The sequence below is a fragment of the Rhodococcus phenolicus genome (assembly GCF_001646785.1).
Classification (GTDB): Bacteria; Actinomycetota; Actinomycetes; order Mycobacteriales; family Mycobacteriaceae; genus Rhodococcus; species Rhodococcus phenolicus.
Genome location: NZ_LRRH01000232.1, coordinates 1 through 49,564, shown reverse-complemented (window position 1 = coordinate 49,564; position 49,564 = coordinate 1). Strand labels below are relative to the sequence as shown.

43 protein-coding genes, 4 pseudogenes and 1 riboswitch are annotated in these 49,564 nt (G+C 68.9%); of the genes and pseudogenes, 20 read left to right on the top strand and 27 right to left on the bottom strand.

All coding sequences use genetic code 11. The features are described 5' to 3' along the window. The 4 genes and pseudogenes from A8G15_RS29545 to A8G15_RS29530 form a co-directional block, all read right to left on the bottom strand. Positions 1-286 (bottom strand): annotated as a pseudogene (locus A8G15_RS29545) (hypothetical protein); the annotation flags it as partial. A 166-nt stretch (positions 287-452) separates the two neighbouring features. After that, positions 453-875 carry a DUF6389 family protein gene (locus tag A8G15_RS32175; RefSeq protein WP_425415144.1) on the bottom strand — a complete coding sequence of 141 codons (423 nt, stop codon included), beginning with the start codon at positions 873-875 and terminating at the stop codon, positions 453-455. Between the two features lie 86 nt (positions 876-961). Continuing rightward, positions 962-1,291 (bottom strand): hypothetical protein, encoded by a 330-nt coding sequence (locus A8G15_RS29535; protein WP_156665645.1) that lies wholly within the window; start codon positions 1,289-1,291, stop codon positions 962-964. A gap of 211 nt (positions 1,292-1,502) precedes the next feature. Then, positions 1,503-1,895 carry a hypothetical protein gene (locus A8G15_RS29530; protein WP_068166788.1) on the bottom strand — a complete coding sequence of 131 codons (393 nt, stop codon included), beginning with the start codon at positions 1,893-1,895 and terminating at the stop codon, positions 1,503-1,505. Positions 1,896-1,922: 27 nt separating this feature from the next. Then, a riboswitch (SAM riboswitch) is annotated at positions 1,923-2,035 on the bottom strand. Positions 2,036-2,371: 336 nt separating this feature from the next. Between A8G15_RS29530 and A8G15_RS32315 the strand changes: the two genes are divergently transcribed. Beyond that, entirely contained in the window at positions 2,372-2,500 is a 129-nt protein-coding gene (locus A8G15_RS32315) for a hypothetical protein (protein WP_281180815.1), read from the top strand. Between the two features lie 361 nt (positions 2,501-2,861). Here the strand turns inward: A8G15_RS32315 and A8G15_RS29520 are convergent, their stop codons facing one another. Beyond that, complete coding sequence (locus A8G15_RS29520; protein ID WP_068166786.1) at positions 2,862-3,758, bottom strand: enoyl-CoA hydratase/isomerase family protein; 897 nt, start codon at positions 3,756-3,758, stop codon at positions 2,862-2,864. Positions 3,759-3,852: 94 nt separating this feature from the next. Here A8G15_RS29520 and A8G15_RS29515 point away from each other — a divergent pair, with 94 nt between their 5' ends. Together A8G15_RS29515 and A8G15_RS29510 are read left to right on the top strand one after the other, a co-directional pair. Beyond that, a complete protein-coding gene (locus A8G15_RS29515) occupies positions 3,853-4,656 on the top strand; it encodes an enoyl-CoA hydratase/isomerase family protein (protein WP_068166785.1) in 804 nt (267 codons plus the stop codon). After that, on the top strand, positions 4,641-6,125 hold the full coding sequence (locus tag A8G15_RS29510) for a class I adenylate-forming enzyme family protein (RefSeq protein ID WP_425415143.1): 1,485 nt from the start codon (positions 4,641-4,643) through the stop codon (positions 6,123-6,125). Before A8G15_RS29515 ends, A8G15_RS29510 begins: the two co-directional genes overlap by 16 nt. 67 nt (positions 6,126-6,192) lie before the next feature. On the opposite strand, the gene A8G15_RS29505 is transcribed toward A8G15_RS29510, so the two are convergent. Both A8G15_RS29505 and A8G15_RS29500 read right to left on the bottom strand, forming a co-directional pair. Next, positions 6,193-7,653 (bottom strand): CYTH and CHAD domain-containing protein, encoded by a 1,461-nt coding sequence (locus tag A8G15_RS29505; RefSeq protein WP_068166783.1) that lies wholly within the window; start codon positions 7,651-7,653, stop codon positions 6,193-6,195. A gap of 114 nt (positions 7,654-7,767) precedes the next feature. Continuing rightward, positions 7,768-9,279, bottom strand: coding sequence for an aldehyde dehydrogenase family protein (locus A8G15_RS29500; RefSeq protein WP_082900258.1), 1,512 nt, complete (start codon positions 9,277-9,279; stop codon positions 7,768-7,770). 260 nt (positions 9,280-9,539) lie between these two features. On the opposite strand from A8G15_RS29500, the gene A8G15_RS29495 reads away from it, so the two are divergent. After that, positions 9,540-10,808, top strand: a complete 1,269-nt coding sequence (locus A8G15_RS29495; RefSeq protein WP_068166782.1) for a cytochrome P450 — start codon at positions 9,540-9,542, stop codon at positions 10,806-10,808. A 78-nt stretch (positions 10,809-10,886) separates the two neighbouring features. On the opposite strand, the gene A8G15_RS29490 is transcribed toward A8G15_RS29495, so the two are convergent. Beyond that, a complete protein-coding gene (locus A8G15_RS29490; protein ID WP_068166780.1) occupies positions 10,887-11,684 on the bottom strand; it encodes an SDR family NAD(P)-dependent oxidoreductase in 798 nt (265 codons plus the stop codon). A 208-nt stretch (positions 11,685-11,892) separates the two neighbouring features. Between A8G15_RS29490 and A8G15_RS29485 the strand changes: the two genes are divergently transcribed. Beyond that, complete coding sequence (locus A8G15_RS29485) at positions 11,893-12,633, top strand: TetR/AcrR family transcriptional regulator (protein WP_068166779.1); 741 nt, start codon at positions 11,893-11,895, stop codon at positions 12,631-12,633. 12 nt (positions 12,634-12,645) lie between these two features. On the opposite strand, the gene A8G15_RS29480 is transcribed toward A8G15_RS29485, so the two are convergent. Both A8G15_RS29480 and A8G15_RS29475 read right to left on the bottom strand, forming a co-directional pair. Continuing rightward, positions 12,646-14,193, bottom strand: a complete 1,548-nt coding sequence (locus A8G15_RS29480; protein WP_342671607.1) for an ABC transporter substrate-binding protein — start codon at positions 14,191-14,193, stop codon at positions 12,646-12,648. Between the two features lie 206 nt (positions 14,194-14,399). After that, positions 14,400-14,855, bottom strand: coding sequence for a VOC family protein (locus tag A8G15_RS29475; protein WP_068166776.1), 456 nt, complete (start codon positions 14,853-14,855; stop codon positions 14,400-14,402). Positions 14,856-14,960: 105 nt separating this feature from the next. Between A8G15_RS29475 and A8G15_RS29470 the strand changes: the two genes are divergently transcribed. Then, complete coding sequence (locus A8G15_RS29470; protein WP_068166774.1) at positions 14,961-15,956, top strand: helix-turn-helix transcriptional regulator; 996 nt, start codon at positions 14,961-14,963, stop codon at positions 15,954-15,956. A gap of 42 nt (positions 15,957-15,998) precedes the next feature. Here A8G15_RS29470 and A8G15_RS29465 read toward each other — a convergent pair whose 3' ends face one another. After that, entirely contained in the window at positions 15,999-16,679 is a 681-nt protein-coding gene (locus A8G15_RS29465) for a hotdog family protein (RefSeq protein ID WP_068166773.1), read from the bottom strand. Positions 16,680-16,819: 140 nt separating this feature from the next. On the opposite strand from A8G15_RS29465, the gene A8G15_RS29460 reads away from it, so the two are divergent. The 6 genes and pseudogenes from A8G15_RS29460 (at position 16,820) to A8G15_RS29440 (ending at position 23,382) form a co-directional block, all read left to right on the top strand. Continuing rightward, on the top strand, positions 16,820-17,599 hold the full coding sequence (locus A8G15_RS29460) for an enoyl-CoA hydratase-related protein (protein ID WP_082900257.1): 780 nt from the start codon (positions 16,820-16,822) through the stop codon (positions 17,597-17,599). 14 nt (positions 17,600-17,613) lie between these two features. Then, positions 17,614-18,402, top strand: a complete 789-nt coding sequence (locus A8G15_RS29455; protein ID WP_425415142.1) for an enoyl-CoA hydratase/isomerase family protein — start codon at positions 17,614-17,616, stop codon at positions 18,400-18,402. Further along, positions 18,402-19,367, top strand: a pseudogene (locus A8G15_RS30990) (AMP-binding protein); the annotation flags it as partial. The gene A8G15_RS29455 and the pseudogene A8G15_RS30990, both read left to right, overlap by 1 nt. A gap of 108 nt (positions 19,368-19,475) precedes the next feature. Further along, entirely contained in the window at positions 19,476-21,062 is a 1,587-nt protein-coding gene (locus A8G15_RS30985) for a class I adenylate-forming enzyme family protein (protein WP_068166799.1), read from the top strand. 134 nt (positions 21,063-21,196) lie between these two features. Further along, entirely contained in the window at positions 21,197-22,927 is a 1,731-nt protein-coding gene (locus tag A8G15_RS29445; RefSeq protein ID WP_245688066.1) for an acyl-CoA synthetase, read from the top strand. 74 nt (positions 22,928-23,001) lie between these two features. Next, entirely contained in the window at positions 23,002-23,382 is a 381-nt protein-coding gene (locus A8G15_RS29440; RefSeq protein WP_068166768.1) for a DUF1622 domain-containing protein, read from the top strand. A 34-nt stretch (positions 23,383-23,416) separates the two neighbouring features. Here A8G15_RS29440 and A8G15_RS29435 read toward each other — a convergent pair whose 3' ends face one another. The 4 genes from A8G15_RS29435 to alaS are packed head-to-tail and all read right to left on the bottom strand — an operon-like array spanning position 23,417 to position 29,199. Next, positions 23,417-24,250, bottom strand: a complete 834-nt coding sequence (locus tag A8G15_RS29435) for a shikimate dehydrogenase (protein ID WP_068166797.1) — start codon at positions 24,248-24,250, stop codon at positions 23,417-23,419. Next, entirely contained in the window at positions 24,240-26,012 is a 1,773-nt protein-coding gene (mltG, locus tag A8G15_RS29430) for an endolytic transglycosylase MltG (protein WP_068166766.1), read from the bottom strand. The genes A8G15_RS29435 and mltG overlap by 11 nt, the downstream gene beginning before the upstream one ends. After that, a complete protein-coding gene (gene ruvX / locus A8G15_RS29425) occupies positions 26,009-26,533 on the bottom strand; it encodes a Holliday junction resolvase RuvX (RefSeq protein ID WP_211270278.1) in 525 nt (174 codons plus the stop codon). The genes mltG and ruvX overlap by 4 nt, the downstream gene beginning before the upstream one ends. Further along, positions 26,533-29,199, bottom strand: coding sequence for an alanine--tRNA ligase (gene alaS, locus A8G15_RS29420; RefSeq protein WP_068166762.1), 2,667 nt, complete (start codon positions 29,197-29,199; stop codon positions 26,533-26,535). The genes ruvX and alaS overlap by 1 nt, the downstream gene beginning before the upstream one ends. Positions 29,200-29,411: 212 nt before the next feature. Between alaS and A8G15_RS29415 the strand changes: the two genes are divergently transcribed. After that, complete coding sequence (locus A8G15_RS29415) at positions 29,412-29,630, top strand: hypothetical protein (RefSeq protein ID WP_068166760.1); 219 nt, start codon at positions 29,412-29,414, stop codon at positions 29,628-29,630. Positions 29,631-29,636: 6 nt separating this feature from the next. On the opposite strand, the gene A8G15_RS29410 is transcribed toward A8G15_RS29415, so the two are convergent. After that, positions 29,637-31,043 (bottom strand): replication-associated recombination protein A, encoded by a 1,407-nt coding sequence (locus A8G15_RS29410; RefSeq protein WP_068166758.1) that lies wholly within the window; start codon positions 31,041-31,043, stop codon positions 29,637-29,639. 126 nt (positions 31,044-31,169) lie between these two features. Between A8G15_RS29410 and A8G15_RS29405 the strand changes: the two genes are divergently transcribed. Next, complete coding sequence (locus A8G15_RS29405) at positions 31,170-32,831, top strand: alkaline phosphatase D family protein (RefSeq protein WP_068166796.1); 1,662 nt, start codon at positions 31,170-31,172, stop codon at positions 32,829-32,831. A gap of 26 nt (positions 32,832-32,857) precedes the next feature. Here the strand turns inward: A8G15_RS29405 and A8G15_RS29400 are convergent, their stop codons facing one another. After that, a complete protein-coding gene (locus A8G15_RS29400; protein ID WP_068166756.1) occupies positions 32,858-34,027 on the bottom strand; it encodes a kinase in 1,170 nt (389 codons plus the stop codon). Positions 34,028-34,216: 189 nt separating this feature from the next. Continuing rightward, positions 34,217-36,010, bottom strand: coding sequence for an aspartate--tRNA ligase (aspS, locus tag A8G15_RS29395; RefSeq protein WP_068166755.1), 1,794 nt, complete (start codon positions 36,008-36,010; stop codon positions 34,217-34,219). Between the two features lie 141 nt (positions 36,011-36,151). Between aspS and ypfJ the strand changes: the two genes are divergently transcribed. Beyond that, a complete protein-coding gene (gene ypfJ / locus A8G15_RS29390) occupies positions 36,152-37,063 on the top strand; it encodes a KPN_02809 family neutral zinc metallopeptidase (protein ID WP_068166753.1) in 912 nt (303 codons plus the stop codon). A gap of 615 nt (positions 37,064-37,678) precedes the next feature. On the opposite strand, the gene A8G15_RS32415 is transcribed toward ypfJ, so the two are convergent. Together A8G15_RS32415 and A8G15_RS32410 are read right to left on the bottom strand one after the other, a co-directional pair. After that, complete coding sequence (locus tag A8G15_RS32415) at positions 37,679-38,131, bottom strand: macro domain-containing protein (protein ID WP_342671608.1); 453 nt, start codon at positions 38,129-38,131, stop codon at positions 37,679-37,681. A gap of 78 nt (positions 38,132-38,209) precedes the next feature. Continuing rightward, positions 38,210-39,148: pseudogene (locus tag A8G15_RS32410) on the bottom strand (ADP-ribosylglycohydrolase family protein); the annotation flags it as partial. A gap of 64 nt (positions 39,149-39,212) precedes the next feature. Here A8G15_RS32410 and A8G15_RS29380 point away from each other — a divergent pair. Further along, complete coding sequence (locus A8G15_RS29380) at positions 39,213-39,899, top strand: NUDIX hydrolase (RefSeq protein ID WP_068166749.1); 687 nt, start codon at positions 39,213-39,215, stop codon at positions 39,897-39,899. 64 nt (positions 39,900-39,963) lie between these two features. Next, a complete protein-coding gene (locus A8G15_RS31380; protein WP_169833962.1) occupies positions 39,964-40,128 on the top strand; it encodes a hypothetical protein in 165 nt (54 codons plus the stop codon). A gap of 104 nt (positions 40,129-40,232) precedes the next feature. On the opposite strand, the gene A8G15_RS29370 is transcribed toward A8G15_RS31380, so the two are convergent. After that, positions 40,233-40,529 carry a hypothetical protein gene (locus A8G15_RS29370; RefSeq protein WP_068166746.1) on the bottom strand — a complete coding sequence of 99 codons (297 nt, stop codon included), beginning with the start codon at positions 40,527-40,529 and terminating at the stop codon, positions 40,233-40,235. Positions 40,530-40,799: 270 nt separating this feature from the next. On the opposite strand from A8G15_RS29370, the gene A8G15_RS29360 reads away from it, so the two are divergent. Then, complete coding sequence (locus A8G15_RS29360; RefSeq protein WP_068166742.1) at positions 40,800-42,512, top strand: alpha/beta hydrolase; 1,713 nt, start codon at positions 40,800-40,802, stop codon at positions 42,510-42,512. A gap of 50 nt (positions 42,513-42,562) precedes the next feature. Here A8G15_RS29360 and A8G15_RS29355 read toward each other — a convergent pair whose 3' ends face one another. From A8G15_RS29355 to A8G15_RS29340, 4 genes are all read right to left on the bottom strand, one after another. After that, positions 42,563-43,060, bottom strand: coding sequence for a DUF2505 domain-containing protein (locus A8G15_RS29355; protein WP_068166740.1), 498 nt, complete (start codon positions 43,058-43,060; stop codon positions 42,563-42,565). A 93-nt stretch (positions 43,061-43,153) separates the two neighbouring features. Then, the gene (locus A8G15_RS29350; protein ID WP_082900252.1) at positions 43,154-44,131 is read right to left on the bottom strand and encodes an alpha/beta hydrolase; all 978 of its coding nucleotides are present in this window, start codon (positions 44,129-44,131) and stop codon (positions 43,154-43,156) included. 169 nt (positions 44,132-44,300) lie between these two features. Next, positions 44,301-45,683: an NAD(P)-binding protein gene (locus A8G15_RS29345; RefSeq protein ID WP_068166738.1), complete on the bottom strand. Its 1,383-nt coding sequence runs from the start codon at positions 45,681-45,683 to the stop codon at positions 44,301-44,303. A gap of 77 nt (positions 45,684-45,760) precedes the next feature. After that, the gene (locus A8G15_RS29340) at positions 45,761-46,612 is read right to left on the bottom strand and encodes a universal stress protein (RefSeq protein ID WP_068166737.1); all 852 of its coding nucleotides are present in this window, start codon (positions 46,610-46,612) and stop codon (positions 45,761-45,763) included. A 111-nt stretch (positions 46,613-46,723) separates the two neighbouring features. Between A8G15_RS29340 and A8G15_RS29335 the strand changes: the two genes are divergently transcribed. Continuing rightward, positions 46,724-47,125, top strand: coding sequence for a TIGR03668 family PPOX class F420-dependent oxidoreductase (locus A8G15_RS29335; RefSeq protein WP_068166735.1), 402 nt, complete (start codon positions 46,724-46,726; stop codon positions 47,123-47,125). Positions 47,126-47,204: 79 nt separating this feature from the next. On the opposite strand, the gene A8G15_RS29330 is transcribed toward A8G15_RS29335, so the two are convergent. Beyond that, positions 47,205-47,696: an SRPBCC family protein gene (locus tag A8G15_RS29330; RefSeq protein WP_068166733.1), complete on the bottom strand. Its 492-nt coding sequence runs from the start codon at positions 47,694-47,696 to the stop codon at positions 47,205-47,207. Positions 47,697-47,906: 210 nt separating this feature from the next. Between A8G15_RS29330 and A8G15_RS29325 the strand changes: the two genes are divergently transcribed. Further along, positions 47,907-49,337, top strand: coding sequence for a wax ester/triacylglycerol synthase family O-acyltransferase (locus A8G15_RS29325; RefSeq protein ID WP_068166731.1), 1,431 nt, complete (start codon positions 47,907-47,909; stop codon positions 49,335-49,337). Here A8G15_RS29325 and A8G15_RS30980 read toward each other — a convergent pair. Further along, positions 49,312-49,564, bottom strand: a pseudogene (locus tag A8G15_RS30980) (hypothetical protein); the annotation flags it as partial. The gene A8G15_RS29325 and the pseudogene A8G15_RS30980 sit on opposite strands and share 26 nt — an antisense overlap.

Sequence of the window (49,564 nt, the reverse complement as noted above, 5' to 3'; positions counted from 1 at the left end):
CGTGGGCTCGGATGTACCGGTTCCCACGTTCGGTTTCAGCTGCCGCCACGACGGCGAGTTGTTCGATTTCGCGGTCGAAGTAGGCCGTATCGCTTGCGGTTACGTCACCGCCCAGTCGGTTCACGGCGCTGGTGAACCCCGCTGCGCCGCCGGGGCAGTCCAGGATTCTCCGGGACAGGTCCTCATCGGTGAGGTTGAACATCGACCGGTACTCATCCAGTGAACGGGAACTGATCAGCATCTCGCCGATACCTGCTCGGAGAACATCATCGCTGTCGTGGGTCATGAGGTGGTTCCTCTCTCGGATCGTGGCCACCTCACTCCGCCGACCGGTGTCACTGCGTGCAGAGACGTGAGTGTCATCGACCGCGGAGAAGGCGGCCGGACAACACAGTTCGCAAGGCCGCTAGAGGTACGGCCACCAGTGCTGCGTCGGGTTCATCACCGCACCATTACAGCACGGCAGAAAACCGACCCGGCGCACAGGCCGAAGTCGGGTCGCCCGTCCGATCGATCGACGAAAACGAGGTCACGGCTCCTTCCGAGTTCGTGACCTCGTTCGTCGCAGTTCGTAGAGCTGCTCCGAGTGTGCCTTCGGGAGAAGCGACATCCCAGCGCAAGCCCCTTTCCCCGATCGGGACGAGCGGACCGAGCCACTCGGCGACGGTATCGACGACGACCTCTTCGAGCTCGTCCCGGGTCCATCCGTGCGGGCGAGACGGCACCGCCGGCTTCCAGTCCCGCTCTCCCCAGACCACGCCGAAGAGATGACGCTCGGCATCGAGCCTGCGATCGAGCGCGAACGCGTCGGAACCCTCGAACCACGCCCGGACATCGAACGGTCCCTCGCCGTCCTGGTCGACGAACACCTCGATGATGATGCCTCGGTGCGTTCGGTCGCGGCGTCCCCGATCTTCGCGAGCCGCACCGCCACGTCATCCGATGCTGCCTCCAGCGGTTCCTACTGCTCACCGAGGAATGCGACCTTCCGGATCTCGACATCCGCGTCCACGGTCGCATCCCTGGCAGCAATATGCTCGATCATCTGCTTCACCGCACGATGGATCGTGCTCTGCAGGAAGGACTTCAGGTCCGGCGCCTCCCGCACTTCATCACGGTTGATGCGAATCTGTCCCGTCATCCTGCGCTTTGCCACCGACACCCGCGGTACATGGAGGCCACTCGGGTCACAGGTCGACGAGATCTCCGCACCGACGTGCAGGAAAATGTCGAGTTCGTACGGAAGGTCGATGCCGCGCGGCTTCCGCTTGATCCCCGACACCACTTGCACGAGTTCGGGATCGGGCCCGCCGTATACAGTGCGAAAAGCAATCGAACCCAGTACCGGCCCCTTCCCCTCGCCTACTCACGGTCCAGCCACGCGTCGCCGTGCGGCCGTGGTCACCTCCGGCCGCGATCATAGGCTGTGTCGGTGACAGACCTCGCCGTCCCACGTTCGGCATCCGGCAGGCGATGTGTACGGCAGCGGAGTCCAGCGACCTCTATGCGACCCGGCGAGATCCGGGACCGGTGAACGCCTCCTCGGAGCAGGCCGTCCAGTGTTCCGTATCGCACAATGTGAAGACGGCTCGGTCGTCGGGTCCCCTGCCGGGAAGTACCAACACGCGCCAGCGCGGGATCCACTCCCCCACGTCGCCGCCGGAGTCGAGGGCATCGGCGATCGAGTCGACGTCGTGATGTAGGAACCGGAATTGTCTTCCGTCCCAGGACAGTTGCACGACACTCTCCTCGACGATCTCGACGAGAACGTGCACGGCGAGGTCTCGATCCCGCAGCGCGCGAAGCACACGGATGCGATGGACCTGGTGGCCGTCGTGAGGGGATCGGCAGGACGCGGCATCGGTATGGACGATCGAACGGGCGATGAGGGTCATCGTGTTCCTCCGGGTAAGCCCCGGGACGGGGCGCTCGTGCCCGAGCCGGTCGGTCTCGGACCGCTTCGTCACCCGAACCACCCGCGAGCGTGGGGTTGGTCTGCCGTCAAGTCGGGGCTTTGCGACGGCAAGTCGTGAAGCACCGCCACTCTACCCCATGCTTCTCATCGCGCAATCTTCACCGCCCGGACGCCCGGGACGCCACCCCGCCGATGCCGCCCGACCCTCGGCCTGAACGACAACCTTCGGCACACTGAAAACCTACAATCTCCGTCCATGACCGACCGAGTTCACGACGACCTGCGACGGCCCGGCGGCCTGAGCTTTCCCGGTGCCGCCCGGCGATCGCGCTCACCGCTGCCCTGGCGTCCGTCCGCGCGGTCGGCATCCGGCAGTTCTTCTCCGGGGCACCGGGAGTCGGGCACTTCCGCAGTGTCGAGGGGCGGACCGTCTATCTCGACGCCTACGCGCGGACGATGACCACGCTGCCCGCACCCACGGCGACCCACGACATCGCGACCGAATTCGGAACCGTGCGCGTGTACGAATGGAGGTCACCCGAGACGGCGGGCACCGTGCCCGTCGTACTGCTTCGGCCCCGCTGAGGTCGACAGCGGATCAGGACCAGCTCGCCGACCTGACCGTGCCGACCTATGTCGCTATCGCGGAACGTGATTCGATCGCCGGCGGCGGAAAGGCCGTGGAACGGGCGCGACACCTCCCGAACGCCACCGTAACGGTGTTTCCGGACACCACACATTCTCTTCCGATGCAAGCCGCGGATCGACTCGCCTCCGAGCTACCCGCATTCCGGCGTCGGGCCGAGCAGAGGTAACCACGGAGTACCGCACCCCCGCGATCGCTTCGTCGCCGGACGGGATGTGAGTTCGATTCGTGCTCACGATCCCGCGGTACCCGCGTCGCGGCGTCTGCTTCCGGCGGCCGGTACAGCCCACGGGCGATGACCTACTGCAACTCGGGTTCGGGGACGTGGAAGTGCTCGTCGCGCAGGCGGAATGCGTTCCTGGTTCCGTGTTCGGCCCGGGCTTTGACGAAATTGAACTCACCCGGCCCGAACTGGAGGTTGGTGCCGAACGCATGGAACAGGTAGCTCGCGACCTCCTCACCCTGATATGCCTGGCTCTGCTCGACGAGCCGGAACGCCTCCTTCGCGATGACGACACCGTCGGCGGGCATCTTCGCGGTCTTCTCCGCCCAGTACCGGGCGCGCGCGGTGACCGCGCCGGGCTCACACGTCTCGGTGAACACCCCGAGGTGCTCGACGGATGCGGCATCGACGATGTCGCCGGTCAGCAGCAGTCTGCGTGCGAGGACCGGACCGAGCCGATGGAAGAACATGTGCAGGCTGCCCAGCGCCGGCCCGAGGAACCGGGTCGCGGGCATGCCGATGCGCGTGTCCCGCGCGATCACGGAGATGTCGGTCATCAGGGCCATCTCGAACCCACCGCCGAGCGCGTAGCCCGCGATCTCACCGACCGTGACCTTCGGATAGCCCATGAAGTCGTGGTAGAAGCCGAACGTCCTGCGGTCGACCGTGAGACGGCGCCGCTGGCTCGGCCGGCTCTTCCGGGGACGGTCCCCGTCGTCGTCCTTGCTGCCGTACCAGCCGTACGCGTTGTTCATGTCGGCGCCGGTACTGAACACACCCTCGGAGCCGCGCAGGAGCACGACCGTGATGTCGTCGTCCTGGGCCGCGTCGTCGAGGTACCGGGCGAGGGCGTCGCGCATCGAAAGGTCGTAGGAATTGCGACGTGCAGGGTCGTCGAGGGTGACGGTCGCGATCCGTCGGTCCCGGTCCGCGTGGTAGAGAACACGTCCGTCCGCGGCACTGGAGCTGGTCATCGTTGTCCCTCTTCCACTTTCGATGCCCGAAGCATAACGGTATGGTCTACTGTAGGTATACCAGTATGGCTGCCCTCCCCGCAGAAGGAAACACATGCCGTTCGACACGATCGAGTACGAGGTCGACGGGCACACGGCCACCCTCACACTCAACCGGCCGGATGCTCTCAACGCGCTCAGCCCGCACATGATCACCGAACTGCGCGCCGCGTACACCGAGGCCGAGAACGACGACAAGGTGTGGACCCTCGTCGTCACCGGCACCGGCCGCGCATTCTGCACCGGCGCGGACGTCAAGGAGATCCCCGGCGACGGCAGGGTGATCAACGAACGCCCGTACCTGTCCACCTACGAACAGTGGGAGGCACCGCAGGAGGGCACACCACCGTTCCGGAGCATGACCAAGCCGATCGTCGTGGCGGTCAACGGCCTGTGCTGCGGCGCCGGACTCGACTGGGTCACGACCGGCGACATCGTGATCGCCTCGGATAAGGCCACCTTCTTCGATCCGCACGTGAGCATCGGCCTGGTCGCCGGCCGCGAGGTGGTCCGGGTGTCCCGCGTGCTGCCCCGCTCGGTCGCCCTGCGCATGGCACTGATGGGCAAACACGAGAGGATGAGCGCCGCACGCGCCTACGAACTGGGCATGGTCACGGAGGTCGTCGAGCACGACCGACTCCTCGAGCGCGCCCACGAGATCGCCGGAATTGTCAATTCCAATGCGCCCCTGGCTGTTCGAGGAACCAGGCTGGCGATCGTCAAGGGCTTGAACGTCCCGCTGCACGAAGCGGAGATGCTGGCCGAGTCGTTCCGCGAACGCGTGACCCGCACCGAGGACGCCCTCGAAGGTCCCCGCGCGTTCGTCGAGAAGCGAGCACCCGAATGGCAGTGCCGGTGACGCACGCACTGTCCGAACGCATCGCCGCGGTCCTGTCGCTCGCGCCTGATTCTCCGATGCTCGAGTTCGACGACGAATGGGTCTCTCGACGGCGGCTGCGCGATGCGGCGCAACGGGTCGCGTCGCACCCCGGAACTGCCGGCGAGGTGGGGATCCTGCTGCGCAACCGCCCCGAGTTCGTGGCCGCGCTCCTCGGTGTCCTGACGTCGGGCGGCACCGTGGTGGTCGTCAATCCCGCGCGCGGCGACGATCGCACCCGCGCCGACATCGCCGCACTCCGGTTGCCGCTGATCATCGGGAGCCCGGACGACCTGCACGCCCTCGTCGACCCCGTACCCGGCACCGCAACCCTCCCGCTGGGCACGCTCGATGCCGGACCGCACCCCTCGCCTGCGACCGTCGCCCCGCGCGCCTCCGGGAAGACCGGGGTGGCGGTCCGGATGCTCACCAGCGGCACCACCGGACCACCCAAGCGCATCGACCTGACCTACGACATGCTCGCCCGGAGCGTCCTGGGACCGGACGCGCGGCGCGCACCCGCACCGTCCCGGCCGCGCGCGGGAGTCGCGATCGTCAACGCACCGCTCGTCCACATAGGCGGGGTGTTCCGGGTGCTGCAGTGCGTCGCCGAAGCCCGGCCGTTCGTGCTGCTCCCCCGGTTCGAACTCGATCGGTGGATCGCCGCGGTCCGTACCCACCGGCCACGCGCCGTCTCGTTGGTGCCGGCCGCGCTGCGCACCGTGCTGCATTCCGGCCTCGGCCGCGAGGACCTTGCGTCGATCGAGGTCGTCACCTCCGGCACCGCGTCGTTGTCCGCCGACGATGCGGACGCCTTCCACGACAAATTCGGCATACCGGTGCTCACGTCGTATGCCGCGACCGAGTTCGGGGGTGGCGTCGCGGGCTGGACTCTCCCCGAGCACCGCGCGTACTGGCATGCCAAACGCGGCAGCGTCGGCCGAGCGAGCGGCGGCGCCCGACTACGGGTCGTGGACGACGACGGCGCCATCCTGCCGGCCGATCGTCCCGGTCTGCTCGAGGTCCAGCCGGGACAACTGGACACGACCTCGGAGTGGATCCGCACCACCGATCTCGCGCGCATCGACGAAGAGGGATTCGTGTGGATCCTGGGCCGCGCCGATCAGGCGATCATCCGGGGCGGCTTCAAGATTCTGCCCGACGACGTGCGCGCCGCACTGGAACAGCATCCCGGGGTCGACGGTGCCGCGGTCGTGGCGTGGCCGGACGACCGACTCGGCGAGGTGCCGGTCGCGCTCGTCGAATTGCGCGACGAGGAGAACCCGAACCCTCGGGGGATCATCGGATTCCTGCGAACCCGGCTGGCTCCGTACGAGATTCCCGCACGCATCGTGATCGCCGATGCACTTCCCCGGACACCCTCGGGCAAGGCCGATCTCGACGCGGTCCGCGCCCTGATCGCCGAGACGCCCGACGGCGGCGGCGACTGAGTATGCCCGGCAGTCCCGATCCGCTGGAAAAAAATGATGCCGGACTCCCGGACCGACGGCTTGCCGTTCAGGTGGCCAGGCCGGCGACGTCGCGTCGAGTTCGCTCGGCCGACCGGATTTCGAGCCCGTACAGCAACCCGAAGGTGAACCCGTTCTCCCCGGGGGTGGTCCCGGCGCGGGCACCGAACTCGCGCAGCAGGTCCGTGGCCGCAGCACTGTCCTGATGCTCCCCCAACACCTGCTGAATATTCCTGTAACGTGCGGTGTTTCGCTTCACCTGGCGGCGGCCCAGCAGCGGCGTGGCCACCTCGGTTGCACAGCGGGCCCGTTTCGCAGCCTTGTGCGCCCGATGCAGCGCCTCCTCGTCGCCGCCGTCGGCCGCGGCCCGCACCCACTTGTCGGCCTTGCGTTCCGCCCGCCGCGTCGCCTTCACCACGATCCGCTCACCGTCCGCCACCTCGGTCAGCGGGGGCTGTGCCCGCCAGCGCCCGAGCGTGACGAGCAGTGTGCGATACCGGTCGGAGTCGAGGGTGCGGGACACCTCGTCGAGCCGGCGACGCTGATCGGCGTGCAGATCGGTGTCGATCCGCGTGGCAACGGGGCCCATCACCAGCTCCGGGGGCAAAGTCTCGAGGGCGACAGCGAACCGGGCGCGCTGCACCTGCCTGTCCCGAACATGGCCGAGTAATCCTGCATACCAAGCCAATTCGGTGTCGAGCCATATTGCTTCCGAGGATTCGAACAGGTCATGAAACACCCGCAGGGCACTACGCAGCCGCCGAATCGCGATCCGGACGGGATGGATCGGGTCCAGCCCCCGGCGCAGCCACACGTCGCCCGCGCCGATGACCTGGATCTGGGTGTCCAGATAGGGACCGAGCACCCGATGCGGTGACGAGCCTTCCGCGACCGGAGTCGCGCGGTTCGGGTCCGCGTCGACCGCGGCGAGCGCACGGTCGAGCTCGCTGCGTTTCGGCACCGGCTCGGTACCGGCCAGCGCCGCGGCGATCCCGGAACGCTGTTTCTTCGATGCCTTCGAACCGATATCGACGTGGATCTGCTGCCAACGTTCGATTCCTGCCACGGCGCCGATCACGGTGGCCGAGACGGTTTCGACACCGATCCGGGCGATCAGGCGGTCCTTACGGTCGTACCATTCGTGTCGCTCTTCGCCGATGCCGAGGGTGACCGAGCGCCGCAGCGGCTTCCCACCCGCCAGACCTGCCACCGCCGCGGTCAGTTCGTCCGGCACGACGTTACTGTCGGAGGAGGTGACGTGCAGCTCGGTGCCGAGCGTGCCCGGCACGATCAGTTCCCAGCCGGCCTCACCGCCGGGTCCCGGGGTGCGGTACCCCAGGATGCACCCCCAGCGCCGCAGATCCCGCTCGTCCGTGTCGAGATAGATGCTGCGGCGCTCACGGCCGGGGTGCTCGACGTGCCGGCCACCGGGCACGACATCCTTCCATCTCGGCAGATCCGACCCGGACAACGCAAGGTAGGTGGTCTGGGCCTTCGCGGACGAAGTCATGACAACAAGTCTGTCGCATCCGGGCTGGCTTCGGCAGCGAACGCAGCGCATTCGCTCTTCCGGACGCGAGGCTCGACGGCACGGCAGCACCCGGGCGGCCCGGCGCTCCCGCGGTCACGGCATGGGCGTTCCCGCCGCAGACTGGCGGCGGATGCGTCGCCGCGAGCGACGGTGGGCGGCCTTCAGCGCCAGATCGACGATCTTCCGGGTCGGGACCGCGAACGGTGGTGCCGCGATCGCGGTGACGGCGAACGGCAGATCGGTGCCGACGATCGTGCGGTGATGACTGAACGTGTCGAACCCGGCCTTGCCGTGGTAGGCGCCCATCCCGCTGTGCCCGACACCCCCGAACGGCGCATCGTCGGGGAACATGTGGATCGCGAAGTCGTTCCGCGCGACACCGCCGGTACGGGTACGGCGGACGAAACGGCGGAAGTCCGGGCCGTCGGGACCGAACCAGTAGGCGACCAGCGGTGACGGGCCGGAGTTGACCCGCATGATCACCTCGTCCAGCGCCGTGTACGGGCGGACGACGACGACCGGCCCGAAGATCTCCTCGGTCGCGATGCGCATCTCGTCGGTGACGTCGCGGACGACGGTCGGCGCGATCTTGCGGGTCGCAGGGTCGGGCAGATTCTCGCCGGTCGGGAGGAGCGACACGATCCGCGCACCGCGTGCCCGGGCGTCGTCGAGCAGCGCCAGAATCCTTTCGTAGTTCGCGGTGTCGACGCACGCGGTGTAGTCGTCGTTGCCGACGACGGTCGGAAACATCTCGCGCAGTGCCGAGTGCAGCGTGACGGTGAACGCGTCGATCCGGTCTGCGGGCACGTACACGTAGTCGGGGCACACGCACACTTGGCCGCCGTTGACCATCCGTGCGCGGGCGATGCGCACGGCGGACCGGTGCACGTCGGCGTCCGGTGCCACCACCACCGGATTCTTCCCGCCGAGTTCGAGCGTCACCGGTACCAGGTTCTGCGCGGCGGCCCGCTGGACGAGCCGCCCCACGCGGGTCGAGCCGGTGAAGAACAGATGATCGAAGGGCAGCGCCGAGAATTCCGCCGCCACGTCGGCGCCGCCGGTGACGACCGCGAGTTCGGTCGGGTCGAAATAGGACGCCGCCAGCTTCCGGGTGAGTTCGGCTGTGTGTCCGGTGATCTCGGACATCTTGATCATCACGCGGTTGCCGGCGGCGAACGCGGCCGCCGCAGGCAGCACCACCAGGTTGAGCGGGAAGTTCCAGGGTCCGACGATGCCGACGACGCCGAGTGGGGTGGGCTGGACCTCGGTACGGATTCCGTAGAACAGCGCCCCGGGCTTGGGGTTGCGCGGTTTCATCCATTTGTCGATGTGGGCGCGGGTGTGCTCGATCACGGACAGCATGCCCATGATCTCGGTGAACAGCGTCCCGGTGCGCGAGCGCGTCCCGAAATCGCTGCCCAGCGCGTCGACGTAGGCCTCGCGGTTGTCCAGAACCATCGCAACGAGCCGGTCAATCCGCTCCCGCCTGACCGCAGCGGCGGGCGGACCTTCCGCCAGGAACGCCCGGCGCTGATCGGCGAGCAGCGTGCCGGGGTCCGATGCACGGTCGGCTCCGGTGGAATTGTCCGTGGACACGGTGGTCATTCGCTCGGCCTTTCCGGTCGGTTCCGTCGGATCATCGTGGATGCCGCCACGAGTTCCCGGCCGCTCGCGAAATTCCACCGGCGTCCCCCGAGTCGGTCTCGCACACTTCCACCCACCGGTGGTTACCCATCCCGTAATATCAACTGTAACATCGAACACATTCTCCGACATCCGATTGCAGGGGGCACCGTGACGGGCCGGAACAACATCGAACCACCCACCGATACAACACTTCCTGGGTTCCGGACGGGCGCGGCTCGATGACCGCCGGCACCACCGCATCCCGTCGCCCCTATCACCGACTCGACATCTCGGCCCCGGAGTTCTGGAAGAACGACTTCCGCACCCGCGACGAGACGTTCGCAGTCCTGCGCGCCGAGGAGGGACTGAGCTGGCACGCACCGACCCCGTCGATCTTTCCGCACGCCGAGACCGGATTCTGGGCCGTCACGCGCCACAGCGACATCCAGTACGTCAGCCGCAATCACGAACTGTTCTGTTCGAGCCAGGGCGTGAGCATGGACCCCATGCCGGCCGAGATCCAGCGGGCAATGACCTTCTTCCTCGCCATGGACCCGCCCGAGCACACCCGGTATCGCCGCCTGATCAACATGGCGTTCACCCCGAGACAGATCCGGATGATCGAGAACCAGATCCGAGCCAGCGCCCGTGACATCGTCGACGAACTGGTCGAGGATCTCGAGACGAACGGCACGGTGGATTTCGCTGCGGAGTACGCGCGCAAGATGCCGATGCGCACGATTTCGGACATGATCGGCGTCGCTCCCGAAGATCGCGAGAAGATCGCCGATGCGGTGGAGAGCCTGTTCGGCGCCAGCGACGACGAGTACTCCTCCCTTGAGGAACGCGCGCCGCACCTGATGACCCAGCTAGGCATCCTCGCCGGCGCCGGCATCGACCTCGCTCGGGCACGTCGCGAGGATCCCCGCGACGATCTGATGACCAACATCGTGAACGCCGAGGTCGACGGTCATCGCCTGAGCGACGAGGAGATCGGCGCCTTCATGGTGCTGCTCGGTTCCGCGGGCAACGACACTACCAAACAGGCCAGCAGTCACGCGCTGGCCGCGCTAGTCGCGAACCCCGATCAGCGGGACTGGCTGCTGGACGACTTCGATGCCCGTATCGACGGCGCCGTCGAAGAGTTCGTGCGCTGGTCGACCCCGGTCATCCACTTCGCCCGCCACGCGACGGAAGACACCGAGGTCGCCGGCACGAAGATCGATGCGGGCGAGAAGATCGTGCTGTTCTACTGTTCCGGCAACCGCGACGAGTCGGTGTTCGCGCGACCCCACCAATTCGACGTCACCCGGACCCCGAACCCGCATGTCGGTTTCGGCGCGCCCGGCCCCCACGCGTGCCTGGGCCGTCAGCTCGCGAAGATGGAACTACGGCACCTGTTCCACGAACTGCTCACCCGGCTGCCGGATCTCACCGTCGGGGAAGCCGATCATGTGCACAGCGATTTCGTGCACGGCATCAAACGCATGCCGATCGGCTTGCGCTGACGGGCGCCCGGTCTCCCGGTGACGGAAACGTTCGCCCGAACGGACCGGGTATCGGTTCCCGCCGCCCGGGACGACGGATCACGTGAAATCCGAGCCCCCGTCGACATTGACGTTCGCGCCGGTCATGTACGAGTTGCGACGGGAGGCGAGGAACGCGACGACCGCACCGATCTCGTCGGGCATACCGGCGCGCGGAAGCTGCGCGGCGTGCCCGTATTCGGTGTCGATGAGCCCCATCAACCGATAGGGATCGTCCGACTCGACGCCCACCGACGCCGCCCAGCCGACCAGGGCGGGCGTCACCACCGTGCCGGGCGAGACGACGTTGACGAGGATCTCGTCACGGGCGAGCAACAACGACAGATTCTTCGATGCGCTCGTCACCATCGCCTTCGCCGCGGTGTAGGCGGCCAGCGAAGCACTCTGCCGCTGCGTCGATTGCGCGGAGAAGTTCACGATTCGGCCCCATTCGGCCCGCCGCAGCATCGGCAGGGACGCACGGACGCACCGCACCATCGACAGCACACCGTCGTCGACGGCATCGTGCCACTGCTCGTCGGTCAGGACGTCGAAGGTCCCCCGAACGTCGGGGCCGACCGCGTTGACGAGAACGTTGAGTTCGCCGTTCCACCGTCGGCCCAGTTCCGCGAATGCCGACGTGACACACGCGGCGTCGCGAACGTCGGCGACCAGTCCGACCGCATCCGGGCTGCCACGCCCGGCCAGTTCACCGACCGCGGCGGCGACGTCGGCCTCCGAGCGACCGACGACGGCGACGCGCGCCCCCTCCTCGGCCAGGCACCGAGCGCTGGCCAGGCCCATCCCGCGGCTGCCGCCGACGACCACCGCCGCCGCGTCCCCGAGCCCCAGATCCACCGCGTCCCCCTTTCGTCGCGACCCCGCACAATTGCCGACGATGTTACTGTATTGCTATCGGTAAAACTTTCGGGACAGCCCGCCGGCGATCCGCCCGTGTCCTCATCGGTATCATTTACCGTGGCATGTACGGGCGAAGCGGCGGCATCGAGCCGGTTCGGCGAACGTGTGGCATCTCGGTGACACGCGACAGAGTTGGGAGTGTGAAATGGCGAAACGGCCACGACGCGAACGAGGTTCGCTCAACCCTGACGACATTCTCGACGGCGCGTTCGAACTCGCGGACGAGGTCTCGATCGACAACCTGAGCATGCCCATGCTCGGCAAGCATCTCGACGTGGGCGTCACCAGCATCTACTGGTACTTCCGCAAGAAGGACGACCTCCTCAGCGCCATGGCCGATCGGGCGCTGCGCGAGTACACGTACTCGATGCCGTTCGTCGAAGCCGCGAACTGGCGCGACACCTTGCGCAATCACGCACGGACCGTCCGGGAGACGTTCGTGAACAACCCGATCCTGTGCGACCTGATTCTCATCCGGTCCTCGCTGAGCCCCAAGGCAGCCCAACTCGGCGCGAAGCAGACCGAGAGCGTAGTCGCGAACCTCATCGAGTCGGGATTCACGCTCGAGGATTCGGTCGACGTCTACTCGGCGGTCCAACTGCACGTCCACGGCATGATCGTGCTGCACCGTCTCCAGGAGAAGAACCGCCAGTCCGAGGCTCCGTCCGGTGCGTACTACGAACTCTTCCCGATCTCCTCGGAAACCACGCCGCTGCTCGCCGAGGCGAACACGAAGGGACTCCAGAGCGGGGCGCCCACCGACCGGAACTTCGAATACGGACTCGAGTGCATCCTCGACCACGCCGGACGCCTGCTCGAAGCCGGACGCTCCTCAGGCACGAGCCCGAAAGCGAAGTCCCGCAACGCGACAGCTGTCACGAACTAGCACGCCCCCTGCTCAACGGCCGGCGAGCCACAGTTCCTCGGGCAGCGGAGACCCCATGCCGTACATGCGGACACCGTGGATATCGCCGGTGCGCATCACCGACGGTGCCGCCCGCATGTACCAGATACCGAGGTCCAGGGCGGCCAGACGCTCCTGAACCGTGTCGTACGCGGCCTTGCGTTCACCGAGGTCGACGCCGGCCGAACCGGCGTCGAGGGCGGCGTCGAGCTCCGGATCGGCGACGCCCGTGACATTGCCCGGGGACTTCGAGTGGAACGAGCTCCACAGCGTCGTGTGCGGCTCCTGGACGCCTGCCGACCAGATCGTCGCATCGAAGTCGCGGCCGCTGTAGCGCGGCATGAACGCGGCGTAGTCGAGGATCTCCACATTCACCTCGACGTTGTCGAACGCGCTGAGCTGGGCCTGCACGGCTTCGGCGACGGACTTGATCTCGACGAGTGAGGTCGTGGTGAACGTGAACTCGACCGGTTTCCCCTCCGCCGCGAGTTCGTCGAACAGCCGCTGCGCCTCGTCGGGGTCGTGGTCTCCGAGTGGAATGTCGGCGAAGAACGGCGAACTCTCGGCGAAGAGCGTCCGGGGAACCTCGGCGTCACCACCGAAAACCGCGTCGTTTATCGCGTTCGTGTCCACCGCGGCCGCGACGGCGCGGCGTGCGCGTACGTCGTCGAAGGGGGCCCGGCGCGCGTTCAGGGCGATGTACTGTCCGCCGCCTTCCCGGACGATGTCGGTGACGTATCCCGCCTCCCTCGCGCGGGCCAGGGCCGACCAGCTCGACTCGGCCACGAGATCCGCTGCCCCGCCGACGAGAACGTTGGTGCGCTGGTTGACGTCGCTGACGGTCCGCAGGGTGATGTGATCGAGGTAGGGCTTGGGAGCATCCCAGTAACCGGGGTTACGATCGAGCTCGATACGGTCCTGGCGGCGCCATTCGGTCAGCACGAACGGCCCGGCCCCGACCGGCGCACTGTTGAACGCCTCCTGCCCCTTGCCCAGGGCAGCGGGCGAGGCGATCCAGTTGAGTGCGCTCGCCGCGATCGAGTGCGCGAACTGCGGATTGGCCGCCGCCATCGTGATCTTCACCGTGGTCGGGTCCACGACCTCGGTCGATGCGACCTGCGAAGCCTGAGGCAGCGATGCCGACGCGGTGGCGGGATCACGGAGCCGGTCCCAGTTGAAAGCGACGGCCCGCGCGTCGAGCGGAGTGCCGTCGGTGAAGGTGAGATCGGGCCGCAGCGACAGCGTGAAGGTGGCGCCGCCGTCCGTGGTCGCGAGATCGGTGGCAAGCTTGTACTCGACCTCGAGGGACTCGGGGTCGTCGACGAGCAGAGTTCCGTAGATCGCGTTTCCGAGCAGCGCCTGGCCGACCCAGTTGTTCGCCAGGACGGCGGGATCGAGCGACACCGGTTCGCGCACCTGGACCGTGCGCGCCGAGCCTCCGCCGACCGGATCGCCCGCCGGCTCCACAGCGGCGCCTGCGGATTCGGACCCGCCGCTTCCGCACGCACCGACCAGCAGCAGTGCCGCACACAGTGCGATCACGGAAATGGATGGACGTCTCGGCCTGATCATCGGTGCCCTTCCCACGCGCGAAGGGGGCGCTGTGCGCCCCGACGCAAAGTAGCAAATTCGGACACATTACAGAACACTCCCACCTGAAATCGCGGGGAAGGGTTCCGGATCCCGGGACTACAGCACGGACGTGGCGAACCGTCCGCACTGCAGTCCCGATGACCACCCTCGACGTCCTATGCGGCGGCGACGTCGAGGATCCAGGTCACTCCGAAGCCGTCGGTGAGCATCCCGAAGCCGGGGCTCCACGCCGAGGCGGCGAGAGGCTCGACGACGGAGGCACCGACGGACAGCTTGTCCCAATAGCTCTGCACCTCGTCCAGGCTCTCGCCGCGAACGGAGACGAAGAAGGGTCGGTCCGTGAGGGTGACGCCGTTCTCGCGACGCGTCGATCCCGCCGTCTCCGTGGATCCGTCCGTGCGGCCGGGGATGTCGTACCCCATGACCCGGAATCCGTCTCCGGTCTCGACCTGGCCGAAGACGACGTGGTCGGCACCGGAAGCCTCCGCAGGCATGCCGGAGTCTCCGTAGGTCACGATCGTGACCCGACCGCCGAAGACGGACCCGTAGAACTCCAGTGCCGCGCGAGCGTCGCCGCGGAAGTTGAGGTGAGTGGTCGTCGTGATGCTCATGTCTGCTCCTGAGTGAGGGCGGTGTCCGGGCGTGCTCCCTGACGACATCGACCCTCACATCCGAGTAGGTCGGTTTCGGTCCTATACAGACCTAGGATCGGAGGCATGCCCTCGACCGCCTCTCGCCTGCTCGATCTGCTGTCGCTGCTCCAGAGCCGGCGTGACCGGCCGGGCACCCTGCTGGCCGAACGGTTGGGCGTCAGCCGCCGCACGGTCCGCCGCGACGTCGACCGGCTCCGGGAGATGGGATACAACATCCACGCAACGATGGGGCCGGAAGGGGGCTACCGCCTCGAGGCCGGAAACGAGCTGCCACCACTGCTTTTCGACGACGATCAGGCAATCGCGCTCGCTGTCGCCCTGCAGGCCGCAGCAACGACGGGGGTCGGGATCGAAGAAGCCGCCACCCGCGCCCTGACCACCGTGCGGCAGGTGCTGCCCACCCGCCTACGGCACCGTCTCGACGGGCTGACCTTCACGGCGATCCCCCCGGGCTCCGGGACGACCGCATCCGACTCGGTGCCGCCGGCGACACTCGTCGCGATCTCTGCGGCCGTCCGCGCACGCGAGGTACTCCGCTTCGACTATGCGAGCAGGCACCGCACAGCCGACACCACCTCTCCGCCGCACCGGGTGGAGCCGCACCATCTCGTCACCGCCCGGGGCCGCTGGTATCTGGTCGCATGGGATCTCGAGCGCACCGACTGGCGCATCTTCCGCGCAGACCGCATCACGCCCCGCATCCCGACAGGACCGCGCTTCGCGCCGCGCGAGGTCCCCGGGGGCGACGTCGCGCAGTTCGTGTCGGCCAGATTCAAGGGTTCCGAAGGCACCGATCGGTGGCCCTGCCACGGCAAGGTCGTCCTCCATCGGCCGGCCGGTGAGATCCTCCCCTTCGCCGGAGACGCCGTCGTCGAGGATCTCGGCCCCGGAAAATGCGGACTGGAAGCCGGATCCTGGTCCTGGGTGGCGCTGGCCGCCACCCTCAACCGCTTCGACACCGACATCGACGTCGTCGGCCCACCGGAGCTCACTCACGCCTTCGCACTGCTCGCGGCCCGGAACGCGGCGACCGCGGCACCGGAGAGGTCGCCGGGATGACCGACCACGAGCGCGACAGCAGGTACAGAACTCGCCGAAGTCCTACCGCGACACGCCCTTCCGCTCACCGTGCCGCGTCCCGGCAAGAGATCCGGACGGAGCGGCGACGGTATCGACGACACCCGTGCACAGCACCTCGCCGCCGAGCAGCAGCCTTGCCGTCGAGTCGATACCACGCTCCCCCACCGTGCGTACGATGTCGAAGTGCAGCTCCGTCGCCAGCGGAGTGGGGCGCCGGTAGGTCACCGTCAGCGAACGGGTCTTCCCGGCCACGCCCGACGCGCAGCTCTGTTGCTGGGTGACGCAGTCGAAGAAGACCCCGAGGAACCCGCCGTGTACCAGGCCGGGCGGACCTTCGAAGGCCAGCGGGAAGGTCACACGGCCCCGGGCGCGGTCCGCATCGAGCCGGTCGAAGACGTACTCCGGGAAGCACGGGTTGAACGCACCGACGTCGTACGCATGGTCGACGTAGACGCGGCGGGAGTCGTCGGCACCCGGACCCACCCGTGGTCGCACGTCACGAGCTGCCACCGATGCCAGGTCGCGTTCCCAGCCGGCGAGCCGGTCGGCCAGTTCGTCCATTGCCGGGTGCGGGTGTTCGAGCGACATCACGAGTCCGACGAGACGGCGCAGCGCGGGCGCGACCGCGAGTGCCTGCGGCAGCGGTGCCGCACCGTAGGCGATCCGGTCACCCTCGCCGGTCCGATCCTGGTGTTCGCCCATGAATTCCCTTCCCTCGAAACCCGTCCCCTGTTATCTTCGGACGGAGTAACGGTATCAATTACCGTAATACAAACAGTATAGATCCGGGGGCAGATGTGACCACGGCGGACCGAGATGCCGGCAGCGGGACCGACGGCGCCGTGACCGCGAACCGCGATGCCGCCGTTCTGCACCTCACCCTGGATCGTGTGGACCGCCGGAATTCACTGAGCCCGAGCATGATCGACTCACTCGTCGACCACCTCACACGCGCCGCGACCGACGATTCGTTGCGCGCGGTCCACCTTCGCGGTTCCGGCGACGACTTCTGCTCCGGTGTCGATTGGATCTCCCGCAACAGCAGTGGGACCCGCCCGCGCCCGGGCGATCTCGTGCGCCGTCTGCCCCACGGCGCACACCGCGTGATCGAACTCGTGCACACCATCCAGTTGCCGGTCGTGTGCACCGTCCGGGGCTGGGCCGCCGGCATGGGCTGCAATCTGGCGCTCGCCGCCGATTTCACCGTCGCGGCCGACGACGCCGTGTTCTGGGAACCGTTCGTCGCACGCGGCTTCAGCCCGGACTCCGGAGCGACCTGGCTGTTGCCACGCCTCGTCGGGATGGCCCGGTCCCGTCGGATGCTCATGCTCGGCGAGCAGGTGCCGGCCGGTGCCGCCGCCGACTGGGGCCTGATCCACGATGTGGTTCCGGCCGCCGATCTCGATTCCGCAACCGGCGAACTGCTGGACCGCCTCGCCTCCGGTCCGACCGTCGCGCTCGGCCTGACGAAACAGGCCCTGGCGAACGGCCAGCGCGCGACCCTTCCCGAGGCAATGAACCAGGAACTGTACGACCTGGAATTATCGTGCAGAACACATGATTTCAAGGAAGGTCTCGCCGCGTTCCGGCAGCGGCGCGCCCCGGAGTTCGAGGGTCGATGACGCAGGGGGCAAGTGTGAGCACCGTATTCGAGACCATCCACTTCGAGGTCGCGCCCGAGGACAAGGTCGCGACGATCACCCTGAACCGGCCCGAACGGCTCAATGCGTTCGACCGGCGGATGTGCGAGGAGATGGCCCGCGCATGGCGGACGGTCAAACTCGACGACGGGGTCAACGCGATCGTCCTGCGGGCGGCCGGTAGCCGGGCATTCAGCGCCGGGCTCGACATCACGTCGAGCTACGGCCAACCGGACAGCGTGTGGCACCACGAGGATCCGGGCGAGTTGCTCGGCCCCAAATGGCAGAAGATGTGGAAGCCCGTCGTGTGCGCGGTGCAGGGCATGTGCACCGCAGGCGGGTTCTACTTCGTCAACGAGGCCGACGTGGTGATCTGCTCGTCCGACGCCACATTCTTCGATTCGCACGTGTCGACCGGACTGGTGTCGGCGCTCGAACCGATCGGGTTGATGCGCCGGGTCGGCCTCGGTGAGACCTTGCGGATCGCGTTGACCGGCAACGACGAACGCGTCTGCGCCGACACCGCACTACGAATCGGCCTGGTCTCGGAAGTGGTTGCGCCGGAATCACTGTGGTCGCGCGCCCACGAGATCGCCACCGTCATCGCCGCGAAGCCGCCCGCCGCCACGCAGGGAACCGTCAAGGCCATCTGGGAATCACTGGACAAGCCGTATCGCGCCGCGCTCGACCACGGCCTGATCTACACCCGGCTCGGCAACCCGCTCGGCAAGGCTCAACTCGCGGACGCCCCCTCCGGCAACATCCGTACACCGAGGCTTCGCTGATGCACGCGACAACTGCCGATACCGCACCGGCGGCGACCGACCGGCTGACCGTCGGCGCACTCCTCCGCCGCCATGCCGCAGCAACGCCGCGGCGCCCGCTGTCGATCACCGGCGGAGCCCGGCTCGAATACGGCGATGCTGCAAGCCGATCCGCGCTTCTGGCCCGGACGCTCGTCGCTCTCGGCGTCGGTAGAGGCACCCACGTGGCCCTGCTGCTCCCCGACGGACCTCGGTTCGTGGTCGGGCTGCTCGCCGCCGCGCGCATCGGCGCGGTGACAGTCCCGATCCCCGCGACCCCGGCCACCACGAGCACCGTCGTCCGCGACCTGCTCGTGCACAGCGACGCGCGCGTGCTGGTCACGATCGGCGGTGGTCTCCCGCGCGATCTGCTCGACGATGCCGACATCGGACCCGGCGGCACGCTGTGGTGCCCGGCGGTCCCCCAGTTGCGTCATGTCCTGGCCGAGGGTGACGCCGATCCTCGCGTTCTCGATACCGGCACCGCGCCCCGCGTCGCCGAGCTCGTGGACGACAGGCTGCTCGCGGCCGTCGAGGACGATGTCACCGGCAGCGATCCCCTCGCCGTCGTGTACGTACCCGATCGGGACGACCCCCTCGGTGCGGTCCACACGCACGAGGGGTTGCTCGGCCGCCAGCGGATTCTCGACGAATCCGGCACCGTCCGGACGTCGCACTGCTCCCTTGCGCGAATCGAAGGATTCTCGGCACTGCTCGGAGCCCTGGCCGACGGCGCGACGCTGCGTTCGGACGCCGGGTCCGCACCAGCGGGAGATCCGCCGCCGGCGGCCACCGAGACCGGCGGGGGCGTCTTCGTCCCGTCCGGCGACGGGCGCACGGTGCGGCCGGTTCCCGGGTTCCGGCTGCGGGTCGTCGATCCCGGATGCGGCACGGACGTGCCCGTCGGCGAGATCGGAGAATTGTGGGTCCGCGGCCCGCACCTGATGCTCGGCTACCACAGACGCCGCCGCGAGGACTCCTTCGACCGGGACGGGTGGTTCCACACCGGAACCTGCGCCCGCATCGTCGCCGACGGCGCCGAACCGGTCGACACGATGTCGCCGCTCCACGTCGGCACAACGACCCGCACGCTCCCCGAGCCGGCCGAGACCACGATGCACTTGCTGGTGACAGCGTGTGCGGCCCGTCACCCCGACGTGGAGGCGGTGGTCGACCGGGTCGGCCGGCTCACCTACGGGGAACTCGACTCCACCACACGTGAGCTTGCGGCAGCGCTGGTCGAATCCGGGGTCGGCAAGGGCACCCGCGTGGGCCTGCTCATGCCCAACGGCACCGAATGGGTTCGGATCGCCGTCGCGCTCACACGGATCGGCGCGGTGCTGGTGCCCCTGAGCACGATGCTGCGGCGCCCGGAGTTGCGGGCCGCGCTGCGGGTTGCGGCGGTCCAGCAGGTGATCACCGTCGACGAGTTCCGCGGGCGGCGCTACCTCGACGATCTCCCCCCGGCCGAAACCGATGTCCACGACCCCGACCTACCTGCGCTGCGGCGCATCCGACGCGCCGCAGCACTGTCGCTCCCCGTTCCCGGCCGAGCGGCGCGGCTCGTGGCCGAGGCACTCGCCACCACCGTCACACCGGCCGACACGCTGGCGGTCATGTTCACCTCCGGCAGCCGTGGCGTTCCCAAGGGCGTCGTGCATTCGCACGGAAGTGCGTTCGGTGCCGTGCGATCCGGGCTCGGCGACCGCTGCATCGACTCGTCCACCCGCGTGTACCTGCCGATGCCGCTGTTCTGGGTCGGCGGGTTCGGCGGGGGGCTGCTGTCCGCGCTGCTGGCGGACGCCACCCTCGTCACCGAGGACATTCCGAGCCCCGACGCGACGCTCGCGCTGCTCCGCCGCGAGCGGGTGACTCTGTTTCGCGGCTGGCCGGATCAGGCGGAAGTCCTTGCCCGCCACGCCGAGTCGACCGGAGAACCCTGGGTCGCGACGCTCCGCGGCGGCAGCCTCGACGCGATGCTCCCGCCCGAGTTGCGCTCCCGCCCCGGCGCGCGGGCGAATCTGTTCGGGATGACGGAATCGTTCGGGCCGTATTGCGGCTTCCGCGCCGACACCGACATGCCGGAGACCGCGTGGGGAAGTTGCGGCAGGCCGTTCCGCGGGATCGAGGTCCGGATCGTCGAGCCCCGCGACGGCACGCCCTGCCCGGCCGGCACGGTCGGGATGATCCGGATTCGCGGGCCGCACATTCTGCGTGGCCTGTACGGTCGCGGCCGCGAGGACGTCTTCACCCCGGAGGGCTTCTACGTCACCGGCGATCTCGGGCACCTCGACCACGACGGATTCCTGTTCCACCACGGCAGGTCCGACGACATGTTCAAGGTCAGCGGCGCCACCGTCTATCCGGCCGAAGTCGAACACGCGCTGCGGGGCATCGACGGCGTCCGGGGCGCGTTCGTCACCGATGTGCCCGGCGCGAACGGCCCACGGGTAGCGGCGGCCGTGGTCCGCGCGAACGCCGCGATCACCGCGGAATCGTTGCGGGCGTCGGCACGGGAAGCGCTCAGTCCGTTCAAGGTGCCCACATTGTGGGCGCTGCTCGATTCGGACGAGGCCGTACCACGCGGTTCCACCGGCAAGATCGATCTCGTCGGTCTCCGTAATCTGTTCTCACCTGCATGAATCCACCCATCGGCACTCCGCGCCTGCGGTATCGTCCGAAGAACTGTACGACCGACGGTTCGCCGTTCGGGGCACCGCAGCACCGACCCGACGCTGCCGTAGCGCATTCGCCGACATCCATCCGAGGAGTTGCAGTGCCACACACGAACGGGATCGAATCATTCTCGACTCCAAGAGAATTCACCATCGATGCGGCGGCGAGCGTCGTCGCTGCCGCGATCCCGGACCGCGAGATGATCGTGCAGGGCGACCGCCGGTTCACCTACGCCCGGATCGACGAGCGCGCACGGCGCTTCGCGTCGTTCCTGCATTCGCAGGGACTGGGCTGCCACACCGAACGGTCCGACCTCGCCGCGCACGAAGTCGGCCAGGATCTGCTGGGGTGTCTGGCCTACAACGGAAACGAATACATCGAGGCACTGCTCGGTGCGTTCCGCGCGCGCGTCGCGCCGTTCAACGTCAACTACCGCTACACGGGCAGCGAACTCGGCGGGCTGCTCGCCAACTCGGAGGCGACGGCGTTGCTGTATCACGCGGCGTTCGCCCCGACGGTCGCGGCCGTACGGGCGAGCCTGCCGTCACTGCGGGTGCTGATCCAGATCGCCGACGGCTCCGGCAACGACCTGCTCGACGGTGCCGTCGACTACGAGACCGTGCTCGCCGCGAGTTCCCCCGCACCGCTGCCGATCCGATCCACCCCCGACGACCTCTACGTCCTCTACACCGGCGGCACGACCGGCACGCCCAAGGGGGTGCTGTGGCGGCAGCACGACATCCTCATGGCAGGCTGCGGCGGCAGGAACATCTACAACGGAGAACTGGTCGACTCCTACGAGAGCATCGCCGCGAACGCCGTCGCCAATCCGGGGCTGCGGATGATGATCCTGCCACCGCTGATGCACGGTGCCGCGCAGTGGGCCGCGCTGACCGCCGCCCTCACCGGGCAGACCGTCATCTTCTCGACGGTGCCCGACCATCTGGACGGTCCCGAGGTGGTCCGCACCATCGAACGGGAGAAGGTCGCCGTCGCCACCGTGGTCGGCGATGCCATGGCGCGCCCCCTCGCCGCCGCGATCGAGGACAGCGACGCCGATGTGTCGTCGCTGGTCCTGGTCGGGAACGGAGGAGCGGTGCTGAGCCCGACCGCCAAGCAGCGGCTCATCGCGGCGGTTCCCGGTCTCGTGGTGCTCGACGGCGTCGGATCGTCGGAGACCGGAGCGCAGATGCAACACACGTCCATGACGGGCTCGGTCGCCACCGGCACGTTCCGAGGGGGACCCGACACCTGCGTCGTCGCGGAGGATCTCGACGGTGTCCTCGGCCCGGGCCACGAGGGCATCGGCTGGCTCGCGCAGCGGCGATTCGCACCGCTGGGTTACAAGGGCGACGCCGAAAAGACCGCGGCGACCTTTCCCACCATCGGTCCGGACCGGTTCTCGCTGCCGGGTGACCGTGCCCGCCATCTCCCGGACGGCAGCATCGAACTTCTCGGCCGGGACTCGGCGACCATCAACTCGGGTGGCGAGAAGATCTTCGCCGAGGAGGTCGAACTCGCGATCGTCTCCCATCCGGGGGTGGTCGACGTCGTGGTCGCGGCACGGCCGAGCGAACGCTGGGGACAGGAGGTGGTCGCGATCGTGGTGCCCGTCGACGACGCCGGGCTCGACGCCACCGGTGTGATCGAACACGCCGCGCGGTCGATCGCCCGGTACAAGCTACCGAAGGCCGTCGTGTTCCGTCCCGAGATCGCCCGCAGCCCGGCCGGGAAGGCCGACTACCGGTGGGCACGCGCGCAGGCCGTGGCGGACGACGCTCGCACCGTCGCGGACGCGGACGCGGACGGTGCCCGGCACACGGTGACGTGATCTCTTCGTCCCCCATTTCCGGGCTGTCGTGGTCACAATGAATCGGACACGCGGCAGCATCGGAAGGGACGCGCATGGAGATCGCCGAGGTGATGGACAGCGTCGGCTCGGCCATCGACGTGGTCGGGGTCGCGGTCATCGTGGTCGGTGCGCTGGTTTCCAGCTGGATTGCGTACGACACCCGCAGGCGTACACCCGGCGCACCGATCTACGTCGCGTATCGGCGCAATCTGGGGCGGTCGATCCTGCTCGGACTCGAATTCCTGGTCGCGGCCGACATCATCAAGACCGTCGCGGTGACCCCCACCTTCTCCTCCGTGGGAGTCCTGGCGATCATCGTCCTGATCCGCACGTTCCTGAGCTGGTCGCTGCAGCTCGAAATCGACGGGCGCTGGCCGTGGCAGAAACCCGCCTCCGAAGGATCCGCGGGACAGGAAACGGCGTCGTCGTCGTGACGGACCCTGTCCGCCGTGATCGGCAGGCCCCCGCCTACAGCCCGACCGCCTGCGCCATGGCGGCCTGCGGTGCCGGGTGCCCGGTGAACTGCTCGACCTGACCGAACGCCTGGTGCAGCAACATGTACAGGCCCGACACGACGACGCTGCCTCGGCTCTGCGCCGCGGAGGCGAGCGGAGTCGGCCACGGATCGTAGATCGCGTCCAGGATGAACGGTGCCCGTGCGAGGACATCGGCGAACGGCGCAGCGCCGGCGGCCGGGACCGTCGACACCAGCGCCCCGGCCCCGGCGCACACGTCGGCGAGGGCCGGATCCTCGAATCCCACCCAGCGGGGCGTCACCCCGACCGCCTCGGCGCAGTCGTAGGTCTCGGTGGCGCGGGCCTGTGATCGTGCAACGACGGTGATCTCCCGGACACCGAGGGACGCCAGTCCGACGATCGCCGGCCGGGACGTGCCGCCGTTGCCGACGACGACGGCGCTGCGGCCGGTCAGGTCGGTGACGCCGATCGTGCCAAGTGCACCGGTGACACCGTCGACGTCGGTGCAGTCCGCTCGCCAGCCACCCTCGGTGCGCACGAGCGTGTTCGCGGAACCGATGGTCACGGCCCGATCGGTGCGTTCGTCCGCACAGGCCAGCGCCGCGAACTTCCCGGGCATGGTGACCGACAGACCGACCCATTCGGGGCCGAGCGAATCGACGAATCCGGGAAGTTGCTCGCCGGTGCATTCGATGCGCTCGTAGGTCCAGTCGGTCAGTCCCAACGCCCGGTATGCGGCCAGGTGCAGCAGCGGCGACTTCGAATGCCGGATGGGGCTGCCGAGGACCGCGGCCCTGCGGGCGCCGGTCTCTTTCTCATCTACCACTGTCGAGAATTCCGCTTTCCAGGGCTCGTTCGGTGTTCGCGAGGTGCTCCTCGTATCCGTCGGCGAACAGGGTCGTTCCCTGCGCATCGATGGTCACGAAGTAGATCCAGGTTCCCGGCTCCGGGTTCTCCACCGCCTGCAACGCTCCGATGCTGGGCGACGAGATCGGCGTCGCGGGCAGGCCGGGGCTCGCGTAGGTGTTCCACGGTGTCACTCGTTCCCGGTCCGCGTCGGTTGTGGCCAGTTCGGTCTCGTCGAGCGAGTAGTTCACCGTCGAGTCGAACTGCAGCGGCATGTCGATCGCGAGCCGGTTGAGGATCACTCGGGCGACCTTCGTGAAATCCGCGGGGAGCGCTTCACGTTCGACGAGGGACGCCGCGACGAGCAGTTCGTAGGGCGACAACCCGGCCTTGGCGGCCGCGTCGGCGATACCCGTGCTGTCGTACTGTTCGGCGCTGGCCGAGACGAGCCGGGCGAGCACCTCGGTGGCGCTTGCGGTGGGATCGAAATCCCAGCTTCCGGCCGCGATGAGACCTTCGAGCTGGCGATCGCGGTCCGGCACACCGGTCACCGCCTGCCGCGCCCACTCCGGAACACCGAGCGCAGCGAGATCGGTACTCGCGCCGGCCTGGTTGAGTTCGTCGTAGGTCAGGCAGTGGGAGGTTCCGCTGTCCTCGTAGCAACTCGCTTCCGCGATCAGCGTGTAGATGCCCTTGCGGACGGCGCCGGTGTTGACGTCCCGGATGTCGTGCAGCTGGCGGCCTTCGGACACGACCAGCGCACCGACCCGGGAGTCCGGGTCGACGAGTTCGGCGACCGCGTCGACCGCGGGAACGTTCGAGGCCAGGCTGTAGAAGCCGGGCTGCACCGCGTTCATTCCGGTGTTCTGTACGGCTGCGTTGAAGAACGCCGACGCGCTGGCGACGACACCCTTGTCGGCGAGTTCGCGGCCGATCTCGTCGGCGGTCTCCCCCGATCGGACCTGCACGACGACCGCCGGGCCGGCCGGGCCGGTGAAATCCGGGGGCAGACCGGGACCGGCGATCTTCTTGTAGACGAAGAACCCGCCGCCGACGGCGAGCACCAGCAGCAGCGCCACGGCGAGCGAGCCGATGATGCGTCCGCGCTTCTTGCGTGCGCCGGCCTCGCGATCGTGCGCGCGGCGTGCCGGGGACACCCCGACCGGTTGTGGCGCGGCACGCTCGTCGTCCTGCCACGACTCCGGTTCGGTGTCGTGTGGCGCCGCGTAGGGATCCTCCACCGCGTAGCGGTCCTGCTCATCGGTGAACTCTCCCCCGCCGTAACGGTCGGGACGGTCGGCGTAGCGGTACCCGCCGGCGTACTCGTCGTCGTCGTACCCGTCGCCGCTGTAGCCGCCGTCGGCGGTGCCGACCGGGTAACCACCGTCGGCGGTGCCGACCGGGTAACCACCGTCGGCGGTGCCGACCGGGTACGCACCGTCGGGGGTGCCGACCGGGTAGTCACCGTCGGTGCGACCACTGTCGGTGGTGTAATTCCCCGCGGCACCCATGGGGTTCGGGGGTGGGCCGTCGAACGCGCCTTCCTCGAAGTGGAGAACCGTCGTGGGTTCGTCGTCCGGTCGTGTGACCGGCCGAGGGTTCGGGTCCTGTGTCGAAGGGATCCTGTCGTAGGCGCCGCCGACTTTGCGACGGCCGTCGACGGGTTCCTCGCCGAAGGCGTCCCCGAAGAAATGTCGGTGTGTCACCTCGGTGTCGTCGTCGGACCGTCCGTGCCTGGTCACCGGCCGCCCCCCTGGTCGCCGTCCTCGGCCACGTTCAAAGCTGCACTCCGCTCGTCCAACCAACCCTGCAAGATGGCGACGGCCGCTGCCTGGTCGATGACCGGCCGCGCACCGCGCGCGCTGACTCCGCTCTCGCGGAGCGCACGCGCCGCAGTGACCGTGGTGAAGCGTTCGTCGGCCATCCGCACGGGAACGTCGGGCAGTTGCCGCCGAAGCCGGCGCGCGAAGTCGCTCGCCAGTTTCGCAGCCTTGCCGGGCTCACCGCGCAGCGTCTGCGGCAGACCGACGATAACCTCAACGGCCTCGTATTCCATAACGATTTGGACAATGTGCCGGATGTCGGGCGCGTCGGGCCCGCGGTCCTTGGACCGCGGGACCGTCTCGACGGGGGTCGCGAGGATGCAGTCGGGGTCGCACGAGGCGACACCGATCCGGACGCTGCCGACGTCGATGCCGATGCGCCGACCGCGTCCGGGGTCGTCGTCGCCCGGGCGATCCGGGCCGGCGACTTCCGCCACGATCAGCCGGCCAGCTCGCGCAGTCGCGTCCGGAACGCGTCGAGCGCCGCCGGGATGCCGTCGGCATCCGAACCGGAGCCCTGCGCCATGTCCGGCTTGCCGCCGCCCCGGCCGCCGATCGCCGGACCGAAGCTCGACACCAGATCGCCGGCCTTGATGCCCTTCTCCTGGGCGGCCTTGGTGGTGGCGACGACGAAGGGGACCTTGCCGTCGGCGCTGCCGAGCAGCAGCACGACCGCGGGTTCGCTGCCGAGGCGTCCGCGCACATCCGTCGCGAGGCTGCGCAGGTCGTTGCCGGCAACCCCTTCCGGTGCCTCTTCGGCGATCACCAGCACGTCCCCGACCCGCTGGGCCTTCTCGGCGAAGGTGCCCGCCGAGGCGAGGACCGCTGCGGCACGGGTCTTCTCGAGCTCCTTTTCGGCGACCTTGAGGCGTTCGATGAGCGATTCGACGCGACCGGGCACTTCCTCGGACGGCACCTTGAGCGTCGAGGACAGGCCGGCGAGCAGGGCACGTTCCTTGGCGAGATGCCGGTACGAGTCCAAACCGACGTACGCCTCGACGCGGCGGACACCGGAGCCGACGGACTGCTCCCCGAGCAGGGTGACGGTGCCGATGTGCGACGAGTGCTGCACGTGGGTGCCGCCGCACAGTTCCATCGAGAACGGCCCGCCGATCTCGACGACGCGGACCTCGTCGCCGTAGTTCTCGCCGAACAGCGCCATCGCGCCCATCTTCTTCGCCTTGTCCAGGTCGGTGACGAACGTGTTCACCGGGTAGTTCGCGGCGACGGCCTCGTTGGTGACGGCCTCGATGTCCTGCTTCTGCTGCTCGGAGAGCGCCCCGGGCCACGAGAAGTCGAAGCGCAGGTAGCCGGGCTTGTTCAGCGAACCGGCCTGAACCGCGTTGGGGCCGAGGACCTGACGCAGGGCGGCGTGCACCATGTGGGTGCCGGAGTGGCCCTGGGTGGCACCCTTGCGCCACTCGGGGTCGACCTGGACGAGAACCGTGTCGCCCTCGGTCACCTGGCCTTCGAGGACGGTGACCTTGTGCACCCACAACTGCTTCGCGATCTTCTGCACGTCGTTGACCTTGACGCGCAGACCGGTCGCGGTGATCGTGCCGATGTCGGCGATCTGGCCGCCGGCTTCGGCGTAGAGCGGGCTGCGGTCGAGGATCAGCTCGACGTCCTGACCTGCCTGCGCCGCGTGCAGGCGTTCGCCGCCGGTGATGACGGCCAGCACGTTGGCTTCGGACACCAGTTCGGAGAACCCGGTGAACTCGGTCGGGCCGCGGTCGAGCAGTTCCTTGTAGACGGTCAGGTCGGCGTGCGCGTGCTTGCGGGCGCGGGCGTCGTCCTTGGCTCGCTGGCGCTGCTCGGCCATGAGCGAGCGGAAGCCTTCTTCGTCGACGGACAATCCGGCCTCGGACGCCATCTCCAGGGTCAGGTCGATCGGGAATCCGTAGGTGTCGTGCAGCGTGAACGCCTCGGCTCCGCCGAGCACCGTCAGGCCTTCCGATTTGACTGCGTCGACGGCGCCTTCGAACAGCTTCGATCCGGTGTCGAGGGTCTTGAGGAACGCCGTCTCCTCGCCGACCGCGACGGTCTCGATGCGCGAGAAGTCGGTGGCCAGTTCGGGATAGGACGGCGCCATGGTGTCACGTACGACGGCCATGAACCGGGCCATGGTCGGGGTGGTCGCGCCGAGCAGTCGTGCCGAACGCACGATACGGCGCAGCAGGCGGCGCAGTACGTAACCGCGTCCGTCGTTGCCGGGGTTCACGCCGTCGACGATGAGCATCGCGGCGGTCCGGGCGTGGTCGGCGATGACGCGGAACCGCACGTCGGACGCGTGGTCGGCACCGTAGCGGCTGCCGGTCAGTTCCTGGGCCTTGTCGATGACGGGACGCAGCAGATCGGTCTCGTAGACGTTCTCGACGCCCTGCAACAGGAACGCGACGCGCTCGACACCCATGCCGGTGTCGATGTTCTTCTTCGGCAGCGGCCCGAGGATCGGATAGTCGTCCTTGGCGCCGCCCTCGCCCCGCTCGTTCTGCATGAAGACGAGATTCCAGATCTCGATGTAGCGGTCCTCGTCGGCTTCGGGGCCGCCCTCGACACCGTATTCGGGGCCGCGGTCGTAGAAGATCTCCGAGCAGGGGCCGCACGGGCCGGGGATGCCCATCGACCAGTAGTTGTCCTTCATGCCGCGCCGCTGGATGCGGTCCGCGGGCACACCGACCTCGTCGCGCCAGATTCCGTAGGCCTCGTCGTCGTCGAGGTACACGGTCGCCCAGAGCTTCTCGGGGTCGATGCCGTAGCCGCCCTCGTCGACGGAACCGGTGAGCAGCGACCAGGCGTGGGTGATGGCCTCGCGCTTGAAGTAGTCGCCGAAGGAGAAGTTGCCCGCCATCTGGAAGAACGTGTTGTGGCGGGTGGTGATGCCCACCTCTTCGATGTCGAGGGTGCGCACACACTTCTGCACCGACGTGGCCCGCGGGAAGGGCGGTGTCTGCTGACCGAGGAAGAACGGTACGAACGGCACCATGCCCGCGTTGACGAACAGCAGGTTCGGGTCGGCGAGGATCAACGAGGCGCTGGGCACTTCGGTGTGGCCGGCCTTCACGAAGTGGTCGAGAAAGCGCCTGCGGATCTCGTGGGTCTGCACGTCATGGTCCTTCGGGTCTGGCGGTGTGGTGTGTGCCCGCGGTGGGGCTGCCGACTCCGGCGAATCGGCCATCGTTCAGCTTATCGCGACTTCCGACCTCGCTGCCCGTCCCCCTCCGCCGGGACCCGCGTTCCCGCAGTGGAGCGGGCTCTCTATTCTTTCTGGCGAGATGGACATATCGGACCTGTCGGGCCGAAGGATCGGGAGTACCAGTGCCTGAACGGAAACTGCACGACATGGATACCGCGGCCGCCCAACGGGCCCGCGCCCTCGCGGACGCGCTCGCGGCTTCGCTCGACGGCTTGTTCGACCGAGTCGAGACAGCCCACCGCATCCCGGATGGGGACCTCCAGCGACTCACCGAACTCGTCGGCGCCTGGAACGACGCGGTGGCACAACGCGACGGCGCGGACCGCACCACACGCGCCTGACCGCTTTCATCCGCGCACGATGCGACGCAACTTCGGCACCCGCGACGCCAGTTCCCGTTCGACGCCGTGCGCGGTGGGCCGATAGTAGTCCACCCCCACGAGTTCGTCCGGCGGGTATTGCTGCGCCAGAACGCCGTCGGGATGGTCGTGCGGATAGCGGTAGCCGATCGCATTGCCCAGCCCCTGCGCGCCCTTGTAATGGCCGTCGCGCAGGTGCGGCGGCACGGGCCCGGCCCGGCCGGCCTTCACGTCCGCGATCGCCGCGCCGAGCGCCGCGGTCACCGCCCCGGATTTCGGTGCGGTCGCGATGTGGATCGTGGCCTGGGCGAGCGCGAGCTGCGCTTCGGGCATGCCGACCTGTTGCACCACCTGGGCGGCGGCGACCGCGGACTGCAATGCGGTCGGGTCGGCCATGCCGACTTCTTCGCTGGCCTGGATCATGAGCCGGCGTGCGATGAACCGGGGGTCCTCACCGGCGACGATCATCCGGGCCAGATAGTGCAGGGCGGCGTCGACGTCGGAACCGCGCAACGACTTGATGAACGCGCTGGCCACGTCGTAGTGCTGGTCGCCGTCGCGGTCGTAGCGGACGGCGGCCTTGTCGATGCTCGATTCGACGGTGGGCAGGTCGATGACCGGGTCACCACCGTCGGCGCGGTCCCCAGCGGTCTCGGCCGACGCCTCGAGCGCGGTGAGCGCGCGTCTGGCATCGCCCCCGGCGAGACGCACCAGGTGATCGAGCGCCTCGTCGGTCATCGTGACGGTGCCGCCGAGGCCGCGCGGATCGGTGCGGGCGCGTTCGATCAGCGCCCGGATGTCGTCGGGTGCCAGCGGCTGCAGCTGCAGCACCAGCGACCGCGACAGCAACGGCGCGACCACCGAGAACGACGGGTTCTCGGTGGTGGCCGCGACGAGCAGCACGATGCGGTTCTCGACGGCGGCCAGCAGCGCATCCTGCTGGGTCTTCGAGAACCGGTGGACCTCGTCGATGAACAGCACGGTCTGCTCGCCCTGCGCGAGTCGACGCCTCGCGAGTTCGATCACTCCGCGCACGTCCTTGACGCCGGCGGACAGCGCGGACAGCGCCTCGAATCTGCGGCCGGTGGCCCCGGAGATCAGCGAGGCGAGCGTGGTCTTACCGGTGCCGGGCGGCCCGTAGAGCACGACCGACGCGGCACCGGAGCCCTCGACGAGGCGCCGCAACGGCGCACCGGGCGCGAGCAGATGCTGCTGACCGACGACCTCGTCGAGACTGCGCGGACGCATCCGGGCCGCGAGCGGCGCGCCCGCGCCGCTGGGCCCGAGGTTCGCGCGGCGGATCGACGGCTCGGGTTCCGGTTCCGGCGCGCTCGGCGCCTCGAACAGGGCATCCGGAGAGGCGGCAGGATCGTCCGCCCCGAAAAGGTCACTCACCCCCACGACGCTACAAGGCGCGACGGACAACCGGCGCGGGCCGGCGGCACCGGAACTCCGGGTGAACAGCGTGTGCCCGCGTGTGTCGGTCTTTACCGATGTTCGTCCGTGTGGTCGGATCGGCAGGTGCCCACCACCTCACCGGGCCCGCGCGTCTCCAGGCGGGTCGTCCTGCGTTCCGGCGCTCTCGCCGCCGGCGTCGCCGCACTCGGTTCGACCGTCCCCGCGTCGGCAGCGCCGAACACCTTCGCGCACGGCGTCGCCTCCGGTGACCCGCTGCCCGACCGGGTCGTCCTGTGGACCCGGGTGACGCCGGCACCCGAGGCGACCCCCGGTTCGGGTCTGGGCCCGGACACCACGGTGCGCTGGGAGATCGCACCCGACGAGGAGTTCCGCGCGGCCGCCGCCTCCGGCACGGCGACCGCGACCGCGGCGTCCGATCACACCGTGAAGATCGACGCGGCCGGTCTCGAGCCGGACACCACGTACTTCTACCGTTTCACCGTCGTCGGATCCGGTGCCGTGTCCCCGACCGGGCGGACCCGTACCGCGCCGGCCGACGATGCGCGTCCGGGACGGCTGCGGTTCGGCGTGGTGTCGTGCGCGAACTGGGAGGACGGGTTCTTCGCCTCGTACCGGCATCTGGCGGCGCGCACCGATCTCGATGCGATCGTGCACCTGGGTGACTACCTGTACGAGTACGGGACCGGCGAGTACGCGCCGCGAAGCGGCCCGGTGCGTCGCCATGCGCCCGCGCACGAGATCCTCACGCTCGCCGACTACCGCGTCCGGCACGGCGAGTACAAGACCGACCCGGACCTGCAGGCGCTGCATGCGCTGTTGCCCTGGATCGTCACCTGGGACGATCACGAGTCGGCGAACGACTCGTGGTCCGGCGGGGCGGAGAACCACCAGCCCGCCGCCGAAGGAGCCTGGGCCGAGCGCATCGCCGCGGCGCGCCGGGCGTATCTCGAGTGGATGCCGGTGCGTGTCTCCGGCACGGAGCCGCGGCTCTACCGGCGGTTGCGGTTCGGTGACCTGGCCGAGCTGTCGATGCTCGATCTGCGCAGCTACCGATCCGAGCAGGTCGGCCTCGGACCGGGCCTGCGGGAGATCGACGACCCGGCCCGCACGATCACCGGCGCCGAGCAGATGTCCTGGCTGACCGCCGGTATCACCAGCTCGCCCACGCGTTGGCAGCTCGTCGGGAATCCGGTGATGTTCTCCCCGCTGCTGATACCGCCGCTCGACGCGCGCACCACGGCGGCGCTCACCGAACTCGCGGGTGTTCCCGCGGCCGGAGTGCCTGTCAACACGGACCAGTGGGACGGCTATCCGGCGGACCGGCAGCGGCTGCTCGACGCAATCGTGGCGACAGGTGGGCTCAACGTCGTGTTCCTCACCGGTGACATCCACACGTCGTGGGCGTGCGATGTTCCGGTGGACGCCGCCGCGTACCCGACGGCCGGCAGCGTCGCCACCGAACTGGTCCTCCCGTCCGTGACCTCGCAGAACATCGACGACATCCTCGGGACCGCGCCGCGCACGGCCTCCGTCGGAATCGAGTCGGCGGTGCGGGATCTCAACCGTCACGTGCGCTACGTCGAGCTCGATTCGCACGGCTACGGCGTCCTGGAGGTCACGCCCGACGCGGTGCAGATGGACTGGATGTACGTGCTCGATCGAGCCGACCCGGCGACCGGTGCTCGCCTCGGCGCCAGCATGCGGGTGCCCGCCGGGTCGGCTCGCGTCGAACCGGCGGCACCACTGGACCCCGTCGTGCGCTGACGCGGGGCCGTCGGCCGTGGCCTGTCTCAGGCGTCGTCGCGGCGACCCCGGATGCACGCCAGCACGTCGCGGGCGTGTTCGGCGATGTCGTCGTGGCCGGTGTCCGCGGCGAACTCGGCGAGCAACGACCACCGGGACTCGAGCGCGTCGAGCCGGTGCACGGACAGCTGATGCGACCGCACCGAGGCGATGCGTGCGTGGTCCTCGGGGAGGTACAACTCGGTGCTCAACCACACGCAGGCGAGCTGCGCGTCGAGCAGGCGCGTGGCGAAGACTTCGTCGAACGCCAGCTGAGGCCACATCGCCACGACCTCGGCGCGCCAGGCATCCGCCATCGCCCGGGCGCGATCCAGCGTCAGCGGGGCGGTGCACAGGCAGGCGGGGAAGGAGGTCAGGGCGTAGGCGATGTCGAGGGTGGCGTCCCGGAATCCGCCCCACTCGTAGTCGAGGAACTGCACGCCGTCGTCGCCGACGACGATGTTGTCCGGGCACAGATCCGACGGGCTGAACGCCCGGAACCGTCCACCGGTGAACAGGCGGGCGGCCCGGTCTGCGCGATCGAGGACGGACTGCGGCACCGTGAGCCCGAAATCGCGGGCGAGGAGTTCGGGAACCGCGTGGACGGCCTGCACGGCCTGCTCGGCCATGACATCGGCGGCATTGCCGACGTCGGCGCGACGCAGCAGGGCCGCGAAGTCCTCCTCGCGGCCGACGGTCGCGGCGTGCATGCGGCCGAGCGCCTGGGCGAGAGCCATCAGCGTGTTGCCGACCGTGTCGGCGTCGCCGCTGCGCAGCAGCGAGGCGAGCGGAGTCGCGTCACCGAGGTCGCTGAGGACGAGCAGACGGGTTTCGAAGTCGTAGGCGAGCAGTTCGGCGCCCGGCCGGTTGTCCTTCGCGAGGGCGGTCGCGAACTGGTAGGACACCGCCTCCCGCAGGAACGCGACCTCTTCGCCGGTTTCGGCGCCACGGAAGTCCACGTGCCCGATACCGCGGGTCCGCGGAAGCTGCTTGAGCACGAGCGTCCGGGGAAGCGAGAACGGGTTGGCCGCGACCCGCACGCGGAGCACGGTGGACATGCCGCTCCCCCCGAGATCCACGGGGTCGGCGAGCGTCACCGGTGCGCCGGTACGGCGGGTGAGCAGTTTTTCGGCTGCCTGAACAACCTCTGAGACGGGGTCTGCCAATGTTGCAGTCATCGCTTGACAATCTACCCGGTGCCGGGCCCCCGCAGGTCCTGCAGAAGTCTCGAAACGGCTAGGACCTTCGGTGCGAGGACACGGAACGGCCGCGGGCGTGCGGTGCGCGCACCGGCCGCCGAGACCGGAGAAAACGCCCGGATCCGTGGGGTGCCGGCGCGGTGTGCGGCACCCCACGGATCGGCCGTTCTACCGATCGTCCTTCTTCGGCTCGTCCTCCTTCGGCTCGGGCTTGAAGTCCATGCCGGACTCCTTGCGCTGGGCCGCGCTGATCGGGGCGGGCGCGTCGGTCAGCGGGTCGACGCCACCGCCGGACTTCGGGAACGCGATGACCTCGCGGATCGACTCCATCCCGGCGAGCAGCGCGGTGATGCGGTCCCACCCGAACGCGATGCCGCCGTGCGGCGGGGCGCCGTACTTGAACGCGTCGAGCAGGAAGCCGAACTGTTCCTGCGCCTGCTCCTCCGAGATTCCCATGACCTTGAAGACGCGTTCCTGCACGTCGGGCCGGTGGATACGGATCGAACCGCCGCCGATCTCGTTGCCGTTGCAGACGATGTCGTAGGCGTAGGCCAGAGCCGTACCGGGGTCGGTGTCGAAGGTGTCGAGGAACTCGGGCTTGGGCGAGGTGAACGCGTGGTGCACCGCGGTCCACGCGGACGAGCCGAGGGCGACGTCGCCGGACGCGGTCGCGTCGGCGGCGGGCTCGAAGAGCGGCGCGTCGACGATCCACACGAACGCCCACGCCTTGGGATCGATCAGATCGAGCTTGCGGGCGATCTCGCCGCGTGCGGCACCCAGCAGCGCACGCATGGGCTTGGTGGCCCCCGCTGCGAAGAAGATGCAGTCGCCGGGCTTCGCCCCGACGTGGTCGCACAGTCCGGCACGCTCGGTGTCGGTGAGGTTCTTCGCGACCGGGCCGGACAGTTCACCGTCCTCGCCCACCAGGACGTAGGCCAGACCCTTCGCTCCGCGCTGCTTGGCCCATTCCTGCCAGGCGTCGAGTTGGCGGCGGGGCTGGCTCGCACCGCCCGGCATGACGACGGCCCCGACGTACTCGGCCTGGAACACCCGGAAGGTGGTGTCCTTGAAGAAGTCCTTGCATTCGACGAGTTCGATGTCGAACCGCAGGTCCGGCTTGTCGGAGCCGAACCGGCGCATCGCCTCGGCGTAGGTCATGCGCGGGATCGGGGTCTCGAGTTCGAAGTCCACGAGGCGCCACAGCGCGTGCAGGATCTCCTCGGCCAGCAGGATCACGTCCTCCTGGGTCACGAAGGACATCTCGATGTCGAGCTGAGTGAACTCGGGCTGACGGTCGGCGCGGAAATCCTCGTCGCGGTAGCAGCGGGCGATCTGGTAGTACCGCTCGATACCACCGACCATGAGCAGCTGCTTGAACAGCTGCGGGCTCTGCGGCAACGCGTAGAAGTTGCCGGGCTGCAGGCGCGCCGGCACGACGAAGTCGCGGGCCCCCTCGGGCGTGGACCGGGTCAGCGTGGGCGTCTCGACCTCGACGAACGAGTGGTGCGCGAGTACCGCGCGGGCCGCCGCGTTGACCTTGCTGCGCAGGCGGATGGCCTTGCCCGGTGCCTCGCGGCGCAGATCGAGGTAGCGGTACTTCAGACGTGCTTCCTCACCGGCCTGGTCGTCGAGCTGGAACGGCAGCGGCGCCGCCTCGTTGAGGACCTCGAGGGAAGTCGCGTCGACCTCGATCGCGCCGGTCGGAATGTCGAAGTTCTGGTTGCCGTCCGGGCGCACCTCGACGACACCGGTGACCTTGACACAGAACTCCGCGCGCAAGCGGTGGGCCTGCTCGAGGACCGCGGCATTGCGGAACACGACCTGGGCGACACCGGATGCGTCGCGCAGGTCGATGAAGATCACCCCGCCGTGGTCGCGGCGCCGGGCCACCCAACCGGTGAGGGTGACGGACTGCTCGGCGTGCTCGGCTCGCAACGAGCCGGCGAGATGGGTGCGCAGCACGGAATTCCTTTCGAAACGATCCAACGAGGTTCTTCGTCGGCTGTAATCCTACGAAAGACACGGATGTGACGAGGACACCCGTACCCGATTGCGCATGCCAAGCTTGTGCAGCCGAATCACCTGCAACAAGAAAGCGATGCGATGACGTTCAACGACGGGGCACGGATCGAGGCGGGCCGGGTCCGCCGGGGCGGCGGTGGTCGCGGCGGCAGGATCGCGGTCGGCGGCGGCGTGGGCGGCATCATCGTGCTGATCCTCGCGCTGCTGTTCGGCGGCGATCCGGGGTCGCTGCTCGGGACCGGCCCGGTCGACGGGAACGACCCCGCCGGTGCCGCCGGTTCGGAGGACTGCCGGACCGGCACGGATGCCAACTCTGATGTGAACTGCCGGGTCGAGTACACCGTCGGCAGCCTCGATCTGGTGTGGGAGCAGCAGTTGGCACAGCAGACCGGAGTCCCCTACGTGCGGCCCGAGGTGCAGTTGTTCTCGGGTTCCGTCGCGACCGGCTGCGGCAATGCGACCAGCGATGTCGGCCCGTTCTACTGTCCCGCCGACCAGACCGCGTACTTCGACACGAGCTTCTTCCAGGAACTCGTGACCCGATTCGGCTCCAGCGGCGGCCCGCTGGCGCAGGAGTACGTCGTCGCCCACGAGTTCGGCCATCACCTGCAGACGCAGCTCGGGGACATCGGCCGCGCGCAGGCCGACCCGCGCGGTCCGGAGTCCGGCGCGGTGCGCACCGAATTGCAGGCCGACTGCTATGCCGGTGTGTGGGCGCACCACGCGGACGAGATGGTCGATCCGGAGACCGGCCAGCCGTTCCTCGTGCCGCTCTCGGACACCGATGTTCGTGACGCGCTGTCCGCAGCGTCGGCGGTCGGTGACGACCGCATCCAGGCCGCCGCGACCGGCCGGGTCAATCCGGAGGGCTGGACCCACGGGTCGTCGGAACAGCGACAGAAGTGGTTCCTCGCCGGCTATCGCACCGGGCAGGTGGCGGCGTGCGACACCTACACGGCACCGGACCTCGACAACCCCGCGGCGCTTCGCTGATCCTGTCTGCCACTGTTCATCCACCAGGAGGCCGGGCGCTCTTCGGAGCGCCCGGCCTCGTTTTTCGCTGCCGCCCTGCGATTTTCTGGTGACGACCTCCGGCCACGCTGCGGGTCACGGAAAGATCGATTTCCGGTTACGGATGATCATTACCGATCTCCACCGAAGATCGCAATTGCTTTCCCGCCTGAAAATGCACCCGCAGCGCATATTTCGACATGAGGAAGAAAGCGCGTTTCGCCCGATATCCGCAGGACAGTCCCGAATAGCAGAAAAAGGAAAAGGACCTGCGGGTACGTTCCCGCAGGTCCCTTTCTTGGAGAGCCTACTGGCTGCTCAGGCCCGAGAAGAAGTCGAGCGCGCCGAACAGGTCGGCAGCGTTGCTGAAGATGTCGGCCAGCGTGGCGAGATCGAGCACGGTGAACTCCTAGTTTTGATCTTGTGTACCGGTGACGCGGGGTCGTGCGCCGCATCAATTGTTACCGCGCTCCGGCTCTCTCTGCAATTCGGAGACATTTGCGGAAGATCGGACACAATTCGATTAAATGTGATTGCGCGCACATTCGGTGCGCAGCCCCGGCGGGAGCCCCCACGCCCGGGTAGCCTCCCCCGCTCCTACCCCAGAGCGCGCCGCATCGACTCGGCCGCACGCGGGTCCGGTGTCACGAGCACCACCTCCTCGACGTCGGCGTCCGCCCCGGTGAGCGCGGCGACGGCGTGCCGCATCGCGTCGGCGGCCGGCCATCCCCCCGCGCCGCCGGCGATGAGGGGAAACGCCACCGTGCGCGCGCCGAGCGCCTCGGCCGCCCTCAGGCTCCGGGTGTACGCCGCACGCAACTGCGCCGCGCGGTCCTCGGAGCGCGAATAACGGGGACCGACGGTGTGGACGATCCACGTCGCCGGGAGGTCGCCGGCGGTGGTGGCCACCGCTGCACCCACGGTCAGCCCGTCCGGCAGGGTGGTCGCGCGCAGCGTGTCGCACGCCGCGCGGACAGCCGGACCGCCGGCCCGGTGGAGGGCCCGGTCGACCCCGCCCTCACCGCTGAAATGTACGTCGGTCGAATTCACGACGGCGTCGACGCGCAGGGTCGTGATGTCGCCGTGAACCACGGTGATCCGCGTTCTCCGTCGTGTGCGATCGGGCTCGGCACCGCCGCGCACGGTGTCCACCGCGAGCCGGACCAGATCGCCGGCGTCGTGACCGGGCCACCCGTGCAGCATGCGGCGCCACCGGAGCGGGATGGCGGCCGCGCCCCAGCGGGCACCGAGCAGGCCACCCGCGATCGCCGCGGTGGTGTCCGTGTCGCCTCCGGCGCGCACGGCGGCTTCGAGCGCCCCGCGCAGGTGGTCCTCACCGGCACCGGGGGTGGTCGTGATCGCCCACCATGCGGTCTGCAGGGCGTGGACGACCCAGCCGTTCCGCGCGAAATCCGCGGGCGTGCCCCGTTCGGCCGCGTCGAGCAGCGGCCGCCAGAAGTCGGCCACCTCGGGCGATGCGATCTCCAGGTAGCCGCGCACGCCGTCGAACGTGCCGTGCAGCACGGCGTGCCGGATCGCGTGGGACCACAGACTGCACGCCTGTTCCGCCGTCGGGTCGTCGTGGGTGAGGGCACTGATCCGCGCTGCGGCGTCGAGACACCCGGCCCGGTCGTCGAGGTACGCGAGCGCGACAGGAGCGGTCCGCATCAGCGATCCGTTGCCCGCCTTGCGGCCGGTGAGCGCCCGGGCGTGCGCCTGCATGGCCGCCGCGCTGCCGGCACGGCGGCGCAGGACACTGCTCGTCTGGTTGCCGATGTCCTTCGGATTCGAGTCGTACCAGCGGACGAACTGCGCCGCGACCGCGTCGAGTCCACGTCCGCGCCCGATGTCGGCTCCGGTCGCGGCGACTTCGGCGATCGCGACGGCCATCGCGGTGTCGTCGGTCCACTCCCCCGGCTCCCACGCGAACGTGCCACCGCCGATCATGTCGATCCTCGTGGCGGCAGTCGGATAGGTGAATTCGTACCCCGCCCCCAGGGCGTCGCCCACGGCGGTTCCGAGCATCACCCCGGCAGCGCGGTCCATCTGCGGCGCAGTCACCTTCATCACGAACCTCCCTTTAGATCAATGTTGCGCTAAATATAGATCAGAGTTGCGCTAACATGCAAACGTGAGTGAACGGCAGGACCACCCGGACAGAGCCTTCACCGCCTACGACCGCCCCTCCGTGGCCGTCGACGTCGCGGTGCTGACCTACCTCGACGGCGAACTCCGGGTACTGGTCGTCGACCATCGCCTCGGCGGTCGCGCACTCCCCGGAACATTCCTCCATCGCGGCGAGCGCCTGGCCGACGCCGCCGAGCGCGCCCTCCGGGACAAGGCCCGCATCACCGGCCTGAAGTTCCGCCAGCTACGCATGTTCGACGACCCCGGCCGGGACGAACGCGGCTGGGTGATCTCGATGGCGCACACCGCTGCAGTACCCGTCACCGAACTACCTCCCGACGCGACACTGCCCGCCGTCGACAGTGGGGTGGTCGACGACGAACTCGCTTTCGATCACGCGGACATGGTGCGGCTGGCCGTCGACGACCTGCGCGCACGTTACGCGGCGCAGGCCGACCCGGACCGCCTGCTCGGCGACGAGTTCACCGTGCTCGATCTGCGCCGGCTCTACGAGGTGGTCTTCGATCGGTCACTGCAGAAGGACTCGTTCCGCCGGCACGTCGTCGATGCACTCGACACCACCGGTCGCCTGTCCCATCCCGGCCAGGGACGGCCCGCGGAACTTTTCCGCCGCCGGGGCGCCGCAGTGCTCCCGGCTCAGGCCGCGGTCCTGCTCACCGGCCGGGTTTGACCGAGCCTTCCGCAGGGTATTCCCCCGACGGCCGATGCGAGGCCGATCCGAGGAGGGCAGCACCGTGACGCGAGCGGACGACACCGGTCCGGGCCATGAAGTCCGCGACATCGTCGACGATCTGGAGCGCAAGGTCGAACGGGAACGCGACGAGCGCGACGTCCCGGGCAGCCGTTCCGACCGGGAGGACGTCGAACCCGTCGATACCGGGGACGACGCGCCCGACTGACCGGGCCAGGCGTTGATCACGTACAGCATCGCGGCGTCGATCAGCGGGGGCACCACGTAACCCGCGCGCCGGGCACCGACCGAGGACCGGTTCGCAGCAGACTTTCAGCTCACGGCATCCCCTACCCCGAGGTGACGAGGGTCCGTCTCCACCGCTCGCCACGGTCCTCTTCGCCCGCTTCGAGTGTCGTTTTCCTTGTCGGCGAGGAAGCTCTCCGGCTCGGCGACCGGAGTGAATCCCAGGTGCCGCAGCTTCCGCGCGATCGTCTTCGAGGCGCGTCCGGTCAGCAGGGACGAGGCGTCGAGCCTGGTATCGAACGCGGCTGCCCTGCCGTCCATCGCTGCGAGTGATGCGAGCCACTCCCGGGCTCCCTCGCTCTCCGCGTCCGGTTCGACACTCAACGGCGAGTCCGGTTCCTGCCCCGCCTCGACCGCACTGTGCCGCGTCGATGCCCGGCTCAGGCCGTGAGACGTGGGTGGGGCCGTCGACGACGAGCAGGGAGTGGCCGGACGGTCCCACCTCGTGCGCGTCGGAGGCGGCGACAATCCGGACCGTTCTTCCACCGGCCACCGATCGCACATGCTCATGCCGGGCATCCGGCCGCCGATGCTCACCGTTTCGGCGCGATCGGCCGGACCGCGCGCGGCGGCGGCGCGGGCTACTGTCGGCCGGTGAACACCCCTCGGACCTCCGACGCACCCGTCCCGGACGACACCCGCACGCCCCCGGTGACGGTGCTCGGCCTGGATTTCGTCGGACTCGTGGTCGGCCTGTTGTTCTTCGCGTGGAGTCTGAGCCCGTCGCTGATCCCGCGGGACTGGCTGTATCAGGGGTTGATCAGCGGCATCACGGCTGTGACCGGATACGGAATCGGCGTGCTGATCGCCCACCCGGCGCGCCGCTGGATCGTTCCGCACCTGACGTGGTGGCGGCGGCGCCACACCGTCCGGAAGGTCGCCCAGGTGCTGGCGGCGCTGCTCGTTCTCGTCATGGTGGTGGCGGCGCTTCTCGCCGCCGCCGATCGGCAGAACGAGATCGAAACTCTCATGGGCATGGAGGCAACCTCGTCGTTCGCGTATCTGCGGACCGGTCTCGTCGTCGCCGCTGTCTTCGCCGCCGTGTTGTTCGTCGCGCGCGGGCTGCGTCGTCTCGCCCGCGCATTCGCCGCGTTTCTCGGTGCGCGCCTGCGCATTCCGGTTCCGGTCGCCCACGTGGTGGCACCCCTCCTGCTGACCGTCCTCGTCGTCGTGTTCGTCGACCAGGTGCTGTTGGCCGGCAGCTCGAAGGCTGCGAACCTGGTCTTCTCCGGCGACAACAACAGCACCGATCCCGGCGACGCACAGCCGGTCGAGGCCGAGCGTTCCGGCAGCCCGATGTCGTCGGCCGCCTGGGACAGCCTCGGCCGGCAGGGCCGCGCCTTCGTCGACGGCGGTTCTCGCGCCGGCGAACTCACCGCGATCAACGGCACGCCCGCCCTCGAACCGATCCGCGTGTACGCGGGACTGGAGTCTGCGCCGGACACCGCGGCCCAGGTCGATCTCGTGCTCGACGAACTCGACCGCACCGGCGCGTGGGACCGGCAGGTGCTCGTCGTGTCCGCGACCACGGGTACCGGCTGGGTCAATCCCGTCGCCGCGGACGCCATCGAGCTGATGTACAACGGGGACACCGCGATCGCCGCGATCCAGTATTCGTATCTGCCGAGCTGGATTTCGTTCCTCACCGACGGGTCCGCGGCCGAGGCGGCCGGCAAAGCGCTGATCGACGGTGTGCAGGACCGGTGGTCGCAGCTGCCGGAGGATGCGCGCCCCCGGCTGCTGGTCTACGGGGAAAGCCTCGGGTCGCAGTCCGCGGAGGCCGCGTTCGACGACGTCGCGGACCTGCGGTCGTCCGTCGACGGCGCACTGTTCGTCGGGCCGCCGAACTCGAACATCCTGTGGCGCTCGTTGGTGGACGGGCGCGATCCGGGCAGCCCCGAGGTGCTGCCCACCTACGACGACGGCCTCGCGGTCCGGTTCGCCGAAGACGCACAGAATCTCGAACCGGACGGGCGGCCCTGGCTCGAACCGCGGGTGCTGTATCTCCAGCACGCGTCCGATCCGGTCGTGTGGTGGGGCCCCGATCTGTTGTTCACCCGGCCCGACTGGCTCTCCGAACCACCCGGTACCGATCGGGTTCCGTCGATGCGGTGGTATCCGATCGTCACGTTCTGGCAGGTCGCCGGGGATGTCATGCGCGGCACGTCACCGCCGGTCGGGCACGGGCACAACTACGAGGATCTGATTCCCCACGGCTGGGCGGCGATCGCCGCCCCGGACGGGTGGAGCCCGGCGGACACCGCCGGGCTCGTCCGGGCCATCGAGGGCACCGCGCCGACGGGCTGAGAGTTCGGGGGTTGCCGGACCGCGCTCGCAGGCCGGCAGCCCCTCGACGATCAGTTCCCGGCGATGTGCGCGTTCAGAGCGGCGCCGTCACCGGAGACGATGGCCTCGACCATCTGCAGGACCAGACCCTCGATCTGTCCGCCGACGACCGGTACCTTCACGGTGACCTGGCCCCGCACCTCGAGGACCGCGCCGCCGTCGCGGCCACGGATCTCCGACCGGCCCTCGATCGTCACGGGGAAGCTGGACGAGCCACCCGTCAGCGATCCCAGCGCGGTACCACCGTCGAGCGGACCCCATTCGTCGGTCCGGTGCATCACCAGCGGGCCGCGCAGGATGCCGCGCACCACAGCGGGAAGCCCTGCGGTGTCGGTCTCGTCGGTGAGTGTGACCCGGACGGTGCCGGGGCCCGCCGGGGACCCGATTTCCACTGAGCCGGTCGAGCTTCCGCCCAGACGGCCCTTCCAGTACTCCTCGCTGATCAGGGCTGCATGGACCTGCTCCACGCTGTGGTCGATATCGGCGCTGAAGGAAAATTCTTTGGACATGGGGCGAAACAATAGCCTCCCGTGCAGTGGTGGCCTACAGCACTCCCGCGAAAGTTGATCACGCCCCGCCCCGGACCCGGTGGATCCGGGAAATCACGCCCCGTGACGATCCGTTTCGGTCACCTTGCGCACGAACTCGATCGTGCGATCGAGCGCGATCCGGGAGTCTTCGAGCGAGAGATCGAACTGGAATTCGTGGCCCAGCCGGGGGGTGTGGTCGTCCGGGAAGAACAGGGAGTCGACCGTGACGCCGAGATCGGTGAGCTTCGCGGCCAACGGTTTCGACTGGGTGTTCGTGAGCGGGTCGCCGTTTCCGCCCGCGATGTAGGTGGCGGGGAATCCGGCGGTGACCCACCGCAGCGTGGACATCCGCGCGGCCGCCTCCGAGGTGCCGAAGCTCCGGGAACCGGTGTATGCCCACAGTGCCTGCTTGACTCCCCACCCGATCAGGCCTCCGCTGCCACCCATCGCCGGGACATCGTAGATGCCGCAGTTGAGGACCACACCGCGAAGCTGTTCCGCGGTGAGCGCCGGGGTGAGCCCGAGCGTGGCAGCATAATCCGGGCCGGTGACCGCCGCGGCGAGCTGCGCCGACAGCTGCGCGCCCGCGGAGTCGCCCGCCAACACGAGACGGTCCGGGTCGATGTGCAGTTCGTCCGCGTGTTCCATCAGATAGGCGTGCGCATCGTTCAGCTGGTGCACCGGGGTCGGATAGCGATGTCCCGGGGCAAGCGAGTAACCGACCGAGACGACGGTGAATCCGGCGTCGGCCAGACGCCGGTAGTAGCCGGCATAGTTCGTCCGGTTCCCGGACAGCCATGCGCCGCCGTGGGTCCACACGATCGTCGGCAGCGCGGTCGTCGTTCCGGACGGGGTGTAGACGTCCAGATACGCGTCGCGGTCACCGTCGCGGTAGGGCACGTCGGCGACGAGATCGGTCCCGGGCGCGCCGACCTCGAGTTTCTCGGTCGAATCACGGGCGCCACGCTCGAACACCGCGCGCACGAGCAGCGCCCCGGGCACGGGGGTGAGCACGAACGACCCGACCACGACCACCAGGAACACCGTCATCACGGCGAGTACCCATCGCAGGACGCGCCGCCGTGGGCGAACTCGGGCGCGGGGGCTGTTCGTCGTCACCGGGTTCTCCTGCCGTCGGTCGGAGCGCGGAGTCACCGGCCGTGATCGTCACGGCACCGCGCGTCCGAGCCTGTCGATCATCGCAAACCGCGACCGTTTCCTACGGGAGCATGGCGCGCAGCGTCGCGAGCCCGGGACGGACGTTCGCGAGGAAACGGGCCATCGCGTCCTGCACCTGCGGCCGTCCGGCATGCCGCCGCAGCCCTCTCGAGGTGTTCAGGCGCGAGCGTTCGAGCCACTGTGCGATGTCCGGTTCCTTGGACCACTTCCGGTCGGCATCCATCTCGACGAGCAGGCCACGCACCCAGTCGAGCGGAACGTCGGGCAATCGGTTCGGCGGGCACAGCCGGTTCTTCTCCTCGAGGCGACGGCCGGTCGATTCGACGAATCCCGCCATCGCAGCGTTGAACGGGATCAGCCCGGACCTGATGGGCTGCAACGTGATCCGCCCGTCGGCGAAGATCGGCACGGCCGGTGCCGGATTCAGGCCGGGTGCGGCGCAGTGCACGTACAACGCGCCGGGATCCGCCGCGATCACGCCGCCGTCGAGGTGGATCTCGTGGCGGTCGATCCACCGGACGTGCCCGAGTCGTACGACGTCCCGGATGCGCCGCAGCATTCCTAGCTCGGCGGTGCTCATCGTCGGCGCCTTGTACATCGTGGGCGTGACGTGTTCGTCGACCCGGAACAGCTGCGCGCTCGCCTCGAACCGGGCGAACAGATCGTGGGGCGACATCGCGTGCGCCGCCGATTCCAGTTGCCGCGCGATGCCCTCGATCAGATCGCCCACCAGTTCCCCGCCCTGCGCGAAGAACCGGTTGCGCAGCCACGCCTCCCGCGGTTTGATCCACCGGATCGCGTCCGGATCGACCCCGGTCTGCAGCAGCCACAGGCACGCGTCGATCGCCGTCTTGCCCGCGCCGACGACGACATAGCGTCCGGCCGGCTCGTCGACGCGAGGAAGCGCGCCGACGGGAATGCACCGTGCGTCCGGCGCGACTGCGAACGGTGGCGCACTGGTCGCCGGGACGGCCGGTTCGAGATAGGTGGCGTCCACGACCGCTTTCCGGACCCGCACCGCGACGCTCGCACCCGACAGCCGCGAGACGAATCGTCCCTCTCCGACGTAGTCGCACATCGGGAAGTACCGCACCGCTCCCGAAGCGAGCAACGACATGCGCATGACCCGGTCGTAGTACCCGCAGATCTCGGCAGCGCCGGCCTGCTCGTACATGCCCGCATTCGGCCCGTCCCGGTCGATGGTGTCGGCGCCGAGGGGCAGCGAATTCACTCCGTAGTACGCCGACGGCTGATGCAGCCTGACGAAGGGGTAGGCGTCGTTCCAGTGCCCGCCCGGCGCGTGCCGGCGATCGACCATCACCACGTCCGCGCCGTAGTCTGCGATCAGCGCATCGGTGAACGCCATCCCCGCGGCGCCGGCGCCGATCACCAGATAGTCGGTGTCGAGTGTGTGGGTGACCATGTTCGCCCGTTCTCCGTGCGACCCACGATCCCATTCCCTGCCCCGCCATGTCCACGACGGTCCCGCGGCAACGGCCGTCATCTCGCGGGTGGACAGATCACCACCGGGCACTCGCTGCGCTGCAGCACCTCGCGGCCGACCGACCCGGCCACCACACCCGCGAACCGTCCACGGCCGTGACTGCCGAGGCACACCAGTTGCGCATCGGCGGAGTGCTCGAGCAGCACCTCTGCCGGGTCGCCCTCGACGGACACCTCGGCGACCGGCACTCGCGGAAACTGCTCCCGCGCCGCGACGAGCGCTTCGGACGGCACGGCACGCGGCCCCGATGTCACCCCGGGCAGCGAAGCCCACGCGTGTACCGCCACGACGGACGTGCCGAACAACGCTGCCAGCTCGAACGCCGCCAGTGCGACACCCACACCGCGTGGCCTCGACTCGACGCCGGCGACTACCGGACGACAGTCGTCGGGAAGCCGGCCCGGCTGCCCCCGCCAACTCGCGACCGGGCACGAGGCACGCCGCACCAGGTCCTGCGCCGTCGACCGGCGCAGCAGGGCCTCGAGTGCACCCCGGCCGCTTCGGCTGTGCCCGAGCACGATCATCCGCGCTCCTTCACTCGCGGCGGCCAAGGTCGCGGCGACCGGGCCGGTTTCGACCCGGCTCTCCACGTCGAGCCGTGGGAAGTACGTGCGCACGACCGTGGCGACATCGTTCACGATCGTCTGTGCTGTCCGATATCCCTCCGCGGGCAACGGTTCCCGGCCGCCCACCTCCGGCTCGGTACCCGAGCCGTGCGGCTCGGGCAGGACGTAGACGACGCGGAGCCCACAGCGCCGTCGCGACGCCACCGCCGCCGCCCATGCCGCGGCATCGGCGGCCGACCGCGATCCGTCGACTCCGACCACCATCACACTGCTCCCGGCCATGTGTACCGCCCGTTCCCGGAAGGATCGACGTGACGAGAATACCGGCACGGCCACGGCAAACCTGCCGTACGGGCCACGTATTCGGTCCGTCCGAGGACTACCGTCGGGCGCATGGACGTTCGCCGCAGCGTCGCTGCCGCCCGGGTGGCCCGTCTCGCCACTGCGGACGGGTCCGGCGCCCCCCATCTGGTCCCGATCGTGTTCACCCTCGACGGCGATGCGATCCACACCTCCATCGACGACAAGCCGAAGACCACCCGGCGGCTGCGCCGCCTGACCGACATCGCAGAGAACCCACGGGTGAGCGTGCTCGTCGACCACTACAGCGACGACTGGTCCCAACTGTGGTGGATCCGCATCGACGGCATCGCCACGGTGCACGAGGCCGACACCGATGCCGGCGCCGCCGGAATCGACGCGCTGGCCCGCAAATACCCGCAGTATCGGGCGAGGCGGCCACCGGGACCGGTGATCACGATCGACCGGCTGCGGTGGCGCTCATGGTCGGCGTGAGCCGCGAGAACTGCATACGACGAAAGAAGAGCCGCTCGCGGGCGGGTTCCGATGATCGAGCCGATCCCGGCTCGTCATGTCAAGCCCCTTCGACTATCCCCTTGACGGCTCTCAGGGTCGCCGGTATCCCGGACAGTGCGGCTTCGCGCCGCAACTCGAGCTGAGCCTGCGCCTCGTCGCCGAAGATCTCGTCGAACATTTCGAAACCCGCGGGCTGGACCGCCCACGACTCGGTCAGGACCGTACCGTCCCCGTCCGGTGCGAGACGGTAGGACCAGCGCACCGCATTTCCGGCAACCATCCAGGTGAACTCGACCGGCTCCTCAGCGGCGACGACCTGCGACTCGGTTTCCCAGACCCGGTCGCCGGCCTGGTTGCGGCCGTGGAACCAGGCCCCGACCTCCGGGCCGGTCGCAGGCTCTTTCCACCAGCACGCACGACAAACGGGACTCCACTCCCCCGTGCGCTCGATATCGGTCACCACGTCCCACACCTCCTGCGGGGAGGCGTCGACACGGATCGACTCGGCGTGGGTGAAGCGGGAATCGAGGTCGGAATGCCGTGTCGTCATGATCCTTTCCTGAAGATGTCGGGTGCACCGCCGCATTCGGGGTCGGCGGCGCCACTGCACGAGATCGGGTGACTCGCACCGTACCAAGCACGATCGACATTCCGCCCGGCCCGGATCCTGCGGACGATGTTTCGACCCGTTCGGGGCCCGAGCCCGTGCGAAGCTGTCGCAGGGAGTCCGGGAACCGGGCGCTCGGGGGAAGGGACGGGGATGACGGCAATGGATGCGATGGGCGCCTTGATGATGACGGCAGAGGAGCTGTCGAATCCGATGCACATCACCGCGCTGATCGTCCTCGACCCACCCGAGGACGCCGGCCGAGGCTTCGCCGACGAGCTCCTCCACGCTTGCCACGCCGACGCGAACCACCTCGACTCCCGGTTGCGCCGTCGCCCGCACCGCGGTGTCGACACGGGCGGCGCCTGGGTCTGGCGGGAAACCGAGACGGACCTGAGCAGGCACGTCTTCCGAAGGTCGCTGCCGGAAGGCTCGAACCGTGAGACGTTGTGGTCTCTCGTCGGTGATCTGCACGCCGAACCCCTAGACCGGACGCGGCCCATGTGGCAGGCACACGTGATCGACGGTTTCGACGGCAACCGGATCGGACTGCTCGTCAAGGTGCATCATTCGGTGGTCGACGGCATCGGCGGTCTCCGGATGATCGAGTCGTGGGTGGGCGATGATCCGGCCCGTCGCGGTATGCGGTTGTTCGCCGCAGCACCCTCGCGGGAAGTGGACTCCGACGAGCCCGGCTCCGGCGCCACCTCACGAATCCCGGACCCGCTCGCGCTCGTTCGGTCGACCGTGGGGGCCGCGGCCTCGGGCGCGGAGTTCGCGATGCGACTCGGCAAAGGGGGAGTCCTGAACGTCTTCAGGGCGTTGACCGGAGGACCCGCGACCCTTCCGTTCTCGGCTCCGAACACCCGGTTCAACGGCCGGCTCGGTCCCGCCCGCGCGGTGGCCGGAGCCGAGGTGTCCCGCACTCGCGTCCGCGCTGTCGGTGAGGCCACCGGAACCACCGGTAACGACGTCCTGACCACGGTCGTCGCTGGTGCACTGCGATACTGGCTGCTCGCCCACCGGGAACTTCCCACCGAATCTCTCGTCGCGATCTGCCCGATCACGGTCCGCGCCCGCGACGCCACCACCGACGGCGGCGACGCCAACGCGTTCGGTGTCGCCTTGTGCACGCTCGGCACCGAACTGGACGATCCCGCACAGCGGCTCGCCGTCGTCCACCGATCGATGTCGGACGCGAAGCACCAGGTCGCCGACCTCGGGTCGGGAGCATCTCTGGCCGTTGCCCTTCCGGCGATTGCGCCGACGGTGCTGCTTCCCCAGATACCCTTCGCGCCGACTCCGCGACCGGCCTTCAACCTGGCGTTGTCGAGCGTGCCCGGGCCGGTATCCGACCGGTACTGGAACGGCGCACGGGTCGAAGCGATCTACCCGGTGTCGACGGTGTACGACGGTCTCGCCCTCAACATCACCGTGTGCTCGTACGCCGGCCACCTCGACATCGGTTATGTCGCGGGTAGAGAGCAGCTTCCCGACATCGAGACGTTGATCCCGCTCACCGAGCAGGCGCTGTCGGATCTCGAAGAGGCGGTGGGGATCACGCGACAGGCGGGCTCACCGTGACCGCGGCGCCGGCGAGGACGTCCACCAGGTCGGGGAGTTGACCCGCGGGCCCGCCGGACGGGTACATCCCTCCGACGGCGAATGCTCCGACGATCGCGACGTGGATCCGGTCGGCCAGCCGGTCACCGTCCGCGACGTCCAAACGTGCAGTGATTCCACGCAGCCGGCGACGGAGCTCCTCTTCGTGTTCGAGGCCTGACCCACCCCTCCCGCGCACCCTCCCCTCC

Coding starts and splice junctions, on each gene's coding strand:
- A8G15_RS29485 (WP_068166779.1), top strand. CDS start 11,893: ATGGCGAAACGGCCACGACGCGAACGAGGTTCGCTCAACCCTGACGAC.
- A8G15_RS29340 (WP_068166737.1), bottom strand. CDS start 46,612: ATGGCCGGGAGCAGTGTGATGGTGGTCGGAGTCGACGGATCGCGGTCG.
- A8G15_RS29470 (WP_068166774.1), top strand. CDS start 14,961: ATGCCCTCGACCGCCTCTCGCCTGCTCGATCTGCTGTCGCTGCTCCAG.
- A8G15_RS32315 (WP_281180815.1), top strand. CDS start 2,372: ATGACCACGCTGCCCGCACCCACGGCGACCCACGACATCGCGACCGAA.
- A8G15_RS29505 (WP_068166783.1), bottom strand. CDS start 7,653: ATGACTTCGTCCGCGAAGGCCCAGACCACCTACCTTGCGTTGTCCGGG.
- A8G15_RS29335 (WP_068166735.1), top strand. CDS start 46,724: ATGGACGTTCGCCGCAGCGTCGCTGCCGCCCGGGTGGCCCGTCTCGCC.
- A8G15_RS29530 (WP_068166788.1), bottom strand. CDS start 1,895: ATGACCCTCATCGCCCGTTCGATCGTCCATACCGATGCCGCGTCCTGC.
- A8G15_RS29400 (WP_068166756.1), bottom strand. CDS start 34,027: ATGACTGCAACATTGGCAGACCCCGTCTCAGAGGTTGTTCAGGCAGCC.
- A8G15_RS29510 (WP_425415143.1), top strand. CDS start 4,641: ATGGCAGTGCCGGTGACGCACGCACTGTCCGAACGCATCGCCGCGGTC.
- A8G15_RS29520 (WP_068166786.1), bottom strand. CDS start 3,758: ATGACCAGCTCCAGTGCCGCGGACGGACGTGTTCTCTACCACGCGGAC.
- A8G15_RS29500 (WP_082900258.1), bottom strand. CDS start 9,279: ATGACCACCGTGTCCACGGACAATTCCACCGGAGCCGACCGTGCATCG.
- A8G15_RS29465 (WP_068166773.1), bottom strand. CDS start 16,679: ATGGGCGAACACCAGGATCGGACCGGCGAGGGTGACCGGATCGCCTAC.
- A8G15_RS29350 (WP_082900252.1), bottom strand. CDS start 44,131: ATGACGGTGTTCCTGGTGGTCGTGGTCGGGTCGTTCGTGCTCACCCCC.
- A8G15_RS29345 (WP_068166738.1), bottom strand. CDS start 45,683: ATGGTCACCCACACACTCGACACCGACTATCTGGTGATCGGCGCCGGC.
- ypfJ (WP_068166753.1), top strand. CDS start 36,152: ATGACGTTCAACGACGGGGCACGGATCGAGGCGGGCCGGGTCCGCCGG.
- A8G15_RS29325 (WP_068166731.1), top strand. CDS start 47,907: ATGACGGCAATGGATGCGATGGGCGCCTTGATGATGACGGCAGAGGAG.
- A8G15_RS29515 (WP_068166785.1), top strand. CDS start 3,853: ATGCCGTTCGACACGATCGAGTACGAGGTCGACGGGCACACGGCCACC.
- A8G15_RS29355 (WP_068166740.1), bottom strand. CDS start 43,060: ATGTCCAAAGAATTTTCCTTCAGCGCCGATATCGACCACAGCGTGGAG.
- A8G15_RS30985 (WP_068166799.1), top strand. CDS start 19,476: ATGTCGCCGCTCCACGTCGGCACAACGACCCGCACGCTCCCCGAGCCG.
- A8G15_RS29495 (WP_068166782.1), top strand. CDS start 9,540: ATGACCGCCGGCACCACCGCATCCCGTCGCCCCTATCACCGACTCGAC.
- A8G15_RS29440 (WP_068166768.1), top strand. CDS start 23,002: ATGGAGATCGCCGAGGTGATGGACAGCGTCGGCTCGGCCATCGACGTG.
- A8G15_RS29475 (WP_068166776.1), bottom strand. CDS start 14,855: ATGAGCATCACGACGACCACTCACCTCAACTTCCGCGGCGACGCTCGC.
- A8G15_RS29330 (WP_068166733.1), bottom strand. CDS start 47,696: ATGACGACACGGCATTCCGACCTCGATTCCCGCTTCACCCACGCCGAG.